Below are 54,116 nucleotides of genomic sequence, written 5' to 3' on the forward strand. Positions count from 1 at the left end.
CCAGTCTTCACAGAATGATATTATCACACTCCAACCGACGCCTTAAACCATAGTAACTTTATAAGCGTAACAGCCGAAAATTTCTTTTCAAACCAACGCATACTATACGCGCAAACTATAGATTAACAAACATATTAGAAAATACTGCACAAAATTAGAAAATTCAAACTATCAATACCACCAAATTTAAGGTAAAAGAGAATAAAAATTACATTCTATTTTTTAGGTTAAATCAGATCCCTAAATTTCTACACAATTCAATACTCAGAATCTAGATATATAAAATAAGAATTAGATACTGGTGGGGCACTTAGTGCGTTACCTACTGCGATACCTATGGAGAGCCTCTGGCACGGTTGATTATATCATTTTGGTTTCACTGTGCATGTAAATCAAGTATACTTCAAGATAATGAGATTTAGAGAAAGTTAAACTACAGAAAAACTGGCAAATTTAAAAATTAAGATCAATAATATTAACAGGAAACTACGAAGCTTGTTAATGTACTCTCCTGATTCCTTTCACTTTATCAAAATCAGAATCAAATGAAACAATAGTATCTGCCCCAACACGCTGCATAATTTCTAAGGAAACAACATCTGCAAAAGAAAGGCTGCCATCATATTGAAGAAAAGTTTCCATAGCCTTGAAACTTAGATCCTTATCTACATAAACCACTTCATGATTATCAATTATATAATTGTAAAGCAGTGCACCTTTTTTACCGCCACCTAAACTTCCAGCTAGAGTTACGGCCTCTGAAAGTACTAGAACAGATGTTATTTTTTTATTTCCCTTTATTTCTGGAAAAATTTCAGGAACTCTATTATGCCACTGGTCCCTTTTAATAATAGAAGCAATGAAAAATGAAGAATCTATAAATATCAATGTTTTTCTCCCCTTTGAACCTTCTTTTTAAGCTCAACAGCATCAGTTTCAGGCCCATCGATCATGCCCAGTATATCTTCAAAGGACACCTTCTTACGGAACCTTACTTCGGCACCATTTTTTGTGGGTTTCCATTCCAGAACATCCCCCGGGCCAACATCAAATTTTTTCCTTATTTCAGATGGAACCACCGTCTGAAAACCCTTTGAGATTTTAGTTTCACTAGTCATGATATCACCACTATTTCAGTTTTCAAAGTACACAGCGTACTTAATGAATATATAATCTTCAAAGTATTTATGATTTTCAAAGTATTTTTGGAATATATGAAATTAGTACCATTAACATAGTGAAAAAAGTAAATGTTGCACAAAAAACACGACATAAAAGTGCTCAATTAATATTTTGAATCAGTATTTTCTGTTATATAGTTACAGAATATGCAGATACCCCATTATTCTGCACATATGTAACAGAAATTAAATAAAATACAAAAATTAACCATAATGAAATTTTATAGAACAATAACCTGAAACACCTGGCAACTTATACTTTCTGGGCCATTGAATTATTCGGTTAATATACAGCAGCTCTTTCTGGGAATTTATCCTCAAGAATTATACCTTCACTTAAGGCTTCTTTTACTATCCCAATTTCCTGTTTTTTCTTTTCGAATTCTTCAGGAGTATACGGTAAAATGTCCACATCTTGATTGATAGTCCAAAATAAAAGAACCTGTTCAATTCTTTTAAGGAAATGTACACCCTCAAATTTTTCACTTACAATGATAAAATCGTAGTCGCTTTCTTTCAGGTATTCATTTCTAGCCCTGCTGCCAAATAGAAGGATTAAGTTCGGGCTAAAATTCTTTTTTAGATTATACAAAAAATCGTTTAGTTCTCTAATTCCTTCTTGACCCATTTTACCACGCCTTTTGCAATTTTTAACCTTTCTTTCGCTATTTCATCATCATAAAGTTCATAAGGAACTCCATGAGCAGCATCTGGATAGCGGGTTATAACAAAATCAGGACTTAATTTCCGAAGTCCGCTAAAAAATTCATCTGGAATTTTAACACTTTTTCCCAAAAAAAGTAATGAATGAGTCGGACCTGGAGATTCTTTAACTGTATGAATATAAAGTGCCTTAAGCGCCTTTTCAGTGGCCTGCTGAGATAAAAATGCCACCACATAATACTCTTTTATTTCAAAATTTTTAGAAGCACTTTCCAGGTCTTTCAGGGCCTGTTTCCACCAGTTAGAAACTTCTTCTCTCATTTTAAACCTCTAATATTATTTATGGCATCAAAGTATTAAAGTTTATGACACTTATTTCAAGGTAATTGATCTTTCTAGGCGCATGAATTTCATGATGCAAAAAATAGAATTGGTATGTCCAAACTGGAATTTCCTTTACCCGCTCAAAGATTCGGCAAAATCGATTTACATTCGGCTAAAAACAATTCTGCACCCTTAATTATAATTAATGCTTCTTCTTTATCTAATTCCAAAAATAAACCATAATCCGCCTCTTCTCGATCTTCTTGAGCTCTTGTAAGCAGATCGAAGAGTTCCTTTTTAAATTTCTCTTCCTTTACAAAAAGGAGTCCAAATTGCGAAATTAAACCTCTATATGTCCTTGGATAACTATCTTTTTTAGATAACAAAGCCCTAGCTGTCAAAAATTCTTTGAATTTTTGCAGCCCGAAAAATCTCTGATTTTTCGACGGCTGCGAAAAACATCGCATAATATGCTCTGCTTACAGCATCACCATAGAAGCCACTCTCAAAAAGAGTTTTAGCTGCCAGAAGCTTCTCATCTGAATTTTTTACCAAAAGTTTTACATCATCCAAGTACCACACCTTCTCTTTTGATATTGGAGATAAAATGAGTGTTTTCCAGGTTTTCATATTCTTCTTTTGAAATGACCTTGGCAGAAATGTAAACTCCAAACTTAAGCAGTGTATCACTGACTTTTCTCATGAGTTTATCCTTAGTTTCCCGCTTTTTACCCGAAACTATGAGAAGATCAATATCCGACTCTTCTGTATCTTCTCCACGAGCCACAGAACCAAATAATATTATCTTATCTATTTCAGGATAATCTATAGACTTTGAGAATTCTTCTGCTATTTGTTTTCGGTTCATTTCAATCATTTAATTATATGTGTGAGAATTATTAAAATCTTGCTATATTATAGGGTCTAAAAAATTTAATTGAAATTACAAAGATAACTGTTATATCAATAAAACAGAAAGGGCTCATGAAGCGATCTGTTTTATTAATAAAATAAAAGATATAAAAATTTAGAGAAAACTCAAATTAGTTGATTTAATTTCCCAAAATCTAGCACAATAGAGTATTTAATGTAATATATAAAAAAAGAGTGAAAAAAGGGTTCATCTGAACCTTTTAAGCAGGCTGTCAGCCTCTTTCAAGAGACCTTTACCCGCAGTTGTAGCTTCTTTAAGGATTTTATCCACCTCGTCCTCAGGTTTCTTTTTCCCTGAAACTTGCGGCTTAATAGGAGTTCCGCACTCTTTGCAGAATTTAGTGCCGGCTGGGAACTTTTTACGGCATTTAGGGCAGACAGCTTCTTTTGGTGCGGTTTCAATTTTAGGTTTAGCCCTTGGCTCGGCCCCGACCTTTGTACCGCACTCCATGCAAAATTTGGTGCCTTCAGGCAGTTCTGCAGAACAGCTCGGGCATTTCAGCGCTTCCTGTTCCATTTTACCACCGCATTCCGTACAAAACTTAACATTTTCTGCAACTTGAGCGCCGCAGTTTGAACATTCTTTTGTCACTATACAACCTCCACAGTGTAAAGATACTTAATTTGATATTTAAATTGAAAATTTGTTTGAATAGTGGTTTGTTAAGTATACATTATTATGGTTTATGGTTATAGATCGAATACACAGGGGCTGGAATGTTAGATGAAGAAAGTTTGAATCGAACTGATAAAAATACATAAATCAAATTAAACAGTTTTATTATTATCACAAGGCGAGGACTAACTACATGATACATATAACACTTGAAAGAAAAATAACCGGAAGCGAACTAATTAAAGATTTTGAATATGAATATAAATCGCTTGAAAACCTTAAAAAACTGCTTGAGGAAGATCCAGAAAACGTACTTCTTCAATTAAACCTTGATGACTGGAAATACCATTTAAACCATCCAGATGCTGAAGTTAAAGATGAAAGAAGGATATTAACCCATGAAATGCCCATAGATGACCTTGAATTAATACTGATGGACCATATAAAAAATAAAAATCCAAAATCAGTAGAAGAACTCGCTGAAATGGTACATGAAGATGTTAAAAAAGTTCATTCAAAACTTGAAGGGCTGGAAGAAGCAGGGTTCATAATACTGCACAGAGAACAAAAAGATAATGTGACACCTGCTTTGAGGTACAACAGCATAAAAATTACAATATAGATTTATGATGACACCACTTGAGCTTTTACAGTGGATTCATCTTTTTTAAACTCTTTTAGAATAATTCCTTGTTCAATTTGATGCCAGTCACTTGCATCGTGCCCCCATTACTTAAAAAAGTTCATCTAAACCTTTTAATTATCTTTCTCATTTAGAATGCTTCCACGACTTGAGATCTACCATTTAAGCATTTTCTTGTCACCATACAATGTGGGATAAAAAGAAAATTTATTCGGATACTGGTTGGTAATTATACTTTGTTATGGTTTGTGATTATGGATGGGAAAGATTGGGAAATAAGAAGATTTGGGCTTTGAAGTTTTGAAAAGAATTGAAAATTATTTAACCCCACGTAACTAAATAATTTAAAACAATGGGTTTTATAAACTCACCATAGATTTAATTTCTTTTTGGCAAACAAGTGAATTTCACAGAGAATAATTTTTTGCATTTCAATGTTTTATGTTATACAGTAACAGAATATGCAGGTATCACACTATTCTGTACTTATGTAACAGAATTATTTTTACAGTTATGTATTAACAGAAAAATAAATATACCACCAATTCTGTACATGTATAACAGGAGATGTTTCTATATGAACGCAGAATCTCACCTTAAACGAGGTAAAGAAATCAGGAAAAGTATAGATCTACTCAAATCAGATAAAGATCACACAAGTTCCATAGTAGAGCTGACGTACGGATGTTCAATGCATTATATTGCTTACGGATGCGAAACAAGATTCGGTGCACATAAAGACATACATACCGGACTTCAGAGATTTTTAAGAGAAAGAGATGAAGAAGAAATAGCAATTGCATTTGGTAGATTAGAAACAATCAGGCACGGCCGGTGGTATGGCGGTAAAGGCAACGGCGAAACAGTTGATGAAGTTCTTAAAATACTAAACCAGATTATAAGGTGGGCCAATGAAGATTAAAGATGCTGCTTTTGAACTGGGGCAAAGTTTAAAAGATATACCTGGCATTGAGGCAGTTATCCTTTTTGGATCCGCTGCAAAGGACGAAATGCACAAAAAAAGTGATATCGATATTTTTTTAATGTTTAATTCTAAGGGCAGGAATCCAGAAATTGGGGAAGAGGGACAGGAAGTCCAGAAAATTGCAGTTAAAATTGAGGACAAATACCGGCTTAAAAATCCTTTTTCATTCGTATTCTTTAACCGAAGCGAAGTAATAGACTCCGATTTTCTGTGGGAAGTTGTTAAAGACGGAACTGTACTGCACTGCAAGCCGGAACTTATTTTAGGCCAGAAAGAGTTCTTAAAACCAGCAGCTTTTATCTCATACACCTACGGAGATATACCTCAAAAGGATAAAATGTTTGTTAAAAGGCAGTTATACGGCTATAAAGTCAAAACAACTCATAAAAACAAGGAATACATCAGTGAACGGGAAGGAATTGTTTCTAAATACGGGAAAAAGATCGGAAGAGCAGCTTTCATCATTGAAGCTAAAAAAACAGATGAAATACTGGAATTGTTTGATGAAAAACGTGTGAAATACAGTCTGACTAAAATATGGATATGACAGAGAATATACGAATTTCCCATATAATCCATTTTAGCTACTTTTTGCATAGGAAACGAAATTTTTACCACAAGCATTGCAATGGAAGAAATAGTACCAGTAACTACCCTCCGTTTTTGTTCCCACATCACCAGTATCTTTTGAACCACAAAATGGACATATTGGCCATGATTCGCCCACATATTTCAGTTCTTTATTTATAATTGTATAATACTGGCCTTTGAATAATTTTTCACCATTATGGGCCTGATTTTTTGTATGGTTTTGAACTGTGGTATTTGACTGTTTATCTATTGTATTTGACGTATTTTGTATTGACTGGTTTCCTATCGAATTATTTGGAGTATTAGCCCAATTTTTCTCTATCAACATTCCCGTAGTTAATCCAATTCCTGCAACAAGGAAAATACAGATGATAATTAAAATTTTAACTGTTCTATCCATACAACCATCTTCTTTTTAATATTTTATAGTTTTAGATTATCAACAGCTGAAACAAATTCATCAGCATGCTCTTTAGTAAAAGCATATGAGTCATTGACATATGTTTCATACAACACGGCAGGGATCCCTGCATTTATTAAAGGAATTGTAACATACTGAGGGCTTGTCTGCGGAGAAGGATTATAATAGACCATCCACGGTATTTTATTTTTAATCATGAGTGCAATTGATTTTGATCTTTTTTCCTCTTGAGGGGCAAAAATAAATCTTTTCTCCAGATAATGCCCTTCATTAGAATGAATATCAATAGCTAACTGGAAATTCTGGCTCTTAATGTCAGGAACCACATACTGGTTAGCCAGTAATTGACCGTTCATCCTGCCCTTATCGTAATCAGCCGCATCTTTTGTAACATTGATTTTGTAGATATAATAACAGTAATGCAATGATTTATTCTGGGTTTTGATTGCGTCTATGGCCGCTTTGTGAGATTTAGATTCTAATGGATGGACTCCAGTGATATATGCAATTTTAACTGGAGAACTTACATTGCCGTAAGGCCCTTCTTTTACAACATAGCCGCGTTCATTACTCCCTAAACTATAACTACCTCCTGCAGAAGTGGTTAAAATTGAAGTATTGTTATTCTTAAGATAACTTGAAGAGATAACAAAACTTACTGCAAATACAACTACTAATAGGACTGTAATGCCTATTATTCCTTTTTTATTCATTGAAATCACTTGATTATACAGAAACACTCGCAGGCAATTTTCCTGTGTCTTTGTATTCTGTTAAGACTTTTGCAAATGCTTTGAGTGTTACATCTGGTGAAAGATCGGGAGATCCTGAAAAATCTATACCCGTATGATTAGGTGCCTGGCCATTAGCATCCATCCATTTATAAGTCCTGCCAGCCATATCCACATATTCAAACTTAGTTATAAACGCACTGTTTAAAACCCCTCCAGGATCACTGGCATCTCCAAACTTCTCAATAGATATATTTCCACTTTTTCCCTGGTTTAACATCACAATAGCCTTTGATAGAATGTAAAGACACTGATTTTTATCTAAAGTGATACCTTTATACTGCACAGTTGCAATAGTTTCACCTGAGTTATATATTTCAGCAGCTAAATTAGGAGTTTCAGACAGTGGAAACCCGGTACTTTCAGAAATTACGTTATTTTGTACCTGTGATGAATTAGAAGTTCCTGAATTATTGTAAAATACATATCCTGCAGCTATTCCAAGTCCTGCAACCAGAATTACACATATTACAATAAGATATTTAACAGACGGATTTGTATGTTCTTCACCTGTTTTCGTATTTTTTTTAATGAGAGTTCCACATTTTTCACAGTATTTAGCGTCTGCATCGTTATTTGATCCACATTTTGGACAATACACTTTTAAATCTCCTTAACTATAATTCATTTTTTGTTCAGTGCTAATTTAAGGGAATAATTCACCCGAATATGCACTTGCCTTTAATGTACGTACATAATTACCATTATCGTCGTCGATTTCCATGTAATAACTGTAATATGTATTGTTAATTGCTGCTAAATCCCCAAGAACAGGGTATGAAACCGTGTATCCCTCAGGATAATTACGCTTAACCCATGCTTCGGCTTTACTATATACTTTAGCAGAATCTGCATATATTGATTTAGTTTTTATTGATTTGGATTCAGACGTGCTTTGAGTAGTATTCACCTGCATATGAGATGTATTTTGCACTGAATGATTTCCTGTAGAATCGTTTGAGACATTGGGCACTTTTGAATTCTTTTCTATTAACATTCCTGTTGTCACCCCAATTCCCACAACAAGGATTATGCAGACAATAATTAAAATTTTAACAGTCTTTTCCATAGTATCTCCCTGAAAAATTTCCCTTTCTGTGCTTCAATAATAATCCCACACAGTAACAGCATAATTGTCAATATCTGTTGGTAATATATCAAGGGTGTATACTCCAGATCCGTGAGAAACCAGAATTGAATCTTCTTTTTTATCGGGATTTTCTGTTTCAGACCAGGATAATGTGCCCGAACCCACCGTATTAATTCCAATAGTATTCCCATCATACACATACACATCAAGATAATTGGTAGTGTAAGTTATTGCAGGCACGGCAGACATGGTTACTTTAAACTGATTGCCCTTAATTGTAAAACTTCCATAATCTTCTCCAGGTCCTGTATAAACCGCTACTTTGTGCCATGTTGGCTGGTAAGTCTGAGTATCTGGTGATTGTGTGGTTGTAACTACCTGGTCCTGTTTGGAATTATTGGCAGCGCTGTTTGCAGGGTTTTGAAGCAACATCCCTACAGTTAACCCAATACCGGCCACCAAAACCACACAAATAACAATTAGAACTTTAACACCGTTACTCATGCCGCTATTTTCATTTTTCTGTTTACTTTGCATATTCTGTTCATGGATACCTTTTTGCAATGATCGGCCACATCCTTCACAGTACTTGGCATCATCATCATTGTCAGTTCCGCATTTTGGACAAAACATTTTAAATCCCCTTACATGTTATTTTTAACTAACTTTTTAATGAATACACCAAGCCATCCGCCAATTACTCCAACTATTATCATCAAAAAAGGCAAAATTATAAGCTCAGCTAATGGCAGCACGGATCCAGCGGATCCGCTAGAAGGTAATGTTGAAGAACTGACTGAAGAAGATGATGACCCTCCAAAGGAACTAAAGGCACTTGCCATTTGACTTACTATTGCAATAGCAGAGAACCATACCGCACCTAAAATGAAACCCATATTAATAAGAGCTATTAATCCTAGAAATCCTCCATTAGCCATACCTTCAGAATAGGTTCTACAACAAAGGATACTTGTTACAAAACTTCCTAAAAGCATCATTGATAACAAAACTAAATATAATAATCCAACAAGACTTAATGCTCCTGAAGATACGAATATTCCATAAAAAACAGGTGTAATGAGTAAAACTAAAAGTGAAACTGCAAGTCCCACATAAATTCCAACCAGGTTTACTTTCCTATTTAATCTACCCAGTAAGTTATCTGTTCCAAATAAATTTATTTTACCGTCTAAATACTCTGTAAAGTTTGCTTGCGAGTTTTTTGTATTGGTTCCGCAATTTTTACAAAACGTTGCGTCTTCCTTTATTTCAGACCCGCATTTTTGACAAAAAGTCACTCTAATACCTCCTTAAATCCCCTTTATAATTCAATATCAGTTAAATAATAAAATAATATTTGCGGTTATATCCAAATAGAAAAATTTATTTGATGAATTAAAGAGATGCTAAAATATTATTGTTTAATAACAAATTCATCAATTTAAAGAAGACTTTAATACTTGATAACCGAAGATAAATACTTTCCAGATTAAATAACAAAATATTCTTATTGTATACTTCCTAAAATTCACCATATATCTCAAAAATCACAATAACACTTTTTATTTGCTCACAATAACAATAAAAAATTTAAAAACAATCAACTGTAAGAGTAATATTTATCTGTTTTACTGTCATAGACAACTGATTGTTCTCCATCACTGACTGCAGTATAACGTCCGTCGTCACTTTGAGCATATCCATATCCACTGTCAGTAGTTCCATAAGTTGCTCCTAATTCATCATCATGATACGCAGTAGCTACGCCATCATCACTTGATTCTGATGAGCTTCCACCATCATCTGAAGAATAAGAAGAACTTGTATCACTGGCATTTGAAGTACACCCCGAGATAGCTATCACTAAAACTATGAAAATCGTTATAATACCTGCTAGTGTTTTTCCATTTCCCATAATTTCACCCCTTTCGCTATTTTTCATTAAATAATTTAATGAACATATGACTACTTTAAAGAACTAATTTAGTTACATTCTAAAATTAGCCCGTTGACTGAACCTTAATATTCCCCCAACTTCATTTTCCTCAATTTCAACACTCCTAAAAAATGATGCATGAATTACTTCTCCTTTATAAACAAGAGAAGAACCAATAAACGAATCCCCTGCAAATCTATAATCAAATCCATATCCAACAGATTTATGTTTGCTTTCATCGCTTTTTATGACACCTTTAATGAATTTAATTGCTTTATCTGAGTTAATATCAGATTTAATGCCGCCATTTTTCTTTTGCACAAGAGCATCGAGTGCATAACTTTTAATTAATTTTTTATGGAGATTATTATAAGCAGAAGCACTAGATAGAACATCAAATCCCATAATTTTTCCATTAATAAATACTAACAATCCTTTTTGTCCAGACAGTGGTTCAAATGCATTTAAATAGTCATTTAGATCTTTTTCTTTAGCTTCATAAATATCTCTTAAAGCACTGGTTGGAGAATAGCATTCCATTTTCTCCTGCAAGTTATGAACTTCATTCCAAACTTCCCCCTTGATCCGATGAATAGCATCCATAATTTTCTACAGATCTTTTTACAGATGCAGATTTCTTATTTCTCACATTATACGATGCAATATTATCTGAATCTGTGAAACTCTCCGATTCATATGACCATCTGCCTTCTTCTACACAACTTACAGGAATAGTGATATCAGAAAGTTCTTTAAGTAAAATAGAGGTATTTATTATCCTATTTTGTTTTGCACCGACCAGTTCTTCCCCATCAAGTAACAAAACAGGGACTTCAGCACAGTTTGTTACTTTTAATTCTGGAACAGACCCTCCTTCATCAACCTCTGAAATTATAAGTAAACCATCAGCCATAGCTTCTTTTAAAGTGATATAATCAACACTTCCTTCTAAATCTGCAAATACTGGAAATACTGACATTTGTTCAAACTCTTGTATGTCTCCAAATTCCAAATTAGACAGAAAATTGCTTATTTCAGTTTCCATTCAACATTTCCCCTTTTTTAATCAGTATAAACAATTTCAATTTAAAAAATATCTTAAAGATTTAATTTATGTTTATTTAGAGCCATTTCAATAGTACTGACTAATTCATAGCCATCAAAAGGTTTAAGTATGTAATCATAAGGTTCAGTCGCTTTTATTGCATTTAATGTTGCTTTATCAGCACATCCTGTAAGATATACAACTGGCACATCCATTATTTCATTGATTTCTATAGCTGTTTTTATACCATCATCTTCTCCATTTAATTTAATGTCCATCAATACTAAGTCAGGTTGAATTTTTTGTGCTTTTTCTACGGTATTTTCGTTTGAAAAGGCGGCATAAGGCTGATACCCTTGTGATTGTAGTATTTGCGTGATTTCCAGTGATATAATGCCCTCATCTTCAACAATGAGGATCTTCAATTCAGACATACCTAAAAATCCCTTCTTCCAGTTAATTCCCCTACTTTGATCAACTACATCCTTATTTCCTTATTAAAGCCAATAAACCGCCAATTACAAGGAAAACACCACCAAGTACATAAAATAGGAAAATACATATGAAGCCAATTATTCCACTTAGCATCATTAATAATCCGCCCAATTTAGGCTTATTCCTAACTAGTACTGCCCCAATTATCCCCATAATTGAAACTACAACTGCAACAACACCTAAAATCATTATATCAGAAGCACCGGATGCGCTGAATGCGTCCCCTATACTCCCGACCATTACAGCCCCTATACCTCCAATTAATCCAAAAAATCCACCAATAATTCCTAAAACTAATTCTAAAGTTCTTGATGTCCCATTTAAGTTTTCGATTGATTCTTCTCGTTTTATTTCTTCTACCATAACTTCATCCCCATCTTTTATTTTACAATTCAGAAATTCTACAAACATAAGTCTAAAAATTAAAAAAATAAATGAAATTTAAACTTCCAAAGTAGTTTTATATATTGCAGAAGAATCATCGCCACCTGCAAATGCACTATCAAACACTAGAAGCTCTACTTTAGAAGGAGTTCCTTCATCAGTACTGATATAATCATTAGTGGAAAATTTAACCTTTTGTCCGGATTTAAGGTCGTTCATATTCCAAGCAAGGGAATTTCTTTCAATAACCGCGCCACTGGAATCATACCATACAGTAACCATTTCAAGGTAGTCGATATCACGAGTAGGAACCAATTGTCCTTTTATAGCATAATCTCCATATCCACCATTTGTTACTTTTAAATCTGTAATTTTAAAGGGTGGTGCTGTACTTTGAGATGAATTTGATGCAGAACTTGTGGAAGAATCAGTACATCCACTTGTAGCTACAATACCAACAATTAAGAGTACCCCTATTGCAATTAAATATTTCTTATCCATTTTTTACCTCCAAACATATTTAATTTTAATTTTTTTTAAAATTTTAAGTTTATTAAACTATTATTACTATAAGAAAAGCGTTTTTACGGCCAATACATAGCAAAATTGCTTAATCTATCTACTTCAATTAAACCCGCCCCCAATTTGAGTTCAATTATGTATCTTGTAATGACTAATATATAAGTGTATATGTTTTTCATTCACAAATATAATTTTAAATAGTAAAAATAGAATAAATATATGATTTATATGTATAAATAAATATTAATTAGTACATACATATAAATTATGTGTAAAAATAAAAATATTAAAGCTAAAAGGTTTAATGAACGCGTTAAATCTAGAAAAGTATATTAATCCTTAAAATAGAGGACTTAAACAATGATAAAAAGCATTTAGCTTTCCACGATAATATAAGAAGGTGATATTATGGAAAATACATTAATCTCAACAATATACTCAATCGAACCAGTGATGTTCTGTATTACACAATTTTCACCGCAAAAAATAGTTCTGCTTAGGGAAGAAGATTCAGACAGCAAACAGCGTGAAGCAGAAAGAATGCTTAAAGAAACTGTTGGAAAAGTAGTTGAAATAGAGACCAAGATAACAAGCCTGTATGATGTTGTAAAAATTGCAGAAGACGCTGCAGAATCGATTGAATATGAACATGCACATGGAAGAAAAATAATCGTGAATGTGAGCGGTGGACGGAAACCACAGGCTCTTGGAGCTCTCTTTGGATGCTATGCACGACAAGACCAGGTAGAACGTATTGTTTACGTTACAGAAGAAGATAAAACAGTTATAGATCTCCCTATTTTAAACTTCGGAATTTCAGCAACCAAAAGAATGATACTTGAAGAGCTGACCAAAAACGGAATAAGCGTGCAAAATTTAGCAGTTAAAGTTGGAATAAGCCGAGGGATGACCTACAATCACATAAGAGAATTAAGAGTGATGGGTTTTATAAATAAGGATAAACTTGAAATAACTACTGCAGGGAAACTAGCGATTATTTGATTTAGTTAAATGATTCATATAACTTAATAGAATCTTGGATTTTAGTTCCTTAATTTTATTCATTTTGCAATTAAATTATAGTTAAGTTTTATTAAGCTACAAAAAAAGTTATAATTTATTTGAGTGAAAATTGCAATAATAATCAGACATATTCAATTTAACCCACTTTTTCCTTTTATTCGTTAATCTAATCAATTGTAACTATTTAAAAACAAGTTAAATATCTAGTTACATATAATAAACGACTTTCCAGTAATTCAATAGAGGAATTTAGTTGACTAAAAAACAATGTAAAGCAATTACACAAAATGGCACAAGATGCAAAAACCAAACACAGTCAAGAAATGATTATTGTCATGTTCATGCGTATTTAGGCAACAAACAATATATCAAAAGCTTAAATAAAAAATATAACCCTAACAGTCATAAAAGAATAATAATAAAAGCAAAAGACTGGGACACTATCTTACTACTATTAGGATTAACCTTATTATTAATCGGTTCATACCTATTTTTTTATAAAGACAACTTAATCGGGGCAATTTTAGGAGTTATAGGGTTAATTTTAACTTTTACAGATAATGAAATTGAGAATAACACAGGCGTATGTGCATTATTGGGCTTAATTTTGTTTATAGGTGGAATATACCAATTTGCTTTTAAAGACAATATATTTGGATTTATTTTAGGAGTTATCGGATTATTAATTTTAACCGCCCTAGATAATCAAAGTAAAAAAAATAATTAATGTATTTATTTTGAAAATAATTTTAAGGCACAGTAGGGAACTTTGACGCAGTTTCAGACTTATTACAGAATGTTTTAAAGTCACATGCATCACACGTTCTCTTATCAGGATTCGGATTCCACGAAGATTTTATTCCTTTTCCATTAACCTCGCAAATAACGCTGTTTTCAATTTCAGCCACTACCTGATCAAATTCATTAAGAGAATTGTTAACTGAACTATTTTCTACTTGAATAATTCGTATAGATCTCTCATTTTTAAATAACTGAGATATAAGTGGCGGATTAGACCTCATGTTCCATTGAAGTATTTTCATCAGATCATTTTCAGATGGCATTATATCAGTACTTCTTTCTTCAACTTCCCTTTTAAGTTCCTTTAGATCCTCTTTAAAGAGAGAAAGTTCGTTGAGATAAAACAGAATACCTGTCAAAACTGGACGTGACTCTGGCTGCATTGAACGGAGCCATGCATAAGTTAAAACCTGCCAGTTGTGATGCTGCCAAGAAGGAGAGTTAACAGGAGGCCGTTTCATACCTTTATAATCTACAATAATTTCATATTCAGGATAATCTAGCGCGTCAATCTTCTCTCTAAACATTGGGTCCTGATGAAGATATTTCAAAATTAAATTCTTTGAAGATGCTTCCTCCAGCTTAACTGAACTTAAAACATCTATTATCCCAGTAACTCCATAATAATTTGAACGGCTTACACCTTTTTTATATCCAGGCATGTCCCTGATACCCTTAAGTTTTACTTCTGCATCGTCAATTAAAGGGAAAAGATGTGGTCCCCACGTATTAATAGCTTCTTCTGCCCTTACGCTTGCAACCAGCTTATGAGGGTGATTTGTATCAGGGCAAAGACCCTGCTCTTCACTTGGGCCGTGGAAAGGACAGAATATATTAGCAGGAGGCTGCAATCCTCTTGATCGCATTCTTTTATCTATTTCAAGTTCTATTTGACGTATTTGGGTTTCCCAATCCCAGGGAAAATCTTTCCAATCTCGTTCTCTCCAGCGTAAATAAGCTTCTTCCATTACTCCATGAATAAAATCCCCAAACCATAACTGAATAGGCATTGATGGAGGTAAGGTACCTTTATTCTGATACCTATACTGTAATCCACAGGTGAGATATGCTAATAAATCCCCTGTTAAGCTGTATTCTGGAATAATATACGGTTTTGATCTTACTGAAAGCGACATATTTTCACCTATATTAAAGTTAAATCCTTTAATCCCCTATGATTCATATCCCTATCCCAACCAGTGGCCACGTTAGGAATAGAATGATTTGTACCATCTCTTGTTTTATAACCATTGATTACAGAATTTAAACCAATCAACAATAGAACATCTTGAGGCCTGCTGTAAGCCACAAAATACTGCCTAATTAAATCATCGAAAGCCCTGTCTCTAGATTCTCTATCGGGACATCCTAACGGGCAATATGTTCTAAGTTCATCTTCTAAAGTGCACGATTTTCCACCGTCTTCTGGAAACCTTTTAAAGGTTTGAGAATGATGATTAGTCTTAAAATCAGAGCCCACATCAACAATAACCAGCGGGAACTCTAAACCTTTGGCCTGATGAATAGACATGAAATTAACCCTGTCATCAGGAAGAGTATCTAAAAGATCCTCGTCAACATCAATTGCCCCTGTGGCTATCGGTACAAAGATATTCCAGTAAGCTTCTCTTATTGAAACTTCCTCTAAATCCGGATATTTTTCATCAAAAACTATTTGTGAACCAAAACTACTGAAAAATCCAGTTTGGGCAATGGTTCTAGTAACCGCTTCTAAATAAACTAAACCTTCCACATCATCTTGAAGGAGCGGAACCCATGTTACAAGTTTATAGACCAGATCCATTAAAGCAACATCTCTTTTCCAATTCTTTCGGCCTAAAGGTGTTCTTGTTTTCCATGCATCTGTAAACTGTTTGAGAGTTACTGGATCGTTTGGTTCTGGATTCTCTTCAATATATTCTTGGGCACTTTGGCGCCATTTATCAAATCTTCTCTTAGCAGAGCCAGGTAATTTTTCAATGTTTTCTTGAACAAGTTTATCTGGATCAATACACTCCAAAATTAATCCACAGAGAACTCCAACCAGAGGAATTCTTTCTAAGCTCTGTCCACGAGGGTTGAACACTTGAATTCCAGGGTTGACTTCCTGTAATTTTTGACGGAGAAGAAGAGGTAATCTTGGCTTGCTTCCCATGCTCATTTCACGAGGAGAGCTTAAAAGAAGTGAAATATCTGTGGGAGAACCTTCCTTCGGATCTGCCTGAATTTTAAAGGATTTTTCTCCAGCTTTAAATTCAAATCCATCTTCATAAATCACCTGATGAAGAAATTTAGCGAGATCATCAGCTAAAGTGTGAATATCCCTTCTAAACATTCCAAGTATTGGAAAATCTGTAAAATCATCTGATCTGGCAGGTATAATTGGAGGTTTATCTTTTACCCTTGCTGGCTGGAATTTCGCATCCAAACTAGCGAAATCATTGCACAAACCAACTACACATTCTGTAGAACGGTAATTTTTAGAAAGATTAATTAAAGTGGGATCAATGTTAAGTCCATTTTGAATTCTTTCTTTGAAGTTAGTGAACAAGTCAACTGTAGCCCCTCTAAATCTGTAGAGAGATTGATCATCGTCACCTACAACAATTACACTGCCTTCATTTTCTATTGCGGCTTTTGCAAGGCGGAAATAAATTTTTTCTTGGAGCAGGTTAGTGTCCTGGTATTCATCCACTAAAACAAGTTTAATTTCTTTAAGGAACTTATCCAGTTTTCCATCCTGAAGCTTATTTAAGAATTCCTGCTCAAGCATTGCAAAGTCATAAAGGAGTTTATCTTTTAAATCATTGATATAATCTGCAATTGCATCACAGGCCAGTTTACAGCCAGGATGATCATTTTGATCTCTAAATGCGTCAAAATCAACCTGATCATGATAGAATCGATCTTTGATTTCAAGTAAACTTTTACTCATTTCATTAGTGTTAAAACCGAATTTTCCGCCTCTTAAATTAATTAAGTATTCTCTTAAATCTTCTTCGTGATGCCTTTCTTGACTGAAAAGTCCAACACGCATCATGAGAGCATTTGCAACGAAATTTTCAACAACAACAGGCGGTGCAGCTCCAGGATCTCGATGGTTTCTTAAAATATCTTCTGAGATACTGTCTAAGGTTCCTGTGATTATCTGGTTAAAATCAAGTGTTTTTAAATCAAGGAAAATTGATGCATTAAATGGATCTTCTATTAAATGTTGTCTTATTTGGTCGCCCCAGCTTAGGATTCTTGATCGAAGTTCTGCTGCCGCTTTACGAGTGAAAGTTGTTGCAAGGATGCTTGATGGATGAATATCATCGACGAAAATGAATTTGAGGATTTTTAGGACCATTACTGTGGTTTTACCACTTCCAGGACCGGCTACAATGAATTGGGATTGATCTATTGGTGCTGAGATAGCTTTGTTTTGTTCTAGATTTTTGTTTTCTCTAATGTCTCTCCCTAATTTGTTTACTACTATTTGTTCAAATTCTTCCCATTCAATCATTATAATCCCCATCTATATTGGCCAGTAAATCTTAGTTAAAGGTATTAAAGTCCGCGTATCAGAATCAAAATTATCATAATACTGGATAATTAAAGTTACAAGTAAATCTGAATCAATTAAAGTTAAAGGTATGTTAGACCTATCCGCTTCATATTTAGCTTCTCTTGTAAATCCACCAGTAGAAACATAAAGTCCTTTGTCTCCAGGCCGTAAACCTCCAGTAAATCCCCTTATTTCTGGAGCTCCCATTTGACCTTTTCTATGTTTTACTTCCACAGCTATTCGAGGTTCCTTCAAAAGAAGACCATCTGGAGATGCCAGTACATCTCTACCCCTATCAGGCCCTCTTGGCGATACCATTGTTTTATAACCCATACTCCTAAGAATTCCTGCTATTAATTCTTGCATTTCATCCCAATCAAGACTTAACACACGATCCTTAATGAATTCATGAGACTTTAAAACCATATCTTCCTTAAGAGTGCCTTCTTCAGCATCTTCTTCCTCTTCATCCCTAAAAACCTTTTTACCATTGATAACGCTAATCATTTCAGATGAGGCATCTCCGTTAATCTCAAAAATAGTTGAAATTGCACCTAAAGTATTTCTTGTAGAAACAGAAAGATCATCTCGGTTTACGTTACCAATCCATTTTACTTCTCTAATATGATTATGTCTAGTGGAATTCTCTTTGAAAATATAATCAGATGATATTTCACCTATTAAATAAATTCTTTCTTCAGGATTGTAAGAAACAACATATTCTCCCTTATTAAATTCAAATCTAAATTTGTTAATTTGACTTGCAGTTATATTGACTTTACCCTCTTTAAATTCAGGATATTTTTTATTAACGAGTTTTTTTACAGCATTGTGAGATTTACATGCAGATAAATCCCCTATTTCATCCCAACCAATTGCTACAATGTTTTTACTTTTAAAATCATCTATTAAAAATGCATTTTGACCTGCTCTTACCATCCACATCTTCTTAGCCATATAATATCCACTCTAAAGTTAATTAACAAGTTATTTGTTAAACTGTTAACTTCATACTTTTTTTAATTAATTAAAAATGTTTTAAATCTTTTAATTATATAAAACTTTATTTTTGGCCCCAATCATAAAAAAAATAGCAAAATTAATAAACGAATTAAAAAAAATAGATTTTAGAAGATAAATTAACCGTAAAAAGAGTTTTAAAGGATTTTTACTTTATTTCCTGAACAATTTTTGAGAATTCCCCACCATTTAAAACGGGTTCAATACCACCGAGAGATACCTCTTCAAGTAAATTTGAATACACTTTTGCCATAGTTCTTTCAGACATTACTGGTTCTTTCAATTTGTAGACTCTTAAAATCCAGATATAAGCCTTTTGATTATCCAGATATGATTTAACATGTTCATTCGTCCAAATATGGTACTCTTTTAAAGATCCAATTCTTTGAGATGATCTTTCAATTACTTTTTCAACTGTTGCAAAATATTTAACTTCTGTTTTACGATTATCTTTCTTTGGAAGAGCATTTTTCTCAGCAAAAGGTTGGTATTCATTTCTAAAACTTTCCAAATAATTATCTTTGAGAGCATAACTAACCGTTGGATATAAAAGAAATTTACCGACGTTTGTTCTGTATTTTCTTATTAAAATAGTCTGTTTACCCTGTCCTAACGCTTCTATTGTTGCATTCCATTCATTGAGGCATTTAGTAATTGTCTCCATTTATTCGCCCCATTAACCTTTGTTACGACTAATAGTTTTAAATTCATCCTCATAGATATATTTTCCTGCTACAGTGACAAATCTTGATGGTTTAACTGGTTTTTTGAACTTTTCAAAATTCTCAAACTCAATAACGTTCATTTCAGCTCTTCCTTTTGCATATTCGTTGAGTTCATCTTTAGTAATCATCAATTTTCTACCATATTTTTTAGAAATAGTGTTTGTCTTTTGTTTACCAATAGATTTAATATTTGCCCAACCAGTATAAGCTTTAGCTCCATAAGACTCATAAATTATAAATTTATCTCCTTTAGAGACTTTACCAAGATATGATTTACTAACAAACACTGTTTTTCCTTCATTATATATTCTTTCAGCATATTCTGTTGGTATTGGATGTGATACAGCTAATATTTTCATAATTTCACCCTATAATAATATGAAATTCAAGATATATAATCTATAGTAATTAATTGTAGTTTAGACTTATCAAATGGTTCCAAAGTATTCTTATCAAGAGCAGATTTAGATTCAACATACTCATCTAATTCCATAAGTGTTTTTTTCCAATCATAGTGATTTTTATATTCTTTCCAAATTTTTCTTAGTTTTTGAAGTCCTTTTTTAGTATGAGGAATATAAACAATCTGTTCTTGGACTTTATCCCAAGAATTCTGTATTTCATTATCTGCAGGGTATTCATTCAAATACTCTTCAACTTCCCATCCAATAGCATCTAACATTGACTTTAAAAATTTGGTGCTCATTGATGAACTCCATGCCTGCATAAGTGATTCCTTAGTTTTCAGTTCTATACTTTTATAAGTCTTTTCAATGTCTCCGAGAATGTATTCATTGATTTCATAGACTTTATCAAAGAAATCAGGTACCCAACGTTTTTCATTAAAATCACAGGATACAAAATCAAAAATTTGTGACTTATTTGTTAAAAAAACTTCTTTATTCAAGTCATAGAGATACCAATAATGGAAATCGTCCCCGTATTTATAATAGAAAAATATTCCCGCAAATTCCCCATCTTTAAGACCACTATACACACCATATGGTATTTTTTGAAGTTCTTCTTGACTTTTTTCTTTCATAAAATCTTTTAGAGGTTGATAAAATTTTTCTCCGCCTGCAAATGATTCATCCTCTAATTCTTCAAAAACACTTTTATCTTTGTCTTTAATAGCACGAATGATTCCAAAAACTTTAGTGTTTATTTTTTCACCCAGAACACTACCATCCAAACCTAAAGAATCATTAATGTTATTTATTTTATTCTTAAGAATTTTAAGTAAATTCAAAAGCTCTTCTAACTCTTGTTCTGGGAAAAAGTTGCAGATATAAATCTTTTTATAAGGTGATCCAATACGATCAATCCTACCTGCTCGTTGAATCATTCTAGTAGGATTCCAATGTAAATCATAATTAATTAAAAATTTTGCTGATTGAAGGTTTTGCCCCTCAGAAAGCACATCAGTGCTCAATAAAATATCTATTTTACCCCCAGTGAATCTATTAACAAGTTTTACTCTTTGATTTCCGCTCCTTGACGTTTTTCCTGAACTGGAGACTGCTTCAATAGTTAATTCTTTAAATCTAGGATCTTTAATAATTTCTTCATAAATATAATCTAATGTGTCAGCATAATAAGCAAAAAGAATGATTTGACCTTCTTTAGATAACTCTAATAGCTTTTCCTTTAATACTTCTAATTTTGAATCGTCTTCCGGCCCAATAGTGTTCACCTTATTTAATATAGACCTGAATAATCCAATATCAGTATCCAGATCTTTCATTAAATCATCATAAGCATAATTATCTTTATTGAAGTCTGTTAGCTCTAGATTATCTAACTGTTCTCCACTTGAGAAGTACTCATCCACATCATCACTAGATAAACATTCGAAGTTCTTTAAAATTTTACTAAATTCTGTTTTATTAATGATTTTTCCGTTTTCAATACATTTTTTTAAGTATTCCAAAAACGAAATTTGTCTATTTATACTTATTTTAAAAGCATTTACACTGCTTTCCAATCGTTTTAAAAGAATGGTTCTGAAAATACCACCAACAGATATCATACGTCCTAACTGTAATCTTTCCTCTTCGGTTTCGATTCCACCAATTCTATATTCAAGCATTTTATAATAAGCCATGGTGAGCTTATTACTAATTATATCAGCAATTTCATTATACATTCCATTATATGTCTTATCCAGTTGGTAATTGATGTTTTCAAGTTTTCTTTCAGGGAATGTAATCTTGTTTGATTTATCATTACCAATATAAGCATTAGGGTAATTTTTTAAAATATAATCTCTAGTTCTCCTTATTGAAATCTCATTTAAAAGATCATTAAGTAAATTTGGACTATTTTCAGCCTGTTTAAAGAATTCAAATAAATCCGGAATATTTTCTTTAATGAATGCAGTTCGATCCATAGATAAAAGAAGCATTATCTGCCAGTAAAGGTCCCAGGCACCATTATTAATCGGAGTTGCGGTTAAAAATAAAATTTTAGGTTTCTTACCGGATGCGGGTGTAATATGATCATTTATCAGTTGGAATAAATGCTCCCACCGATTAGACATAGGATTTCGGAAATTATGACTTTCATCAACCACTATTAACTCTATTTCTCCAAGATTACCCCCAACTGATTCTTTTACTTTATCTAAAAAGTTTTGAGAACCTATTTCTTCTTGGGAAATAATATATTCAGGTAAAACTTTATCTTTTAATTCTTTTCTCCAGACCAAGTCTCTAATTTGCGCAGGACATATTATTAATGGCCTATTTTTCCTTTGTTGAATGTGGAAGTGTTCAATAACTTTTAGAGCAATATGAGTTTTTCCAAGGCCAACAGAGTCTGCAACAATAACCCCCCCATATTTATCTAAACGAGAGAGAACCCTATAAATAGCATCTTCTTGAAATTCGGCTAGATTGACTAAACTATTCCCTTTATCTTCAATAAATTCTTGGGCCTGAATATCATCTTTTTGGAATTCATAAAGAGTTTTAATAAATATTTCATAAGGAGTGTATTCTCTGCTTCCAAAGCGTGATTCTTCAATTAAAGCCAATAATTCTTGTTTAAAATCTCGTGAATGGGTCCAAAATTTTTCAAACCATTCTTTTCGAATATGATCTGCCTCTGATTTCATACCCCATTTATTAAGTTCACCAAATCTGGTAAGTCCTGGAACTGTGAAATTAGAAGATCCAATTATAACTCTATCTTCAAAAATATATGTTTTAGCATGAAGGAAATCTTCAAATAGCCTTATTTCAACATTATCTCTTTCTAAAAAGTTAATAAAAGCAGACCCAATATCATCATTTTCTTTGGACAAATCCATACCCTTAATTTCTTTCATCACATCTTCTTTAAGAATATCTCCTAACGTAGAATTAGTTCTCATTTCAGGCATCTTTCCTAACAGCAACCTAAACTTTTCCACACCATCAAGCTCATCTTTGATTAACCCATAGGCTTTTATTTCAAAAAAAGCTGTGGCAATGTCAAATTTAGTATTATAATTATCTTTAAGAGAGTCTCTTAAAAAGGTTAAAAGATTATTTTCAGAACTATTATCAATTATTTCACTTCGAAGCATAATATTCACACCTTTAGACTTTTAGCTTTATCAATTCTCTGTTTAACTAGTTCACACACACTCCAGTATACTTCTTTGCGTTCTTCAGCTGTAAGTTCAAGTTCATCAAATATAATATCATCAAGTTCTGCCCTATCGGGTAAAGGATTTGGTTCTTGTTCTCTTATAGGTTTTTCAGGATTAAAACCACATTCTTTGAGAATAGAATTCGTTTTTCTTTCCATCAACTTTAAAAAGCTTTTGTTCATTTTTTCTTTGTTCAATAATGGGGAAATAACTGGAAGTTCTTTGGCGCGTTCAACAGTAATAAATAGAGCTCCTTGTCCAAGACCCATTTGCCCAAATAAGTTTATAAATAAACTAAATATCGTAGAATTTAAGAAAGAACCTAATTCTAACAATTCATCATTTTCCAAAGGTTCTATACCATACATCACTTTATCAATTAGTAACCTTGGTTCATTGTAAATAATTGAAAAATCTTCATTAAAAGTTGATCTAATTATATATTTTGACCTTAATTCTATAGATGAATACCAAATATCCCTAGAACTACAAGTAGGTCTATTATTAAAACCCTTCATTTCACCCCATTCAATATATTTATTTAATTCAGAGTTTTTATCAGTCTTATTTTCTTTACAAAATAGAAGTTTATATTTAACATCATCCTTATTCAGCAGGATAGACTTAAATTCCCTTGGACTTTTAATTACAGGTTTTAAATAATCTTTTTCAATTTTAAAATCGCCAGATGGACCATCCTTTTTAGGAATCAAGCTATAATAATCTTTTGTTTCCTCTAAATCAAAATACTTACTTGGAAAGTAAAAAAATTCATTAGCACCAGTCTTTATTCCAAACTTAACATCTCCCACGTCACATAATTTAACTAAATTTGCTTTTGATCTTTCTAAAATTGTATAAAAAACATCAGGAGCTCTTAAATATTTTCCGCCCCAGATGTTACCACCATAATATCCTGACTTAAATTTTCCTTTATGTTTATCATATTTTTTTGGATATTGCCATCCTTCTATAAGTAAATCTTCCTGAATTACAGGGAATACTCTATAATTTGGTGTTTTGATAACATTATTTATTAGTTCACTGATTTCATGACCTCTTGAAGCTTCAATATTTTCTATTTCTATCAGATTTTCAGAGTGAACAACTTGTTCAAACGGTTTCTTAAACATCACAAATTTTGCAATATTATTTAACATGAGCCAGTCTACGTTTTCTTTTTCTCGCAATGAATTTTTATCTGATTTTTTATCAAATTTAGGAGATCCTAAGAGTGCAATAATAGTATTTACATCCGCATGAACAAAACTTCGTTTAGGATTGTCATAAATTGCTTTAATTGGCACATATTTCAAAAGGAATTCTTGTAGATCCTTACCATATCCAACATCTAACCATGAATTAGACGTAATAAAACAGAAAACACCTTTTTTATTAAGTAGACTTAATCCATGGAAGTAAAAATAAATATAATAATCGCTTCGTTTATCAAGCTTTTTTATTACAGGGAATTGACTTTTCACAGAATCTATCAATTTATCTTTATATTCTCTTTTATCCTTTAAAGAAATATCTGTTTTATTTTTTTGAGGAGGAGCTATCTTTTCTTGCCGTATATAAGGAGGATTACCAATAACTATATCAAAACCATTCTTATCTCCAAATATTTCTGCAAAATCAATTTCCCAAACAAAAGGTTTATTTTTAGAATCTTTTAAAGCCTTTTTCATTTTCCTTAAATTTTGAACTTGGGTTTTATTTTCCTTTATTTCCGCCAAAATTTTCTTGTTCGATTTATCATCAAAATTTTTGGCCTTTATAGTTGTTTTAGCTCCTAAAGTTACTTGTTTTGATTTAGAACGACTGTCTTTTGACTCAATCCCTTCCTGAATGATCTTAATTCTGGAATCAATTATCGAATTAAACAATTTTAATTCCTGTTTATGAAAAGCTTCAATACTTTTATATTTGGCTCTTTGAGGATTCTCAAAATATTGGGCTTTTTCATGTTTTAGTTCCTCAAGTTTTTTCTTTAATGCAGGATCAATATCATTACTCCTAAGATTAAAATTCATTCCACCAATTTCCTGGACCAATGAATCCCCTACTCTAAGATTAAGATTTAAATTAGGAAGCAACGGCGATCTTCTTAATTCTTCTCCACTAATATTGGTTTCAATGATTAATTGTAACCATAATCTTAACTCGGCAGCGTGAACTGCCCATTTCATTACATCTACACCATATAATGAGCGCTGAATTATCCTATATTTCATCTGGTAGTCATCTAAGCTGGTATCAGTATATTTATAGACTTTTCCATAAAGTTCACCGAGAACATTCATCATTCCGACCAAAAATGCTCCAGAACCACATGCAGGATCCACAACAGATAAATTATCTAGTGTATCTTCTATTTGATCCCACCATTCTTCTTTGGTTAGATATTTTTCAGTTTTATCAAATTCACCAGGAGCATCAAAAACAAAATGATAAACATGATATTTAGGTAAATTAGGGAGATAATTGGCCAAATAGTCAACTAAAGACCTTCTACACATAAAATCTACTTCAATAATAGGCGTGTAAAATATTCCCCATTTCCTACGGCTTTCGGCATCTTCTTTTTTCTCACTTTCGGTGTAAATATCCACATCTTTACTACTGAGGCTTGCCAAAGTTTCATAAACATATCCAATCATCTGAGGATCCACAGCAACTTCTGATTCAAAAGGCATATCTTCTTTTATTGTAAAATTATATTTTTCAAAGAATTCAAAGATTTTCTGAAACACTTCATCCTTTATTTTTACAGGACATGTATCAATCTTATTTTCTTTGAATAATCCCCCATTTAAGTATGGAAAAGAGATTATTACATCTTTTATATCTTGAGGTAATTCTTTAACATCATAACTTCTATTATTAAATCCTTTGAAAAATACCTGATTTAACCATTTTACATGAAATTCATTAGAACCAAAGTTATTTTGTTCTTTATAAGATCTCCAGAACCAATGCATAAATTTAGGATATTTAAGCCATCCTTTCTTTGAAATAAAATATATAAACATTACTCTATTTAAAAACTGTAAGGTATATTCATGAGCGCCTTTTGGAGATACTAAAGAGCTCTGAATCGATTTTCGCAACTTAAAAAAGATATTTTTGTAATCTTCGAAAAATGCTTCAGTTACTTTCTCTACGTTGAATGATTCTCTCCATTTGCGCCAGATCTCACGCCAATTAGATTCACCCTCATACATAATCTTAGAAAGAGTATCAATTACAGTGTAATGTTCCTTTCTTTCTTTAATATCATCCTTATTAATGACTAATTTAGTTATTTTAAGGCGATATTTACCTTTCTCTACTTTTTCCCTATCAGGAAGTACAAAAATCATCTCAGAATACTCTTCATTCACCAATATTATTAAAAAGCGTAAATATTGGTTATCAAATTTGTGGGCAACTGATCGAACAAAAGAAGGAGCTAATGAACAGGTTTCAAGAAGAAAAACAGGTAGATTTTCATCAAAATTTAAAATAGAGTATATTCCATTTATTCGCTCTGAATCTTCTTTTTTAAAATTAAAATCAGTAATTTCTCTTTTATAAGTGACATCAAACATTTTTTCTTCAGGATATTTTAAAGTCTTAAACAGTTCAAATATGCCCTCAGCGGAATTAATTTCAATTATTTGCTTTTTTAATATTTTTTTGAATTCTATATCCAAATTTATCGCCCCAAAGAGTATTCGAATTTTATTTCATGAAATTTATGTATTATCTTAAATTTTTAATATTAAGAGCCATTGATTTAAAGGTTATTATTTGTTTTTTAGCGTAATACAAAATTTTATAAACTAAATAAGATAATTAAAACTAATTAATACATTTAAAAGTTAATTTTATTAATTTAAGTATTATATAAACCTCTTTAAAATCAGAGATAATTTAAAAGAATTTTGCAAATGTTGATAATACTAATGATTAATTTGTTGTTGCATAAAATATCAAATTATTAAAATTGAATTAATTTAAACAAATAGCACTTAATTCCCTTTTTTCAATTATATTCCTCAAAACAGCTTTAATAAATGAAATTAACTCATCTTCTTCTAACCCATTCTTTCCAGGAGTTAACGGGAACGCACCTACAGAAGGTATTGGTTCCTCAGGATCAACATAAAATATTTCTTTCAAGTCCCCCGGATAAAAAACATAAGCACCTTCAGTTTTCAAAATAGCATCTTTATAAGTATGCATCTTGTATAAATCACCATATTTATACTTTTTATAGATTTGCTCTTCAGTATCTCTAGTTTCAACTTCATTCTCTTCAAGTATAATATTTTGAGAACCTATTTTTTCATAGAAATCTAAAACAGTACCTTCAGACCGATATTTAGCATCAAAATGTACAAAATAGGTTTCATTATCAAAATCAATTTGTATTGTATAATCCGGTTTAAATGGAAGAGAATAAGCTCGATACAAAGTATTTTGTGAGAAAAGACGATTATACATAAGTTTAACATGTAATAACTGTCCTTCAAACTCAAAATTAAATAATTGAACTGATTTTACGCCCCTATTAACTTTAATTGACCATTTATTTTTATTAACTTCGTAAATATCACTGTACCTAATTTTTTTCCCACTAATTTTACCCATAACATTGATTAATTTGAAATAACACCAATATTCATATAATTCGCTTAATTTACGTTCGTATCCTTTGATATTTTCTTCTACTTCTTCCCATTCAAGTCTAAAAGCAAACTCAAAATTGATATAATATTTGAAAATATCTCGGTATCCCTCTCTTTTTTGGATAACCTGCGAATTAAGAGGGATATACTGTAATTCGCCCACTTCATGTGTCCATCGATCAGAAAGATAATCCTGTACAATTTCACGATATTTAAAAAGTTTATCTCTGATATAACCATCTTCTTCACTGAAATGTTCTATCATATCGTGAATCAATTTATCAAGTAATTCAATAAAATACTTTAAAAGACGATTTTCAGGCGTGTCAATAGTTTCTTGATGAAATTTCTGTATAATGGTGTCAGGAACATAGCTTTTCATATTAGAAGGCCAATTTTTAGGTGGATTTTTTGACTTATACAAATTATCAGGCCGAGATATGATATCAATTATCTCTAAAGGTCCAATATTAGAAGCAAAAGTAGCTGGAACAGTTTCCATATATTTTTCAAGTCTAGAATACATGTTCCGTAAAATATATTCATATGCTAAAGGAAGATTTTCAGGGAGGAATAAATACTCAAGAAACATGAAATCCTCATAATATGTCTCTTTGATCCTTTCGCTGAATTTAAAATCTTGAGATAAAGGTGCGTCTGTTTCAAACAATATCCCAGATGCAGCCTTAGAAAGATCTCCAATCATCGCAGGATATTGTTCATAATAACCTATTTTCTTGGAACGCACTTCAAAAGGATAAGAAATGGATTGAGTATCATTGATTTTTACATCAAAAAAAGATTTACCTGCATAGCTATGAAAATTTAGGTTTCCTCCAGCTCTATATTTTTCTTTATCAAATAATGGTATCTTCCAAGGCTCAAATATAAAATTATTATGTTGATCTTTCCTAAGAGTAGGTAACAACTCTAAATTAGAACAATTTTTGATTTTTTCAGATGCTTCAAAAACCAATTGATATCTGGTTTCTTCAAGGAGCAGGATATTTGATAAGTTAATATCATTTCCAGAATAATATTGAATTGGTGTTTGGTTATCGGGCCTTTCTACTAAAGGAATATTTTCAAATGAAATACCCTTTCTATTAAAAGAAACAAAATCCACATCTATGCATTTTATTTCAGCAATAATTGTTAAAATACCCAAATCCACATCATATTCATCTTGAATTGGTATCGAAACTTTTTGATCCACCATGAAAAGCCCCTAATTAATAAATGAAACATATCTTTGTTCATAAAGCACTTTATCCATTTCTTGAATCTTCAAAGCAGATTTAGGATATTTTACGTTTTCTGAAAGAATATTTTCAAAATTTCGTGGTACTTTTTCTGATTCGCCACTTAAGCAAAGTTCAAATAATTCTTTTATAACATTTTCAAGTGTTCTCTGAGAGCCATGTATTTTTGGTATCATTTTTTGCTTAATTTGAGCATCAAAATAACGGTTCCAATCATTCCAATCCTCTTTTTTGCCATCATAAATCCATGCAACGTACATAAATCGCAGAATTTCATCTATAACACGGAATCCAAAATCAAATCCTGCTTTTTTAAGGGCTTCCTGGAATTTATTAAGTTCATCTGACAAAACATCCCACAAAATGCCTTCATTTGTTTCGACATTGATTAAATGTTTTCTAATATCTTCAATACGATATTTTCTAATATCTAGATCTGATAAAGGGCTTTCTATATATTCTACATTTCCATTTAGTTTCTCTGGATTAAATCCATTTGACATGTAATTTTTGACTGGAATCGTTGAAAATTCAATAACATTTGCTCTGTCAAGTACTTTAGGACTGAACATGTATGTAGTCTCGTCTACATTTACAGTTCCAATAACAAAGAGATTTTTTGGAATTTTGACTTTTTTAGGGTATTTTTCTTCTTCATCAGATTTATGTAGTGTTATAGGTTCATCACTTTCCATAGCTGAGAGGAAATCAGCGAAATAACGTTCAACATGAGAAAGATTCATTTCATCAAGTATTAAAAAATAAGGCTTATCTTTATTTTCAGGTTTTAATGCTTCCATAATTATTTCTAAAGCATCACTAGTCATGTATTCATCTGTTATTACATTATAAAATCCCAATATATGCCTATTTTCAGTCCAATTTGCTCCTACAGGCACTATTTTATACTGTGAATTAACATTAGATTGTAACAATATTTCTAAACTTACTTTCTGCTCAGGATCTTTGTTTGCAAGTTCTTCTAATCTTAATTGTATATTATCCTCTTTACCTTCATAAAATAACTGAGAAAGCATGTGAAAATTACCTTTACCCTTGATTCCATCAATTTTGATATCATATGAACCATCATAGTTAGGAACATCAAGTTCATTCAAAACATTTTTCTTAAGAGTCCACCCCTTATTTTTTGCTGCTTTTCCAACCTTTACTTCTGTAGTTATCGAAGAACTTTCATTTTTTGAACTAGATATATACTGAGCAAATAATTGTGCAATTTTTGTTTTACCTGTACCAGAATTACCAGTTAATATCACAAATGGTTTAACTTTAAGAGATAATAAGAAATTTTCTATTATTTCAGGTTCAAAATAGAATTCTTTAGCTGATAAAAATTCTGAAAATGAATTTTCATAAGGAACTTCGAGATTATATTTTTCTACTAGAATGTTATAAAATCGCAGAATTTCTTTCAAATCTTCTCTTAATTGATTTTCAGAGGGCAAATTTTCAATATCATAATATTTAGCATATACATTACCTTCTTCGTAAAGAGAACAAAGTCTTGAACGTTTACTCAAGTTTATATCTTTCTCTTTAAATTTTTGTGATATTTCAGGCGTATGTAACTCTAAGAACGTTCTAAAATTATTTGATCTATCATTTAAAACCTGTTTTATCTTTTTTAAAGATTTATTTTCCTGTTCAACTTGCGTAACTCCCTGATTTAATGATAAAAAAACGCCATTCCCCTCTTCATTAAAAAGATAAACTGGATAATATCCATTTCTCGGAGTATCAGTTACCCTTAAGTCTAAAATAACTCCCCACGGACAACAGGTCCGATTACCCATTCCAGAAGAACCTTTAAATCCATATTTATTATTTAAATCAAAATTTTCAACAATTGATTCTAAAGCATACGGCAAATCTTCATTTATTAAGTTCAAAAGTTTATCTTCTGAAGAGATAGTTTTATACTTTTTTGAATTCATTATTTTGATTTCTCTTCCTATTTGACTAATTATATGGTTTAACTGATAAACATCACGAGGATTTTCATTTCCAAGTACATATGCCCATACTTCATCTAACTGGAAAAGCGAAATATGATACTTCTGGGAGATATCATTGATAATTTTATTAATCTCTACATATTCCTCTGCAAAACTTGTACCTCTCCCAAATTCTGGTTTTAATCCTAATTTTTCTAAAGCTTCAATGCTTACACTATTATAAACACCATACTTTTCTGGGTATACAATTAATAAAATTGGCGTTAAAATTGCGGTTCCTAACCATTTAATAAATTTAGGTTTACCTTTTGGAATTAAGATATCTAATCTTTCTTTAATGTCTTTTTCTTCGTTTAAAAGAATCTTTAATGCTTCTTTTAGTTTTTGCATATCTGAAGTTATTTCATTTCCCCGTCTATGAATTCCACTCCAATGTTTATTATTTTTAATTATAAGAAAAGATTTAAAATTCTCTTTTGTTAAATTATCTAAATTATCAGGATGGAAAATACTTCCATATTTCTTAATTACTTCAATTTCTGCTTCCTGTCTTTCGGGTCTTTGAAAATTTTCTTTAGTTCTTTTAATAGCTTCTTCAAGTTCCATTATATCTGCATCCCCTTTAACTATTAATATGTATCTTACTAGTTATCCACTCTGCACTATCGTCACCATTTACTTTAAATAAGTACATTTCTCCCTTATTTTTTGTAATGCTATCAATTTCGCCTTTAACCTTCTTTGGAGACATAAATGGCAGTAATTCATCAACTGCACGTATTTTAGGCGAATATACAAAGAACTCATAAATATTTCTTTGTCCTTTGAGAGTAATTTTATAAAAACTAACTCCTTCACTTTCTACCCGTGAAATTTCATAATTTCCAGTATCTAGAGAGATTACATCTTCATAAAAACAGTCTTTATATTCTTTAAACTGCTCTTTCATATCATAAGCAATAATATGATTTACACATGGCCCAATTGAGAATACCACTGGCTTAACTTGAATTAAAGGGAGAAAAACATTCTCAAAAATCTGTAGATAAATGATCGGGACAGTTCTACCGCTCCTAAAGATCTGTATGGTGAATTTTAAGGCTTTACTATCAGATTTTGCCTCATGATAAGCCATGTAAACCTTTTCAAATATTTCTAGAGGTTTAAATTGGAAATATGATTCTGGAATAATTGAATGTTCAATTGAACTTACATTTGAGACATTATCATTTTTGCCTGAGAATTGGTTATAAATGGAAATACCTTCTTTTTTTATTCTCTGTATAAAATCAGCATCTAAAAAAGACTCATAACATTTTGTTACATCAATGAATTCTTTATTGTAGTTATTCACGTTCTCAAAAATAAGCTGATAGCTATAAGATGCAGATTCTGGATTATAAGAATCAAGGATAGAATTACTATTTTCTACGCTGTTAATCTTGTTTAAAACTACGGGAAACCATAAAGAAGTATCAATATTTCCCTTTTTTATTGCATAATTTAAAATTTTAGAAATATCAGTATTAATCTCTAATTTTGAAAATAAATTATTGTAGGCTTTAATAAAATGAAGTCTCTTATTTTTGATAAAGTTTTCAAGAAGATCCTTTTTGGTTTTAGAATCAAGAAATCCGCAGTGAAAAGAGCATTTTTGAATGGTAATCTCATCCATTACTTCAATACTTACTATAACTGGAATAATCTTCCTCATTTTATTGTAATCAAAATTTATAAACTCAAAATATCTAACTAGAATGAAATGATAGAAAAATAAAGGTTTTCCACTTTTAATAAAAAATAATGCTTTATTGAATGTATCTATATATTCTTGGACCTGATTTTCAACTTTTTTTAGCCCTCTTTCATTTATTCTGCGTTTTAATTCAATTATATAAACATTATTTTCTTCATCAAATCCAACTATATCACAAAATTTCATCTGTAAACCAACAACATCAAAGGGAAGGGGTAATTCCTTTGAAATCAAATTCAATTTCAAATCTTTTCCTGTGATTCTCCCAATTTCTTTTGAGAGTAAATCTAAATTAGAATCATGACATAGAATATCTCTAAAGCGCACTTCACTAACCATTAAATCACCTGAAAACCTTTAATCAGATTTTATCCTGCTGACAAACTTCTCCTTACACTCAGAAGACAAATCGTTAAAATAACAGTTCTCTCTCAAAAAACAGCTTTTACATTTTAACGATTGGCAAAAGTCTGCTCCCAAAAGAAAAAGATAACGATTAAGCTCATAAGGGTTATAGCCCAATTCAGAACACAATTCTTGCATTCTATCAGATATTTTCGAATATTCAACAATATTAGTCCTTTTAGAAACAGGTATAATCTCTTTTAAAACCTCATCAAAGGAATTTAATGAATTATCTTTAAAGAAAAGTCCAGTGTACTGAAAGGAATAAGCCACATTAACATCAATAGGCAATATATCATATTCAAGACCTTCAACATCCCTTAAAAAGAAAGATGCCGATTTTAATGAAATATATTTTAATTTAACGAGTTCTTTAAATATAGATTCAATGTCACTTGAGTTATGTTTAATAAAATCTAAAAATTCATCAGGAGAATACTCATTATAAGCCTGAACAAATGCATCAGTTCGAGAAGCTCCTCCTTTACCCCTAATTTCAAAATCTGTCTTTGAATGATAATTTTGATGACCATAAGCCTTGAACATAGATTGGACAAATTCAGTTGCGTAAGGTGATTTTGCTAGAAAATCAGGGTTTATATCTTTATACATCATATTTACCCATATTGGGATAACTATAGATGCAACGTCCCTCTGCTGGTCTACAATGGTATAAGCTAAACGATTCAGTAATTCTACAGGATCATAGTCTCCATTAGAATCTTTTTTGATAATAATGGGTGCAATGAGTTTTTGAAAATTTTTACCTTCAGAAAAATATTGAATTATTTCATCAATTATTGACATATAAACACTTCAAACCTGATCATATGTCATATTACATAATATATTAATATATTTCGATCAATAATCACATTATAAAACGTTTCAATCTATATAATATCCATATAAAATATTATTGTAAGAAATAAGAAATAAAATATTATATTTTAATAAAATAAGTATTATTACTTAATAAGATATTGTTAAGTTAATTCCAAAAATGTCAAACCTAAATCAGTGATATAATATCTTTTATCCTCTTCTTTTACAAGTTCCATTTCCTTAAGGTCGTTCATGTGCACATAGGCACTGCTAGTTCCTGGCTTGAACCCCACACCTGAAAAAATGTCACTTGTTTTAGATCCAGAATTTTCTTTAATATAATTTAATAATTTAACTTTAGTTCTGCCCAATACTCCCGGATTGACAAGTGTCGGCTCTAATTCTTGGTTATTACATATGTGAATAATTGGTAATGTCTTAAATCCAGATATATAAGAGTACAGATACATACCAAACAAATCAGGAAATATAACTGCTGCGACTATGTCTTTTTTCTCAAAGATACCATTAAGAATTTTAATTGAATCTAAATAATTTCCTTTTAATTGAATGTCCGTTATGTCTGGTAATATCCCTAAATCGCCCACAGGCTTATTCGTTACAATAAGGATATCTCTTGTATTGAATTTCCATGCTATGCGTTCCAGATTTTTAGGATCTTTGATGTTTGTAATGACATATCCCATTTTATTCCCTCTTTGCCGGAAATTCTGTTTCTTATTAGGTATATTCTTTTCTAATGCGTTGTATTCCCTTTTTTAATAGGGAAACTTTTATATGTAAGTGTTTACTCATATTAAAATAGGGAAATTACCTTAATGTATACGGAAAAATTAGGAGGCGAATAAAATGCCGCTTTTAATCAACTATGAAGAAACCCAATCTGCCAAAGAAAAATACCTCAAAATGGGACTAACAAACGATATTGAGATTTGGTTAGCCATGCACAGCTGGAAAATAAGAAAACTAGGACTAGAATTAGATGGAAAACCACTAGCAGAACTGATAAGGTTAGATGAGAAACTGCTTGTTGTTATCAATGAGAAAACAAAGAAAATGTTAGTATTGAACGATGTGGAATGTAGTGATTTCTAAGATTGTTCGCTTTTCTACACGACGAAAAATTTAGAGTTAAAATTAAGTTATAAAACCATGTCAACCCCAATAGGGCAGTGATCTGACCCTTCAATATCTGAAAGAATATATGCCGATTTTACAGTTTCCTTTAAACTTTCACTTACAAAGAAATGGTCAAGACGCATCCCTACATTCTTTTCCCTACAATTATGGCCATAAGGCCACCACGTATAATTTTCAGGATCTCCATTAAACATTCTGAAAGTATCAGTGTAACCAGAATTTATTAATTTATTTAAAAATGCCCTTTCTTCTTTTAAAAAACCAGGATTTTTAGCTGCCCTCGCAGGATTCACTAAGTCAATCTCGTTATGTGCTATATTAAAATCACCACAAATAAGCACGTTTTTTCCAATTTCACTCAAATTTTTCATTTCATCGAGGAAATACTTATAAAAATTGAACTTACGCTCAAGCTTCTCCTTTGAACCTGCACCTGACGGGAAATAAATATTAAATAAAATGAAATCACCATAGTCTGCTTTCAGTATCCTCCCTTCATTTTCATAGTCAGAATTACTAAAACTCTTCTCTATTGTCTTTGGCTTGTTTTTAGAATAGATTGCTACACCTGCATAACCTTTTAATATTTTAGACGGGCAAAAATAGGAATGATAACCTTCTATTTCTTTTAATTTTTTAGGAATTTGATCTTCAGTTGATTTCACTTCTTGAAAGCATAAAATATCCAGGTTTAATTCAAATACTTGTTTTAAGTATCCTCCTTTAAATCTGGTTCGCAGTCCATTGACATTCCATGATAATATCTTTAGTTCGTCCATTTTTTCACCTAAATTTGTTAAATTTGATATGCTATTTAAACTTAAACCAGTTCCAAAAAATCAAACCCTAAATAACCCAACCCATATTCCATATTCATATTTCGGCTGCAGCATATTGATTACCAGCCAAAGTCTTCAAAATCAGGATTTCAGGAGGTATTGCAGTAGAACATAACAAACATAAGGATCATAAGAAATTTTTATGTTTATTATGTTTACAAAAATATAAAACATAACAAACATAACGATCATAAGAAAAGTTTATGTTAATTATGTTTTGGTGATGCAATGAATCCGTTTAAAAAAAGAACAGGAGCATTTCCTTCCTATTTTACCGGGAGAAATAAAGAATTAAATGAGCTAAAAAGGATATTTAAATCAACAAAAGAAGGAGATCCTGGACATACTATAGTTTATGGGCCAAAAGGCATTGGAAAAACTTGTTTACTTCTAAAGTTTCAAGAAGAGTTAAAAAACGTTGAAGAAACATATGCTATACGCATTCCTTTAGTTGAGGGAAATTTTGACGATATTTATAGTTTAATAATAGATAAGTGCACGGATGATCTTAATATCCAGATAAGCAGTTTTTGGGATAAACTTAAAGGAATAGGAGTTAATATTCCATTTTTAGGAGGATTTACTTTATCGAGAGATATACCTCCAACTTCACCATCTGTTGCCCTTGAAAAAATACTAAAAACAATATATGAAGAATTAGAAGGCAAAAATCCAGTTTTAATCCTTCTGTTCGATGATTTGCAGCGGATCATAATTAATGAGAATACTCAAAGAGTTTTAAGCATACTTCAAAATGCTTTAGTTGAGCTTAATCTCAAAGGTTTAAAAATAATGATTGTAGCTACTGGATCATATGATATATTCTCAAAAATACAGGATTACACTGATTCTGCTGTCAGAATTTTTGATCCATATGAACTAATGCCATTGTCACCAGAAGAAGTAAAGAACGGAATACAGGTCCCTTCCGAAAAACATGGTAAAAGTTTCACTAATGAAGTGATAGAACAAATATACCAAATTTCGGAGGGAAATCCATATTATGTGCAGGTTATGGCTCACAACTGTTTTGAAGAATCATGTAAAACCGTGGAAATGGAAAACTTTGAAAGTGCTTTTCCTAGTGCATTAAATTTTTTGGCACAGCGAGAATTTAGAGGAATGTACGAAAAGTCATCTAGTGAAGAAAGAAGAATACTTGCCTTAATGGCCGAAAATAAATCGGATGTTTTATCATATAAAGAAATAAAGGAAAATAATCCTAAAAAATCAGAGCCATCATCCCTGTTAAGAAACATGACAGAAAAAAATCTCATTTTAAAAGAATCCAGAGGAAAATATAAACTCCGTGATAGAATGTTTAAAGAATATTTGAGAACCACTAAAATATATGAAAAAAATGGGACTATTTAAAATCCTTTTTTAAGTATATGACATTCAGGATACAGAAGAACTAACAAAAACAGTTATCATTATTATTCTTATAACTAGAGTAATTCCAAAAAATCAAACCCTAACGAACTCAACTCATACTTCCTCTCAGACTTTACAATTAAATCCATATCTTGAAGCTTTTTCAACCCATCATACACAATAGTTCTTGTTATTTTAGATTTACGTATAATTTCAGCTGCAGTATATGGATTATCTTTTAATGTTTTTAAAATCATTATTTGATGCTTATTTAACCTGTTTTTTTGTGGAGGCAACAACTTAAATTTTCCATTATACAAAATATAGGTATTGTAATCTGCATCATTACATAAAATTTCATACATCAAATGTATACCAACTTTATTGGGTTCTATGAAGAATTCACATGATTCAGTTTCCCGCAAGATATCTTTCACCTGCTTTAATGCAGAAATGAAATCATCATTTATTTTAACGTAATTTACATTCCAGTGATAGCTTTTAGGAATCTTCTCATGAGTTTCATCGTAAAATACTATGGCATCATTAAATTCACTCTTATCGAGTGCTTCTATCAGGTCATTTTCTTTTGTAATGTTAGTTATCATTACTTTTGCCAAATTACCACCTGATCTTTTTAGGATTTTCCATAGTTAAGTATTTAGCTCCATTTTTTTATGTATTTATCCATAAATTTATGGAAAAGTTTATAAATAACAGGACATAATATCAGATCAACAAAGACTTTAGAAAAAATTTTTCCATGTTTTATGGAGTTTTCCAAGTAATATGGACTTTTCCAATCAAAACAGAGCTAAATACTTATAGAATAAAAATTTAAGACATATTAAGTAATATTTTAGCGAATAAATAAATTTGAGACATGAAGGTGGTGTGAGGTCATAAAATGAAACCCAAAAACACCAGTTTAGTCAATATTGGATACCTGAAAAATAAAAATACATATCATACTACTTTTCAGGTTTCAAATCTAAATACTAAAGAAAGAAAACTGATTATAGAAAGAAAAAAGATGCTTGGAATAACTAATCCCAGAATATACGAAGCAGGGGCTGATTTATACATATTTAAACATTTTACTGCGATTGAGTTCGAAGTTTATAAATCGCTTGTAGAATTCGCGAAAAAGGGCATTATTCCAGAAAGAATAGATCCAAAAGTTTTAGAGGCAGAATTAGATATCTGTATGTTAGAAGAAGAATTAGAAATCCATATTAGTAGGCTTAATGAAACACATGAGCTTAAAAAGTATTAGGAATTGAATAAAAAATGCTTTATAAATTTCAACATAGTTTACGGAACATAAACAAAATGTTTACAGTTCGTAAACTTTCTTATAAGTAGGTATCATTTCCAATTACCCCTACCAAAATACTTTAAGTATTACCTACATAGATAACGTAGGTGGGTACTATGGTAAATGTTACAAAAAAATATCAGGTAACGATTCCAAAGGAAGTGCGTGAAGATCTTAATATTCATCAAGGAGACAAAGTAGTCTTCGTAAAAAACAGGGAAGGAAACTGGGTTATGATGACAGTTGAAGAATTACGTGACAAGATGATGGAAGCATCAGAAGATATAGAAGAAACCATAGAAGAATCACGAGAAGGCTTTAAAAAAGGAGTCAAAAGAAACCTGGACTCATTGAATGAACAAAAAAGTTAATATCTGCAGGCGATTAAATGAAACTGGCCCTAGATACCAATGTGTTTAATAACAGGAAATTTTGTGACTGGCTTTTAAGTTCCAGTGAGGTGAAATATTTGCCTGCTTTTGCGTATATGGAATATCTTTACCATAATCTTAAAAAGGGAAATACCGAATCTATGGTGAATGCTTTTTTAGAGCAGATGAATGTTACCATTGTTCCATTTGGAAAAAATGAAGCAGCTGCAGCCGCTCGTGGATCTCTTGGAAACTGGGATTTCAGTGAAAACGCACGAGATTACGCTATAGGAGCTACAGCCATCAGATTAAATGCAAAGCTGGTTACAAATAATATAAAACATTTTAAATGGATGGAAAATGTCATAACACCTGAAGATATACTTGAAAAATAATTAATTTATCGAGCCGTCAAAGTTTAAAATTAGCTAAAATTTAAATAATCCCATTATTTACTTTTGGTTTTCTTTTCCTCGCATTCCTTCGCAAGTAAAAGACGATATGTCACTTCTTTAGCCCTTGCAGCGTGATCAAGTTTCCAGTTTTCAACTGCATCATCATTGATCTCTTCTAGCAGCTCCACAGGAATCATTACCCTTATCTGTTTCCTTTCTGTGTTATTCCATAATATTTCCGCTTTTTTTCTGTCTGCCATACATTATTGTGGATACTTATCTGCATTTAACTATTCCCAAATACACAAGTATACTTTTATATACATGTGTGCAAGTACATACATATATGAAGGTGGTTACCAAAAATTTAAGGAGCTTAAAAAATGCCACTTTTAATCAATTATAAAGAAACCCAATCCGCCAAAGAAAAATACCTGAAAATGGGAATAACCAGCGATATTGAAATCTGGCTGACTATACACGGCTGGAAAATAAGAAAACTAGGATTAGAATTAGATGGGAAACCACTAGCAGAACTGATAAGGTTAGATGAGAAACTGCTTGTTGTTATCAATGAAGAGGAAAAGAAAATGCTTGTCTTGAATGATGTTGAATGCAGTGATTTCTAAGATTGTTCGCTTTTCTCCGCAGTGAAAAAACCGTCAAAATTCAGAGAATTTTGGTGCAGCAAAAATTTCATTTTTACATGTTTTTTATTTTTTCGCGAGGCTTTCAAAAACCGTAGGTTTTTGATACCCCGAAAATCTTCGATTTTCGAGGGATTTTTTGGTCCATGCACTCAAAATTCGTAGAATTTTGGTGCCCCAAAATCAAAGATTTTGAGGGCTTTTTTTTAAAAAAAGGTGGTTCTAAATGATGTTGAATGCAGTGATTTCTAAGGTTGTTTCCGTTTTTCTCCGCAGTAAAAAAAATTAGTTTTCAACAGCATCCTTTAAATCAGCTATTTTATTTTTTAAATCAGGAATGTCCCTTTTTACAACAATCCAAACTCTCTCCAATTTCACGCCAGAGTACTGGTGTATGAGAATATCTCGCATCCCTGCAATCTGTTTCCACGGTATTTCAGAATGAGAATCTTTAAGTTCTTGAGGAATACTCTTAACAGCCTCTCCGATGATTTCAAGCCTTCTAAAAACAGCATCTTGAATTAGTGTATTCTTATAAAATTCATCTTCTGTGACACCGCTTGTATACTCTTCTATTTTGAGAATGCCTTCCAGCATGTCTTCAATGTAAACTTTAGCATCTTTCCTCAAAGAATTGCCACCTGTTCCTTAAGTATCACATCTTTTAAAAGAGGCTTAATTGTACTGTATTCTACCAGATCAACTTTTCTTCCCAGTTTTTCCTCGATTTCAAGTTTTAAATCAACGAAGTCCAGCAGGCTGATATCCTTTTCAATTTCAACTAAAATATCGATGTCACTATCTTCCCGCAGCTCACCTCGGACTACTGAGCCAAATAGTCCTGCTTTTTTAACCTCGTACTGCTCTAAAATAGGAAGTATTTTTCTTTTTACATCCTCAATTTCAAGCTGCGCTTCTTTTTTCATATTAATCACGATTTTATAGTGATTCCGCACTGATAAATTCCATATCTTCCATTATATTCTGTTTTACTCTATTCTTTAAGCCACCGGGAGTGACAATTTCTACTTTAAACCCAACTAAACCAGAAAGATGCTCTTCCAAATCGGACAGTTCGAGAAAATCAGGAGTTTTTTGAAATTCCACCATCAGATCCCTCAAAAATCTACGATTTTTGGGGCCCCAAAAACCATTGGTTTTTGAGGGCTAGGTCACTTTCTTCTGTCTGTTCTTGACGAGCATATGATCCAAATAAACCAATTTTTTCCACGTGAAAAACTTTTTTAAGATATGGGAGATCATTTTTCAGTATTTCTAAAACTTCAGCTTTGGTTTTCATATAAATCACAAACTCATTTCACTATTTCTATATAATTTAATATATTTGTAATTCCATTTATTAAAATTAATGTGAATAACTGAAGTTTGAAAAAAGAAATTATTGAAATTTGAGTTATTGATTTTCTACAGTAGAAAAAATATTTTAAATCTACTATTTGACCACCTATTTGACAACACATTTGACTACGCATCCGACTTCAAAACATAATACGTAGAACGGCTCCCGCCCTTCTTCTCAATTAAATCCAAATCCATTAAAGCCCTCAAATATTTATAAGCGCCCTGACGGGAAATTTTTAAGAGTTCCTGCACCTCAAGGTTGTTAACCTGCCCGTTTAAATGTATAAACTCAATTATTTTCATCTGCTTTTCAGACAATTTCACCCTTCGCTTCAAAGCCTCAGCCGGTGAAAACAGCAGAATTCTATCTTTAATTTGAGATATAGAAATCAAAAACCCTTCCAAAAAGTACTCCAGCCACCCTGTTAAATCCTTTGTTTCCTCGTCAACTGAATTAAGCGCCCTATAATAAGCCGGCCTGTCGTAATCATAATATTCATCCATGGTAAAGAACCTTTCAGTGTCAAACTCCCTCAAGTAGAGTAAAAGGGCTGCAAGCGCCCTGGCTGTCCTCCCGTTACCGTCCACAAAGGGGTGGATCCTTACGAATTCGTAGTGGATAATTCCAGCAGCCATAACTGGATTCAATTCTTTAGAATCTCCATTTATCCATTCAATGAGTTCATTCATATCTTGACGGGCTAAATGGGCGAGCGGTGGATTAAATACAGTTTCACCTTCCTCGTTTACAACATGGACGGGTATAGTCCTGTACTGGCCTTCCATGTAGGTGTCTTCCAGTGTAGAATAAGTTATATCCTGGTGGAGTTTTAAAATCATTTTTTCTGTGATTTTTCCCTCTTCAAGGTATTTATCCATGTTATTGAGCACGTTGAGGTAGTTTAGAACTTCCTGCTGGGCTTTTTTCTGGGCGTTTATTTTAAGCCCCTGGGCCAACCTATCAACTTGATTTAAAGTCAAGGGGTTCCCTTCAATTGCCGTGGAGTGGTGGGCTGATTTTAGCAGGGCGTCTCGTTTTAGTGAAAGTTCCATTTCCACAACAATAGGTGCATTAACTATGAAATCCCGCATTGAATTAATTTCAAGTAATGTATTTACTATCTTATTGTTGTAGCTGAAATTTGGCCTGAACATAAAATTTAACACTCTTTAATTTTATCAGTATTTGACTACTTTTTTGTATACTCTAAAATAAATATTTGACTACTGAATTTCCAAGTTGTTTACAGAACGTAAACAAAATGTTTACAAATTGTAAACTTATTCCATTATTTCAAGAAATAGGTTTAAAAGTGATTTCTTCAAGTAAAAACGTTAAAATCGTAGATTAGTGTAAAAAGAACTCAATAAAAATAATATCATAAATAAAATAACTTAAAATATTGTGTAAAAGAATTTAAAAAAGAATTTAAAAAAATTGTAGGATTATATATTATTTGAAATACCTACAATTCTTGCTGAACTCCAGTTTCTTGGCGCTCCAAAGGAGTTTCTTTTACTGGTTGTATCAGCTGTGACCCATTTACCGTTTACCTTTACTTGGGCCCAGTAGTGACCGTAAACATGGCCGTTTTTAAAGCGAGCTTTAGCGTGGACGTACCTTGCTGGTAATCCTGCTGATCTTGAAAGTGCAACAACTAAATGTGCCTGGTCAGCACAGTTACCTGACCTGTATTTAAGGGTACCTGCAGCTCCATGTTTAGTGTTATAATAGAACTTGTATCTAACGTTGCTTTTTACCCAGTTAAATACTCGAGCTCCTTTAGTGTACTGTGAGCTTGTACCTTTTGTAAGTGAATGTGATAGTGCATTGACACTAGCTGAATTTGATTTTTTAACGTGTTTGTAGGAACTATGTCTGTAAGATTTCTGGTGACCATATTTGTTCCTTTTATGTGTACTTAATTTATGATGTTTATAATATTTAACATGTTTATAGACATGTTTATGCACAGTATCATGATGACCATACTGCGCGTGTGCAGCGCCAGTATCTGCCGCGCTTGCGCCGGCAATACCGAATAGCGACATACCTGCCACTAAGAGGACTGCAAATAACAATTTACGTATAATTATACCGCCTCCAATTGCCCATCCTGCAAAAAATCTTTAATTTTTTGCGGTTGCGAATTTCAATGAATTTTAAATTCGCAAACATCGAAAAACCAAATTTGTGTTTTTCTCAGGGTTAGCACTACATATGCCTTCATACTATATAAAGGTTTCGTAAGAAAAGTTTAAACAAAGCGTTTTAAATGGCCTAATTTAGATTTAAAGCGTTCTTAATGGTTTTCTTAAAATCCATAAAATATCATACAATTGGGGTTGAACCGGCATACGGTCAAAATACACCCTAAGTGAAATCTGGAATGAAACCATACCAATAACACATTAATACCATGCAAATGGCAGATATTAATAAAACAGAATAAAATAATCATAATATTTACAGCGCACCATTTGATCCATCCCTTTAAACTATCAAACCATTATAAAAAAACAACATATGCTCCGAATTGTCTCTTAATGGCCTTAATTTAATATAGGCCTGATTTAAATCCTCAAAAAACAATAAAAAAATAAACTGATCATAATATTAAAAACACACCATTTTCTCCATCTCTTTAAACTATCAAATCATTATAAAACAAAGATGTCCTTGCCAGTTCATCTTTTAAAGATGCAGTTTAATATAGAAAAGCTTTAAAATCAAGGAAATCCTCCAAAATCTATGATTTTCCTCAACCTCCAAAAAACCCTCAAATGCTTTGCGTTTGGGGCATGTAAAAAATCTTTGATTTTCGACAGTTTTCTATTTTTTTGGGTTCGAAAAATTCAAAATGAATTTTCCTCAACATCAAAAAAATTCATAAATTCTTTTAAAACTTGATAATTCCTTTTTGATGAAAGTTTCATTTCTAAGCTGCATGAACTTAAAAGTACAGCAAATTACTGTTATTTGCAAAATCAAGTTTATAAAGCTAATGAAATCCCATAAGTCCCGCAGAAGCCCTTCAAATTATCATCAGACTTTAAAACATACTTATCCTCATCTTCAAGGTAAGTCAAAATATCAAGCTCTAACAGGACCCACATATAATTTTCAAAGACAGAAAACTCCTGTTCCCCAATAACAGCTTTAAGTTCATCCTTTGAAAACGGAGTGTCCAGGTCTATATACTTGCTCAATTCTACAAGTCCCTGTGCAGCATTCCTTTTCCGAGTGCAGCTTTTACACCTTGATGTGTATCCCCTTTCATTGGATTTGGTCTTATAAAATTGGGATAGAGGCAGTTTCTGGCCGCAGTCTTCACAGATAATATGGGTTTTTAAAGAGGCATCGTCTTTGTTTTCACCGGAAAAGTCCACTGTTATGGTTTTAGCCTTGCTTTTCTCCTTCAAAGCCAGGTATCTTTCCTTTAAATTGAAATGGTCAACTTTTAACCTGTGATAATCGCTGTTCAGCTCGACATATTGAGTTTTTAATTTGGAGTCCGGATCATCATCTCCTTTAAGATCTTCTTCCAACTCAGATAATCTGGCCTTCAACTGGTTAAAATCAGTTTCCAACCTGTAATTATCATTTGATAACTCTTCGTTGTGTTTTTCAAGGTCAGCTATATTACTGCTTTTTTCCTCTAATTTGGAGTACTTTTCCAGTAATGCACTGTATTTATTTTCCATGTCTTCATTTTCATCTTTGAAGCTTTTCAATTCAAGATTCGTTTCCCTTAAATTAGAAAAATTGTCCTTAAGCTCGCTTAATTCACTGTTTAGCTCCCTGTTCTCCTCTTCCAGTTTTGAAAACTTTTCCTGGAGTTCATTATAACTGGTTTGTAGTTCAGAATTAACACTTTCTTTTAATTTCAAGTTTTCTTCTTCTAATTTAGAAAATTTCTCCTCCAATTTAGCGTAATTTTCATATAGTTCATTATATTTATTTTCTAATTTCGGATCTAAACCAACACTCCTGCTTAGTTTAACATTCTCCTTTTCCAATCTAGAAAAGCTGTCCTTCAATTTATTGTAACTCTTACTCAATTCAGCATCTTTAGTTAACAGTTTATCATTATATTTTTCTAAATCAGCATATTTCTGGTTTAAATCTTCATAAGCAATTGCCAGTTCTTTTAATTTGAAATTTTCCTGTTCCAATTTAGAAAAGTTCTCTTCCAGTTCTTTGTGGTTTTCATGTAATTCCAGGTGTTTATTTATTAATTCCTGGTTGTGCTTTTCTAAAACAACATATTTGAAATTAAGCTTTTTATGGTCCTCTTCAAATTCTTTTAACCTTAAAATTTCCTGCTTTAACTCAGAATTTTTAGTTTCTAACCCGTAATTAAACTTCCTTAAATTTGCGAGTTTAAGAGACTCATGGCCCAACTCTGTTTTCAATTTCTGGTTAGCCCCTATTAATTCCCTTAATTTTTTCTTTAAATTAGAATCAATGCCTGCTAATTTATTTATAGGACTTGGAGCCTCTTTTGAATTCGAATTATTGTCCTTTTTAGATAAGTCAATCACGTTAGAATTTTCTGTTTCCAGTTCATTGTCTTTATCTTTTAATGTGGAAAGCTGCTCTCCATGATATTTTGCTGATTTAGAATTCCTATTTTCAAGTTTCAAATATCTGTCCCTAATTGCATTTATCTTATCCTTTAATTCCAGGTTTTCTTCTTCAACTTCTGCATTAATATCTTTTAATTTGTTCTGGAATCCTCTAAGTTCCTGAATTTCACTTTCAAGTTCCAGCTTGGCATCTTTTAGTTTAGAGTAATCCTCTTTAAGGTCCCTGTTTTTTTTCTTCAGCTGGTTATAACCCTTTTTAAGGAGTAAATTTCCTTCCTCAGACTTAAAATTACTTAGGTCATAAAACTGGCTTACAAAATCCTGCAACGTTTCATAATATTCCAGGTTTCCGCCGCACTGGCAGGTGTCGAATTCTTCTGGTGATTCCCCGTCCTGTAATTTGTAAACATCATTACAGGTATCACATATTAAATAGCCCATTATATCATCTATTTTTGATAGTCTTTAACCAATATTACATAATTTATTCATTAATCACAGTTAAAATGAGTTACAACACATATTAACCCATTATATCATTTGATAAGCTTTATTTAATTTACAACTATATTACCTGTAAAACATTTAATTATAGTTTTACAATGGTTTACAGACATTACACTCCTTCATCCCTTTGTAATCTTTACTCCAAATATTTTAATTTGATTGTGCAATAATTTATAGATGCTCCACAATAAATAACCTATTATATCACCTAATACTTGATAGTCTAAGAGTCAATTTAAAGTTCCATATTGCACAATCCAACAATAATTTACCGTATTACAGTAACCTCTAATTCTTGATAGTCTTTAATCAATGATAACTGTAAATCCTTTAATCATTGATAGTTTTGCAGTGATTTATTATTTTCTATATTGATTAAAGAAAAATTTATTAATTAATGCACTTAGATATTTTTATTTAGTTAAGATACATTTTAGGGCTTCTTATTTAAAAAGCGAATGTTACTTTTAAAAGGCGGGGTTCATATCAAGCAGCAAACATTACGGTCAGCAGGTGAAAGTTCAAAATACTGGATTTGCCGAATAGATGAGGAATACTTAAGCAGGATAGACGAGCAAAAGATATTAAGTATCGCAAATCAGGAATCAAATGCCGTAAAATCTGTTAAAGCGGAAGATAAAATAGTATTTTTCTCTCCACTTTCAAATGAAAAAAACATCTCATTTATAGGCTACGGCCCTGTAGAAGAGGCATTTGACGATCCTGAATACCTTTTAGACTCATTAAAATCAGGGCGAAAGATTAAATTAAAGGGGATAAAATATTTCACAGAACCAATACCTGTAAAAGACATTGCAGGTGATCTTAAATTTATAAAAGATAAAAAAAATCTCCCATATCCATTTAAATCAGAATTCAAGGAAATTAACCAGGAAGATTTTAACTATATAACAAGAAGGATGAATTCAAGTAAAACTTTTCCTGTTTATTTTGAGAAAATGTCCTTTACAATGGATGAATTTTTGACCTGCTCAATTAAAGGCACCTATGAAATAGTTAAAAACACAGAGGAATCCAACCAGATTGAGATAAAAGAGTTTATCAGGCTTTTACATAAATTTATAAATTCTTACGGCATTTCTAAGAGCTATGAAGACATTCTGGAATATTACTCGCAGAATGTCTGGAAGTTAGGGTTCCAACACAGCCCTTCAAGAAATCCAGATAATTTAGTTAAGTTATACGGCCCAAGGGGCAATTCACAGAGATTTGGATACATAAAACTAGTTTAGGGGTATTACATGGACGACTATGAAGACATTATTCACGCTTTAAAGGAAGGCAACGTACCGCCAAAGGGGACTTCCGAGATATGTGTAGGCAGAACCCTTGAAATTGAAGAGATGAAACGTTTATTTGAAAAAATAAAAAACGGCAAAGCTGCAACCAAATTCCTTGAAGGTGACTACGGCGGGGGAAAATCATTCCTCCTTAAAGTAATCGAGGAAACTGCATTTAAGGACAACTTTGTAGTTTCTAAAATAACCATAACCCGTGACATTCCATTCTATAAGTTTGAAGAAGTGTATAAGAACATAGTTCAGACTTTAAGGTGTAAAACAGGGACTTCCCTGGAACACATCATTGAAAGATGGCTTACTGGACTTAGAATGGTTGCAATGGAAGAAACTGAGGACCCTGCAAGACAGAATGCCATTGTAAGTGAAAATATGGTCCAGGACCTGGAAGAAACTCGAAAGTATTCTAATTCATTTGCAATTGCCATAGAAAAGTACCATGATGCATTAATTTCTGGAGACACTGAAACTGCAAATTACGCGCAGGCATGGCTCCGGGGAGACTCCAACATCCCATTTGCAGTCAAGAAGAAGTTCGGGGTCAAAGGGGACGTGACCAAGGAAAATGCATTCACATTTTTAGAGGCATTATCTGCATTTGTAAGGTCTTTAGGATACAGTGGAATTGTAATTTTAATAGATGAAGTTGAATATATCAGGTCACTCCAGATGACAAAGCTAAGGGACGGGGCTTACGATTACATCCGTTTTATATTTGACGAGTGTAATTTAGGCAACTTTGAAAGCACTTTATTTATATTTGCAGGTACAAGTGAATTTTTCGAAGACCAGAAGAAGGGAGTGCCTTCTTACCAGGCATTGTATGACCGGATAAAAGATGCATTGGATACAGACCATAAAGACCTCAGAAAGCCCATAATGAGACTTGAAGGGTTTAAAAAAGAAGAATTAAAGGAATTAGGATCTAAAATAGTTGAGATGCATGCCCATGTTTACGACTGGGATGCAGGTTCCAGGATGAACTCCATTATCGACGAGCTTGTTGACATACATGAAAATAATGCCCTTTTAACTGGAGGTAAAACCACCCCAAGGGAATTTGTAAGGACATTTTTAAGCGTCTTAGATACTATTCAGCAGAACCCTGATGAATTAGATTCGAATGAGGCTATTTTGAAGATATTTGAAGAAAGAGAAGTAGAGGAAGAGTGGTAGAATAACCCACGTTTTCAATACTTTAGATCCCAGGCTGCAGAGGTTTATAGCAAACCGTATGAAATGGAAAGATTTGACCCCTATCCAAAAGGCCACCATACCTCGTTTTAGAGAAAATAAGGACATGCTGGTCATAGCTCCAACTGCATCCGGCAAAACAGAGTCAGTATTAATCCCTGTTTTTGATGATATCCTCAAAAATAATCTAGAACCTATGAGCGTGCTTTTCATATCCCCTCTTAAAGCACTTATCAACGATACCCACCAGAGGATTGAATTCTGGTGTGATCAGTTTGATCTAACCGCAACAAAGTGGCATGGAGATGTAACAGCGTCACAAAAATCATCATTTATTAAAAAGCCCACGGATATACTCGTGATAACTCCCGAATCATTAGAAGTCATTTTAATGAATAAGTCCAGTGAGATAAAGAATTCCATCTTTAAAAATTTGAAATACATAATCATAGATGAAATACACTACTTTGCTGATTCAGATAGGGGGACACAACTTAATTCCATTATAAACAGCAGAATTAAAACTTACTGCAGGAATGATATTTCCCGAATTGGGTTATCAGCCACAGTAGGAAACCCCGAGACAATTTTAAACTGGCTTACTTCAAATGAAAACAGCGAAGTTGTGGCAGATAAAAACAGCAGGCCGTTCCAGTACAAAGTGATTTATGCAGATGATTTCAAGATAATTCAGACAGTAAGCAACTATTTGGATAAAAAAGTGGTTTTTTTTGTTCATTCCCGTAAAGAAGCTGAAAAATACCATAATCTATTTAAAAAACACTTGAAAGTAAAAAATATATTTATCCACCACTCTTCAATCCACAAGGATGCAAGGGAAGAAAGTGAAGGGAATTTCAAGCAGGTTAAAAATGGTCTGATGATAAGTACAAGTACTCTAGAGCTTGGAATTGATATAGGAAATATAGATGTTGTAATCCAGAAGAACCCCCCTTCAAATGTCAGCTCTTTTCTGCAGAAGGTTGGAAGAAGCGGCAGGAGAACAAAGATCCAGAGAACTATACTTCTCTGCGACGGCGAGGAAGAAATTGTCAAGTCACTTGCAGAATTAGCCCTAGTAAAAGAGAAAAAGTTAGAACACATTAAATTACCTGAAAAGCCAAAGGATATCTATTTCCACCAGATATTAAGCATTATATTTGAATATGGAAGAATTAAGAAGCGTGACCTGTTTTTAATTCTTAAAGAGGCGTATGTGTTCTCTAAAATCTCCAAAGATGAATATCAATATTTCATAGACAATATGGTTGAAAAAGGATTTATAGAAGAAAATGGCCCATACCTTAGTTTAGGAGATGCTTTTGAAAAAGAATTTGGGAAAAGGAATTTTTTAGAGTTTTACAGCGTATTCTGGCCGACTTATGAATTCACAGTTCTTGACGGGCGTAAAACTATTGGCAGTTTAGATTCATCATTTGTTATAGGCACGCTGGAAAAAGGTTCCAATTTTGTTTTAGGTGGGGAAGTCTGGACAGCAGCTAAAATTGACCATGATAATTTCAGGCTGAAAGTTAAAAAGGCAAAAGAAGGCGGGATTCCAAACTGGCACAGTGAAGGAGGAGTAATGGATTACCTGTTAACCCGGAAAATCTATGATATCCTGCTTGGAGACTATAATAAAGAACTTTTAAATGATTTTGATGAAGTCAGCCTTAAAATGATAAAAGATTTGGAAGAAGAGGGCAGAATTTCAGGTTTTGAGAATGGTAAAATACCAGTTCAATTTTATTTCGAGGAAAATAAAGTCTTCATTTACACGTTTGCAGGTTTTAAGGTTAACTCGTTGATATCTTCCATTTTCAAGTTCTACCATGATATAGTCAGTGTTCATGATACACCTTACTATTCTTCATTTAAATTTAAAGGTATTCTGAAAATGAGTGATGTTGAACACATAGCAGATAATATCAAAGATATTCTGGAAGATGAAGAGTTAGAGAAATTCATGCTTGAAAAAACCAAAAAATTCATCAAAAACAAGTTCATCAAATATTTACCTGAAAAAGATCATGCAGAGCTTAAAATGCAAATTCTGTTTAACAAAGAAGATACAATTGATCTCTTTGAAAATAATTCTTTAAAATTAATTGATTCTTCTGTTTTCAGTACATGGTAAATTATTCATCCTTATCATCTGATTTTCTAGATAGACTATTCCCAAACTGCATGTACCTCTCATGACTGTTCAATACAATCAAATTTTTCCTAGTTCTAGTCATTGCAGTATAAACCAGAGAGTCAAGATTTTCATCACCATTCCATCTTGTTGGAATCATCATGATAACATGGATTGCTTCCCATCCCTTGAAGCTGTGAATGGTACTTATCTTTAAACGGCTGTCTTCAAGAGGAAATGCCTTTTTATGGCGGGAATATCTAGTCCTATCTTCTTCAAAAACATGGTTCACGTCGATATTCCTTCTTTTAAACAGTTTAACTGCTTTCATTCCCATCTTTTTAGTAGGGAGTAGAATAACAATATCCGATGCCTGGCCTTCTCCAAAGCCTCTCTGTTGATATTTGAGTAAGGTGTATGCATTTTTTATTTCATGGAGCCAGTCGATCTGCTTTATATTTTTCCATTTAAAAATTGGCGGCCTTTCAAAAAGAGTTAACTGTGCATATTCTTCTGATTCAATCATGTTATCCAGGCCAAATGTTTCGCTGAATTTATTGGCTACTGAGCCTATTTTTGGCGGCAGCCTGTAGATTGTGTTCAGCTCTCCCCATCTACCTCGAAACTTGACACTGGCCATATTGTCAATCCAGCTGAGTTCACGCCCGTAGATATTCTGGTTTTTATCACAGACAAACAGGAGCTCGTCCCGTTCATTTAAAAATTTAGATAGTAAATTGTACCATTCCCATTTACAGTCCTGACCTTCATCGATAAGTATAGCATCAAATTTGAACCTGTCAATGTTGATATCAGAAATTGCCTCTTCCACCTTTGGGACAACTTCATCGAAGTAATTTTTACTGGGTTTTGGTACAGATAGTTCATTTAAAATGTCATTGCAGAACCCGTGGAAATGGTTAAATGTAATGTTTTTCCATTCAAAATCAAATGGCGCCCTTGCGATCATATCCTTAATATAGTGCCAGAGTGTGAGGTTGAAGGTGATTACAAGAACTTTATGTCCTTCAGCTGCTAATTTTGCTGCCCTGTATGCAATGACCAGAGTTTTTCCACTGCCTGCAGCTCCTCGGATACGTCTATGCCCTGGTTTAGGTTTTGAGTGGTTCTTTTGTTTTGCAGTTAATTTAAGTTTTTCACCCTGTCTTTTACTGTGAAATGGTGGATTCAGCCAGAATTCTACTTCATCAGCCCACGCCTTTTGCATATAACTGCTTCTTTCAAAACCTGCACCTGGAACTACATAGTTAACATTTTCTTCAGTTAAGTCATCGAAACCTGCTATTGTTGGATAACTACGGTTGTCAAATAGTTCCCTTGCATTGTCTCCACTTATATTATGCACGTAGATTCCAGTCTGTACAAGTGCAAATAATCTGTTATTTTCATCGATTTTCTCACCCATATCTGGAATTATTTGCTCAATTATCTTGTTCCTGTAATTATTCACCTGCTTTATATAGGCTGAAGTTTCTTCCAGGTTGTATTCAGGGTCATAATTTACAGATTTCCATTCCTTGACAGAGTAAATCATTAATCCTACATTAGGGTTTAAGATGATAATATCAGGACGGCCGTTATTTAGGTAAGGCTTTATAAAAATTTTCCAATCTTCAGGTAAGTTGTCATCCAGAAAACGGGCCAGTGTATTTTCACCTTCAGTTAGAGGTTCCTTAAATTTTTTGATTTTCTCCCACGAAGGATAAATTCTCATGTTACTCAAAATAAAAAGCTCCCAATTTAAAACTAAATTCAATTATAAATTCAGTAATTCTATAATAGTAGTAGTGGATTATACTAAAAATAGTTTTTATAAGTCTGGTTATTTTATTATTTAAAAAATATTTAGAATAAACAGTATATTAATCTTAAAGTAGTAACACGTAAAATTAAATAATTCAAAAAAGGATTTGTAACGATTACATGACAAATGACAATATGATTTACACGATAGGTCACAGCAGCATGACTCAAGAATCTTTTGTCGATATACTGAAGTCATTTGAAATAGATATTGTAGTAGATGTGCGCAGTTCACCCTACAGTAAGTTCGTATCCCATTTCAACCGAGAGAATATCAAGAAAAGTTTGATAGAAAATGGTATGCGATACATATTCCTTGGTGACTATATCGGTGGAAAACCAAGAGATAAGAAATATTATGAAAACGGTAAGGTAAATTACAGGTTAATATCAAAGAGTGACCGTTACAGCGAAGGAATAAACAGAATAATTGAACTGAATAATGAGAATGATATTGTTCTAATGTGTAGTGAGGAAGATCCTTATAATTGTCATAGGCATAACTTGATAACTCAAACCCTTGTTAAAAAAGGTTTTGAAGTAATTCATGTTAGAAAAAATAGTTCTGATAAAATAATCAAGCCTGATAAAAAGGATATTCAGATGACTTTGTTTTAGTTAATTCGTAAATACAAAAATTATCCGTATATTGAATCGTAAATTAAAATTATTTTTGAAATTTTGTTTAAAGATTATTTGTTTAAAGATAATCCAATTATATAATTATAGAATTTTTGTTAAAAATTAGATCAAAAAAATAGAATATTCTTATTGTTTCATATTTGGCGCGAGTGAACTTTTACATTCA

58 protein-coding genes are annotated in these 54,116 nt (G+C 32.3%); 15 read left to right on the forward strand and 43 right to left on the reverse strand.

The window, feature by feature from the left end:
* Positions 1–498: 498 nt before the first annotated feature.
* The 8 genes from ASJ80_RS04620 to ASJ80_RS04650 form a co-directional block, all read right to left on the reverse strand.
* Positions 499–888, reverse strand: a complete 390-nt coding sequence (locus ASJ80_RS04620) for a type II toxin-antitoxin system VapC family toxin (protein ID WP_095651985.1) — start codon at positions 886–888, stop codon at positions 499–501.
* Positions 885–1,118: an AbrB/MazE/SpoVT family DNA-binding domain-containing protein gene (locus tag ASJ80_RS04625; RefSeq protein WP_095651986.1), complete on the reverse strand. Its 234-nt coding sequence runs from the start codon at positions 1,116–1,118 to the stop codon at positions 885–887. The genes ASJ80_RS04620 and ASJ80_RS04625 overlap by 4 nt, the downstream gene beginning before the upstream one ends.
* 346 nt (positions 1,119–1,464) lie before the next feature.
* Positions 1,465–1,809, reverse strand: a complete 345-nt coding sequence (locus ASJ80_RS04630) for a nucleotidyltransferase domain-containing protein (protein ID WP_095651987.1) — start codon at positions 1,807–1,809, stop codon at positions 1,465–1,467.
* A complete protein-coding gene (locus ASJ80_RS04635) occupies positions 1,782–2,165 on the reverse strand; it encodes a HEPN domain-containing protein (RefSeq protein ID WP_095651988.1) in 384 nt (127 codons plus the stop codon). Before ASJ80_RS04635 ends, ASJ80_RS04630 begins: the two co-directional genes overlap by 28 nt.
* Before the next feature lie 143 nt (positions 2,166–2,308).
* Positions 2,309–2,569, reverse strand: coding sequence for a HEPN domain-containing protein (locus ASJ80_RS17280; protein ID WP_218833785.1), 261 nt, complete (start codon positions 2,567–2,569; stop codon positions 2,309–2,311).
* On the reverse strand, positions 2,559–2,723 hold the full coding sequence (locus ASJ80_RS17285) for a HEPN domain-containing protein (protein ID WP_218833786.1): 165 nt from the start codon (positions 2,721–2,723) through the stop codon (positions 2,559–2,561). The genes ASJ80_RS17280 and ASJ80_RS17285 overlap by 11 nt, the downstream gene beginning before the upstream one ends.
* 10 nt (positions 2,724–2,733) lie before the next feature.
* Positions 2,734–3,045: a nucleotidyltransferase domain-containing protein gene (locus ASJ80_RS04645; RefSeq protein ID WP_095651989.1), complete on the reverse strand. Its 312-nt coding sequence runs from the start codon at positions 3,043–3,045 to the stop codon at positions 2,734–2,736.
* A gap of 243 nt (positions 3,046–3,288) precedes the next feature.
* The gene (locus ASJ80_RS04650; RefSeq protein WP_179288731.1) at positions 3,289–3,693 is read right to left on the reverse strand and encodes a zinc ribbon domain-containing protein; all 405 of its coding nucleotides are present in this window, start codon (positions 3,691–3,693) and stop codon (positions 3,289–3,291) included.
* Between the two features lie 217 nt (positions 3,694–3,910).
* Here ASJ80_RS04650 and ASJ80_RS04655 point away from each other — a divergent pair, with 217 nt between their 5' ends.
* The 3 genes from ASJ80_RS04655 to ASJ80_RS04665 all read left to right on the forward strand — a co-directional run bounded on the left by ASJ80_RS04655 (position 3,911) and on the right by ASJ80_RS04665 (position 5,892).
* Positions 3,911–4,339, forward strand: coding sequence for an HVO_A0114 family putative DNA-binding protein (locus tag ASJ80_RS04655; protein ID WP_095651991.1), 429 nt, complete (start codon positions 3,911–3,913; stop codon positions 4,337–4,339).
* A 598-nt stretch (positions 4,340–4,937) separates the two neighbouring features.
* On the forward strand, positions 4,938–5,282 hold the full coding sequence (locus tag ASJ80_RS04660; RefSeq protein ID WP_095651992.1) for a hypothetical protein: 345 nt from the start codon (positions 4,938–4,940) through the stop codon (positions 5,280–5,282).
* Positions 5,272–5,892: a nucleotidyltransferase domain-containing protein gene (locus tag ASJ80_RS04665; protein ID WP_095651993.1), complete on the forward strand. Its 621-nt coding sequence runs from the start codon at positions 5,272–5,274 to the stop codon at positions 5,890–5,892. Before ASJ80_RS04660 ends, ASJ80_RS04665 begins: the two co-directional genes overlap by 11 nt.
* Positions 5,893–5,925: 33 nt before the next feature.
* On the opposite strand, the gene ASJ80_RS04670 is transcribed toward ASJ80_RS04665, so the two are convergent.
* The 12 genes from ASJ80_RS04670 to ASJ80_RS04725 all read right to left on the reverse strand — a co-directional run bounded on the left by ASJ80_RS04670 (position 5,926) and on the right by ASJ80_RS04725 (position 12,599).
* Positions 5,926–6,336: a hypothetical protein gene (locus ASJ80_RS04670; protein WP_095651994.1), complete on the reverse strand. Its 411-nt coding sequence runs from the start codon at positions 6,334–6,336 to the stop codon at positions 5,926–5,928.
* 23 nt (positions 6,337–6,359) lie between these two features.
* A complete protein-coding gene (locus ASJ80_RS04675; protein ID WP_095651995.1) occupies positions 6,360–7,070 on the reverse strand; it encodes a M14 family metallopeptidase in 711 nt (236 codons plus the stop codon).
* Positions 7,071–7,083: 13 nt separating this feature from the next.
* A complete protein-coding gene (locus tag ASJ80_RS04680; protein WP_095651996.1) occupies positions 7,084–7,749 on the reverse strand; it encodes a zinc-ribbon domain-containing protein in 666 nt (221 codons plus the stop codon).
* A gap of 45 nt (positions 7,750–7,794) precedes the next feature.
* Positions 7,795–8,217 (reverse strand): hypothetical protein, encoded by a 423-nt coding sequence (locus ASJ80_RS04685; RefSeq protein ID WP_095651997.1) that lies wholly within the window; start codon positions 8,215–8,217, stop codon positions 7,795–7,797.
* A gap of 33 nt (positions 8,218–8,250) precedes the next feature.
* Positions 8,251–8,871 carry a zinc ribbon domain-containing protein gene (locus ASJ80_RS04690; RefSeq protein ID WP_095651998.1) on the reverse strand — a complete coding sequence of 207 codons (621 nt, stop codon included), beginning with the start codon at positions 8,869–8,871 and terminating at the stop codon, positions 8,251–8,253.
* A gap of 11 nt (positions 8,872–8,882) precedes the next feature.
* Complete coding sequence (locus ASJ80_RS04695; RefSeq protein WP_179288732.1) at positions 8,883–9,536, reverse strand: zinc-ribbon domain-containing protein; 654 nt, start codon at positions 9,534–9,536, stop codon at positions 8,883–8,885.
* Between the two features lie 302 nt (positions 9,537–9,838).
* Positions 9,839–10,153, reverse strand: coding sequence for a hypothetical protein (locus ASJ80_RS04700; RefSeq protein ID WP_095652000.1), 315 nt, complete (start codon positions 10,151–10,153; stop codon positions 9,839–9,841).
* A 72-nt stretch (positions 10,154–10,225) separates the two neighbouring features.
* Positions 10,226–10,714 carry an ARPP-1 family domain-containing protein gene (locus ASJ80_RS04705; protein ID WP_095652001.1) on the reverse strand — a complete coding sequence of 163 codons (489 nt, stop codon included), beginning with the start codon at positions 10,712–10,714 and terminating at the stop codon, positions 10,226–10,228.
* 22 nt (positions 10,715–10,736) lie between these two features.
* Positions 10,737–11,219 (reverse strand): ARPP-1 family domain-containing protein, encoded by a 483-nt coding sequence (locus ASJ80_RS04710; RefSeq protein ID WP_095652002.1) that lies wholly within the window; start codon positions 11,217–11,219, stop codon positions 10,737–10,739.
* 53 nt (positions 11,220–11,272) lie between these two features.
* The gene (locus ASJ80_RS04715) at positions 11,273–11,653 is read right to left on the reverse strand and encodes a response regulator (protein ID WP_095652003.1); all 381 of its coding nucleotides are present in this window, start codon (positions 11,651–11,653) and stop codon (positions 11,273–11,275) included.
* A 52-nt stretch (positions 11,654–11,705) separates the two neighbouring features.
* Entirely contained in the window at positions 11,706–12,077 is a 372-nt protein-coding gene (locus ASJ80_RS04720; protein WP_095652033.1) for a DUF4064 domain-containing protein, read from the reverse strand.
* Positions 12,078–12,155: 78 nt separating this feature from the next.
* Positions 12,156–12,599 carry an FxLYD domain-containing protein gene (locus ASJ80_RS04725; protein ID WP_095652004.1) on the reverse strand — a complete coding sequence of 148 codons (444 nt, stop codon included), beginning with the start codon at positions 12,597–12,599 and terminating at the stop codon, positions 12,156–12,158.
* Positions 12,600–13,028: 429 nt separating this feature from the next.
* Between ASJ80_RS04725 and csa3 the strand changes: the two genes are divergently transcribed.
* Together csa3 and ASJ80_RS04735 are read left to right on the forward strand one after the other, a co-directional pair.
* Positions 13,029–13,622 carry a CRISPR-associated CARF protein Csa3 gene (gene csa3 / locus ASJ80_RS04730; protein WP_179288733.1) on the forward strand — a complete coding sequence of 198 codons (594 nt, stop codon included), beginning with the start codon at positions 13,029–13,031 and terminating at the stop codon, positions 13,620–13,622.
* Positions 13,623–13,896: 274 nt separating this feature from the next.
* Entirely contained in the window at positions 13,897–14,370 is a 474-nt protein-coding gene (locus ASJ80_RS04735) for a hypothetical protein (RefSeq protein WP_095652006.1), read from the forward strand.
* 22 nt (positions 14,371–14,392) lie between these two features.
* On the opposite strand, the gene ASJ80_RS04740 is transcribed toward ASJ80_RS04735, so the two are convergent.
* The 12 genes from ASJ80_RS04740 to ASJ80_RS04795 form a co-directional block, all read right to left on the reverse strand.
* On the reverse strand, positions 14,393–15,580 hold the full coding sequence (locus ASJ80_RS04740; RefSeq protein WP_095652007.1) for a PD-(D/E)XK nuclease family protein: 1,188 nt from the start codon (positions 15,578–15,580) through the stop codon (positions 14,393–14,395).
* An 8-nt stretch (positions 15,581–15,588) separates the two neighbouring features.
* Positions 15,589–17,949, reverse strand: a complete 2,361-nt coding sequence (locus ASJ80_RS04745) for an ATP-dependent helicase (RefSeq protein ID WP_095652008.1) — start codon at positions 17,947–17,949, stop codon at positions 15,589–15,591.
* 12 nt (positions 17,950–17,961) lie between these two features.
* The gene (locus ASJ80_RS04750; protein WP_218833787.1) at positions 17,962–18,948 is read right to left on the reverse strand and encodes a restriction endonuclease; all 987 of its coding nucleotides are present in this window, start codon (positions 18,946–18,948) and stop codon (positions 17,962–17,964) included.
* A 211-nt stretch (positions 18,949–19,159) separates the two neighbouring features.
* A complete protein-coding gene (locus ASJ80_RS04755) occupies positions 19,160–19,675 on the reverse strand; it encodes a DUF1802 family protein (protein ID WP_095652009.1) in 516 nt (171 codons plus the stop codon).
* 12 nt (positions 19,676–19,687) lie between these two features.
* Positions 19,688–20,095, reverse strand: coding sequence for a DUF365 domain-containing protein (locus tag ASJ80_RS04760; RefSeq protein WP_095652010.1), 408 nt, complete (start codon positions 20,093–20,095; stop codon positions 19,688–19,690).
* A 26-nt stretch (positions 20,096–20,121) separates the two neighbouring features.
* Positions 20,122–23,304, reverse strand: coding sequence for a helicase-related protein (locus tag ASJ80_RS04765; protein WP_245837459.1), 3,183 nt, complete (start codon positions 23,302–23,304; stop codon positions 20,122–20,124).
* A 5-nt stretch (positions 23,305–23,309) separates the two neighbouring features.
* A complete protein-coding gene (locus ASJ80_RS04770) occupies positions 23,310–27,068 on the reverse strand; it encodes an Eco57I restriction-modification methylase domain-containing protein (RefSeq protein WP_095652011.1) in 3,759 nt (1,252 codons plus the stop codon).
* Positions 27,069–27,366: 298 nt separating this feature from the next.
* The gene (locus ASJ80_RS04775) at positions 27,367–29,265 is read right to left on the reverse strand and encodes a DUF2357 domain-containing protein (RefSeq protein WP_095652012.1); all 1,899 of its coding nucleotides are present in this window, start codon (positions 29,263–29,265) and stop codon (positions 27,367–27,369) included.
* 9 nt (positions 29,266–29,274) lie between these two features.
* Entirely contained in the window at positions 29,275–31,890 is a 2,616-nt protein-coding gene (locus ASJ80_RS16895; protein WP_179288734.1) for an MrcB family domain-containing protein, read from the reverse strand.
* A gap of 16 nt (positions 31,891–31,906) precedes the next feature.
* Positions 31,907–33,379, reverse strand: coding sequence for a hypothetical protein (locus ASJ80_RS04785; RefSeq protein WP_095652013.1), 1,473 nt, complete (start codon positions 33,377–33,379; stop codon positions 31,907–31,909).
* An 18-nt stretch (positions 33,380–33,397) separates the two neighbouring features.
* Positions 33,398–34,252 carry a hypothetical protein gene (locus ASJ80_RS04790; protein WP_095652014.1) on the reverse strand — a complete coding sequence of 285 codons (855 nt, stop codon included), beginning with the start codon at positions 34,250–34,252 and terminating at the stop codon, positions 33,398–33,400.
* Between the two features lie 179 nt (positions 34,253–34,431).
* A complete protein-coding gene (locus tag ASJ80_RS04795) occupies positions 34,432–34,977 on the reverse strand; it encodes a hypothetical protein (RefSeq protein WP_095652015.1) in 546 nt (181 codons plus the stop codon).
* A 163-nt stretch (positions 34,978–35,140) separates the two neighbouring features.
* On the opposite strand from ASJ80_RS04795, the gene ASJ80_RS04800 reads away from it, so the two are divergent.
* On the forward strand, positions 35,141–35,386 hold the full coding sequence (locus ASJ80_RS04800) for a hypothetical protein (protein ID WP_095652016.1): 246 nt from the start codon (positions 35,141–35,143) through the stop codon (positions 35,384–35,386).
* 47 nt (positions 35,387–35,433) lie between these two features.
* Here ASJ80_RS04800 and ASJ80_RS04805 read toward each other — a convergent pair whose 3' ends face one another.
* Entirely contained in the window at positions 35,434–36,210 is a 777-nt protein-coding gene (locus ASJ80_RS04805) for an exodeoxyribonuclease III (protein ID WP_095652017.1), read from the reverse strand.
* A gap of 288 nt (positions 36,211–36,498) precedes the next feature.
* On the opposite strand from ASJ80_RS04805, the gene ASJ80_RS04810 reads away from it, so the two are divergent.
* Positions 36,499–37,644: an AAA family ATPase gene (locus tag ASJ80_RS04810; RefSeq protein ID WP_095652018.1), complete on the forward strand. Its 1,146-nt coding sequence runs from the start codon at positions 36,499–36,501 to the stop codon at positions 37,642–37,644.
* A gap of 74 nt (positions 37,645–37,718) precedes the next feature.
* Here ASJ80_RS04810 and ASJ80_RS04815 read toward each other — a convergent pair whose 3' ends face one another.
* Complete coding sequence (locus tag ASJ80_RS04815; protein WP_095652019.1) at positions 37,719–38,264, reverse strand: ArsR family transcriptional regulator; 546 nt, start codon at positions 38,262–38,264, stop codon at positions 37,719–37,721.
* A 287-nt stretch (positions 38,265–38,551) separates the two neighbouring features.
* Between ASJ80_RS04815 and ASJ80_RS04820 the strand changes: the two genes are divergently transcribed.
* From ASJ80_RS04820 to ASJ80_RS04830, 3 genes are all read left to right on the forward strand, one after another.
* Positions 38,552–38,920 carry a hypothetical protein gene (locus ASJ80_RS04820; protein ID WP_095652020.1) on the forward strand — a complete coding sequence of 123 codons (369 nt, stop codon included), beginning with the start codon at positions 38,552–38,554 and terminating at the stop codon, positions 38,918–38,920.
* Between the two features lie 158 nt (positions 38,921–39,078).
* A complete protein-coding gene (locus ASJ80_RS04825; protein ID WP_095652021.1) occupies positions 39,079–39,333 on the forward strand; it encodes an AbrB/MazE/SpoVT family DNA-binding domain-containing protein in 255 nt (84 codons plus the stop codon).
* A 17-nt stretch (positions 39,334–39,350) separates the two neighbouring features.
* Positions 39,351–39,728: a type II toxin-antitoxin system VapC family toxin gene (locus tag ASJ80_RS04830; protein WP_095652022.1), complete on the forward strand. Its 378-nt coding sequence runs from the start codon at positions 39,351–39,353 to the stop codon at positions 39,726–39,728.
* A 53-nt stretch (positions 39,729–39,781) separates the two neighbouring features.
* Here ASJ80_RS04830 and ASJ80_RS04835 read toward each other — a convergent pair whose 3' ends face one another.
* Entirely contained in the window at positions 39,782–39,988 is a 207-nt protein-coding gene (locus ASJ80_RS04835; RefSeq protein WP_095652023.1) for a hypothetical protein, read from the reverse strand.
* A 123-nt stretch (positions 39,989–40,111) separates the two neighbouring features.
* Between ASJ80_RS04835 and ASJ80_RS04840 the strand changes: the two genes are divergently transcribed.
* Positions 40,112–40,357 (forward strand): hypothetical protein, encoded by a 246-nt coding sequence (locus tag ASJ80_RS04840; protein ID WP_095652024.1) that lies wholly within the window; start codon positions 40,112–40,114, stop codon positions 40,355–40,357.
* Between the two features lie 303 nt (positions 40,358–40,660).
* Here the strand turns inward: ASJ80_RS04840 and ASJ80_RS04845 are convergent, their stop codons facing one another.
* The 7 genes from ASJ80_RS04845 to ASJ80_RS04865 form a co-directional block, all read right to left on the reverse strand.
* The gene (locus ASJ80_RS04845) at positions 40,661–41,005 is read right to left on the reverse strand and encodes a HepT-like ribonuclease domain-containing protein (protein ID WP_218833789.1); all 345 of its coding nucleotides are present in this window, start codon (positions 41,003–41,005) and stop codon (positions 40,661–40,663) included.
* Positions 41,002–41,301 (reverse strand): nucleotidyltransferase family protein, encoded by a 300-nt coding sequence (locus ASJ80_RS04850; protein ID WP_095652025.1) that lies wholly within the window; start codon positions 41,299–41,301, stop codon positions 41,002–41,004. The genes ASJ80_RS04845 and ASJ80_RS04850 overlap by 4 nt, the downstream gene beginning before the upstream one ends.
* Positions 41,302–41,314: 13 nt before the next feature.
* Positions 41,315–41,485, reverse strand: a complete 171-nt coding sequence (locus ASJ80_RS16900) for a hypothetical protein (protein ID WP_179288735.1) — start codon at positions 41,483–41,485, stop codon at positions 41,315–41,317.
* Positions 41,486–41,501: 16 nt separating this feature from the next.
* Positions 41,502–41,675 (reverse strand): nucleotidyltransferase family protein, encoded by a 174-nt coding sequence (locus tag ASJ80_RS16905; RefSeq protein ID WP_179288736.1) that lies wholly within the window; start codon positions 41,673–41,675, stop codon positions 41,502–41,504.
* A 185-nt stretch (positions 41,676–41,860) separates the two neighbouring features.
* On the reverse strand, positions 41,861–42,718 hold the full coding sequence (locus tag ASJ80_RS04855) for a Fic family protein (protein WP_245837458.1): 858 nt from the start codon (positions 42,716–42,718) through the stop codon (positions 41,861–41,863).
* Between the two features lie 465 nt (positions 42,719–43,183).
* Positions 43,184–43,819: a transglutaminase-like domain-containing protein gene (locus ASJ80_RS04860; RefSeq protein WP_143747717.1), complete on the reverse strand. Its 636-nt coding sequence runs from the start codon at positions 43,817–43,819 to the stop codon at positions 43,184–43,186.
* Between the two features lie 912 nt (positions 43,820–44,731).
* A complete protein-coding gene (locus tag ASJ80_RS04865; protein ID WP_095652028.1) occupies positions 44,732–46,768 on the reverse strand; it encodes a hypothetical protein in 2,037 nt (678 codons plus the stop codon).
* A gap of 524 nt (positions 46,769–47,292) precedes the next feature.
* On the opposite strand from ASJ80_RS04865, the gene ASJ80_RS04870 reads away from it, so the two are divergent.
* Genes ASJ80_RS04870 through ASJ80_RS04880 form a run of 3 tightly spaced genes read left to right on the forward strand, consistent with a single transcriptional unit; the run spans position 47,293 to position 51,484 of the window.
* Positions 47,293–48,087 carry an EVE domain-containing protein gene (locus tag ASJ80_RS04870; protein WP_095652029.1) on the forward strand — a complete coding sequence of 265 codons (795 nt, stop codon included), beginning with the start codon at positions 47,293–47,295 and terminating at the stop codon, positions 48,085–48,087.
* A gap of 9 nt (positions 48,088–48,096) precedes the next feature.
* Positions 48,097–49,329: a BREX system ATP-binding domain-containing protein gene (locus ASJ80_RS04875; protein WP_095652030.1), complete on the forward strand. Its 1,233-nt coding sequence runs from the start codon at positions 48,097–48,099 to the stop codon at positions 49,327–49,329.
* Positions 49,330–49,387: 58 nt separating this feature from the next.
* A complete protein-coding gene (locus tag ASJ80_RS04880) occupies positions 49,388–51,484 on the forward strand; it encodes a DEAD/DEAH box helicase (RefSeq protein ID WP_095652031.1) in 2,097 nt (698 codons plus the stop codon).
* A 1-nt stretch (position 51,485) separates the two neighbouring features.
* Here ASJ80_RS04880 and ASJ80_RS04885 read toward each other — a convergent pair whose 3' ends face one another.
* A complete protein-coding gene (locus ASJ80_RS04885; protein ID WP_095652038.1) occupies positions 51,486–53,219 on the reverse strand; it encodes a UvrD-helicase domain-containing protein in 1,734 nt (577 codons plus the stop codon).
* Positions 53,220–53,443: 224 nt separating this feature from the next.
* On the opposite strand from ASJ80_RS04885, the gene ASJ80_RS04890 reads away from it, so the two are divergent.
* Positions 53,444–53,926 carry a DUF488 domain-containing protein gene (locus tag ASJ80_RS04890; protein WP_179288737.1) on the forward strand — a complete coding sequence of 161 codons (483 nt, stop codon included), beginning with the start codon at positions 53,444–53,446 and terminating at the stop codon, positions 53,924–53,926.
* Positions 53,927–54,116 lie beyond the last annotated feature (190 nt).

The sequence above is a fragment of the Methanobacterium bryantii genome (assembly GCF_002287175.1).
Classification (GTDB): Archaea; Methanobacteriota; Methanobacteria; order Methanobacteriales; family Methanobacteriaceae; genus Methanobacterium_D; species Methanobacterium_D bryantii.

Bases quoted from the DNA above. Each gene is read 5' to 3' on its own strand.
- ASJ80_RS04795 (WP_095652015.1), bottom strand. From the start codon at position 34,977: ATGGGATATGTCATTACAAACATCAAAGATCCTAAAAATCTGGAACGC.
- ASJ80_RS04840 (WP_095652024.1), top strand. From the start codon at position 40,112: ATGCCACTTTTAATCAATTATAAAGAAACCCAATCCGCCAAAGAAAAA.
- ASJ80_RS04750 (WP_218833787.1), bottom strand. From the start codon at position 18,948: ATGGCTAAGAAGATGTGGATGGTAAGAGCAGGTCAAAATGCATTTTTA.
- ASJ80_RS04625 (WP_095651986.1), bottom strand. From the start codon at position 1,118: ATGACTAGTGAAACTAAAATCTCAAAGGGTTTTCAGACGGTGGTTCCA.
- ASJ80_RS04820 (WP_095652020.1), top strand. From the start codon at position 38,552: ATGAAACCCAAAAACACCAGTTTAGTCAATATTGGATACCTGAAAAAT.
- ASJ80_RS04745 (WP_095652008.1), bottom strand. From the start codon at position 17,949: ATGATTGAATGGGAAGAATTTGAACAAATAGTAGTAAACAAATTAGGG.
- ASJ80_RS04630 (WP_095651987.1), bottom strand. From the start codon at position 1,809: ATGGGTCAAGAAGGAATTAGAGAACTAAACGATTTTTTGTATAATCTA.
- csa3 (WP_179288733.1), top strand. From the start codon at position 13,029: ATGGAAAATACATTAATCTCAACAATATACTCAATCGAACCAGTGATG.
- ASJ80_RS04870 (WP_095652029.1), top strand. From the start codon at position 47,293: ATGTTACTTTTAAAAGGCGGGGTTCATATCAAGCAGCAAACATTACGG.
- ASJ80_RS04700 (WP_095652000.1), bottom strand. From the start codon at position 10,153: ATGGGAAATGGAAAAACACTAGCAGGTATTATAACGATTTTCATAGTT.
- ASJ80_RS16900 (WP_179288735.1), bottom strand. From the start codon at position 41,485: ATGGTGGAATTTCAAAAAACTCCTGATTTTCTCGAACTGTCCGATTTG.
- ASJ80_RS04765 (WP_245837459.1), bottom strand. From the start codon at position 23,304: ATGCTTCGAAGTGAAATAATTGATAATAGTTCTGAAAATAATCTTTTA.
- ASJ80_RS04865 (WP_095652028.1), bottom strand. From the start codon at position 46,768: ATGGGCTATTTAATATGTGATACCTGTAATGATGTTTACAAATTACAG.
- ASJ80_RS04875 (WP_095652030.1), top strand. From the start codon at position 48,097: ATGGACGACTATGAAGACATTATTCACGCTTTAAAGGAAGGCAACGTA.
- ASJ80_RS04655 (WP_095651991.1), top strand. From the start codon at position 3,911: ATGATACATATAACACTTGAAAGAAAAATAACCGGAAGCGAACTAATT.
- ASJ80_RS04635 (WP_095651988.1), bottom strand. From the start codon at position 2,165: ATGAGAGAAGAAGTTTCTAACTGGTGGAAACAGGCCCTGAAAGACCTG.
- ASJ80_RS04835 (WP_095652023.1), bottom strand. From the start codon at position 39,988: ATGGCAGACAGAAAAAAAGCGGAAATATTATGGAATAACACAGAAAGG.
- ASJ80_RS04665 (WP_095651993.1), top strand. From the start codon at position 5,272: ATGAAGATTAAAGATGCTGCTTTTGAACTGGGGCAAAGTTTAAAAGAT.
- ASJ80_RS04810 (WP_095652018.1), top strand. From the start codon at position 36,499: ATGAATCCGTTTAAAAAAAGAACAGGAGCATTTCCTTCCTATTTTACC.
- ASJ80_RS04755 (WP_095652009.1), bottom strand. From the start codon at position 19,675: ATGGAGACAATTACTAAATGCCTCAATGAATGGAATGCAACAATAGAA.
- ASJ80_RS04850 (WP_095652025.1), bottom strand. From the start codon at position 41,301: ATGAAAAAAGAAGCGCAGCTTGAAATTGAGGATGTAAAAAGAAAAATA.
- ASJ80_RS04740 (WP_095652007.1), bottom strand. From the start codon at position 15,580: ATGTCGCTTTCAGTAAGATCAAAACCGTATATTATTCCAGAATACAGC.
- ASJ80_RS04645 (WP_095651989.1), bottom strand. From the start codon at position 3,045: ATGATTGAAATGAACCGAAAACAAATAGCAGAAGAATTCTCAAAGTCT.
- ASJ80_RS04825 (WP_095652021.1), top strand. From the start codon at position 39,079: ATGGTAAATGTTACAAAAAAATATCAGGTAACGATTCCAAAGGAAGTG.
- ASJ80_RS04720 (WP_095652033.1), bottom strand. From the start codon at position 12,077: ATGGTAGAAGAAATAAAACGAGAAGAATCAATCGAAAACTTAAATGGG.
- ASJ80_RS16895 (WP_179288734.1), bottom strand. From the start codon at position 31,890: ATGGAACTTGAAGAAGCTATTAAAAGAACTAAAGAAAATTTTCAAAGA.
- ASJ80_RS04830 (WP_095652022.1), top strand. From the start codon at position 39,351: ATGAAACTGGCCCTAGATACCAATGTGTTTAATAACAGGAAATTTTGT.
- ASJ80_RS04760 (WP_095652010.1), bottom strand. From the start codon at position 20,095: ATGAAAATATTAGCTGTATCACATCCAATACCAACAGAATATGCTGAA.
- ASJ80_RS04675 (WP_095651995.1), bottom strand. From the start codon at position 7,070: ATGAATAAAAAAGGAATAATAGGCATTACAGTCCTATTAGTAGTTGTA.
- ASJ80_RS04705 (WP_095652001.1), bottom strand. From the start codon at position 10,714: ATGGAATGCTATTCTCCAACCAGTGCTTTAAGAGATATTTATGAAGCT.
- ASJ80_RS04710 (WP_095652002.1), bottom strand. From the start codon at position 11,219: ATGGAAACTGAAATAAGCAATTTTCTGTCTAATTTGGAATTTGGAGAC.
- ASJ80_RS04790 (WP_095652014.1), bottom strand. From the start codon at position 34,252: ATGTCAATAATTGATGAAATAATTCAATATTTTTCTGAAGGTAAAAAT.
- ASJ80_RS04800 (WP_095652016.1), top strand. From the start codon at position 35,141: ATGCCGCTTTTAATCAACTATGAAGAAACCCAATCTGCCAAAGAAAAA.
- ASJ80_RS04775 (WP_095652012.1), bottom strand. From the start codon at position 29,265: ATGGTGGATCAAAAAGTTTCGATACCAATTCAAGATGAATATGATGTG.
- ASJ80_RS04725 (WP_095652004.1), bottom strand. From the start codon at position 12,599: ATGGATAAGAAATATTTAATTGCAATAGGGGTACTCTTAATTGTTGGT.
- ASJ80_RS04690 (WP_095651998.1), bottom strand. From the start codon at position 8,871: ATGTTTTGTCCAAAATGCGGAACTGACAATGATGATGATGCCAAGTAC.
- ASJ80_RS04685 (WP_095651997.1), bottom strand. From the start codon at position 8,217: ATGGAAAAGACTGTTAAAATTTTAATTATTGTCTGCATAATCCTTGTT.
- ASJ80_RS04660 (WP_095651992.1), top strand. From the start codon at position 4,938: ATGAACGCAGAATCTCACCTTAAACGAGGTAAAGAAATCAGGAAAAGT.
- ASJ80_RS16905 (WP_179288736.1), bottom strand. From the start codon at position 41,675: ATGAAAACCAAAGCTGAAGTTTTAGAAATACTGAAAAATGATCTCCCA.
- ASJ80_RS04880 (WP_095652031.1), top strand. From the start codon at position 49,388: ATGAAATGGAAAGATTTGACCCCTATCCAAAAGGCCACCATACCTCGT.
- ASJ80_RS04885 (WP_095652038.1), bottom strand. From the start codon at position 53,219: ATGAGAATTTATCCTTCGTGGGAGAAAATCAAAAAATTTAAGGAACCT.
- ASJ80_RS04785 (WP_095652013.1), bottom strand. From the start codon at position 33,379: ATGGTTAGTGAAGTGCGCTTTAGAGATATTCTATGTCATGATTCTAAT.
- ASJ80_RS04715 (WP_095652003.1), bottom strand. From the start codon at position 11,653: ATGTCTGAATTGAAGATCCTCATTGTTGAAGATGAGGGCATTATATCA.
- ASJ80_RS04670 (WP_095651994.1), bottom strand. From the start codon at position 6,336: ATGGATAGAACAGTTAAAATTTTAATTATCATCTGTATTTTCCTTGTT.
- ASJ80_RS04805 (WP_095652017.1), bottom strand. From the start codon at position 36,210: ATGGACGAACTAAAGATATTATCATGGAATGTCAATGGACTGCGAACC.
- ASJ80_RS04890 (WP_179288737.1), top strand. From the start codon at position 53,444: ATGATTTACACGATAGGTCACAGCAGCATGACTCAAGAATCTTTTGTC.